Here is a 56809-nt window from a genome sequence, read left to right as displayed (position 1 = left end):
ATCCGCAGTGGCGGCGGCGTGCTTGCAGCGCCCTGCTTGAGGTGAATGGGCAGAAGATCCTGCTGGATGCGGGTCTCACCGACCTGGCCGAGCGCTTTCCGCCCGGCAGCCTGAGCCAGATCCTGCTCACCCATTATCACATGGACCATATCCTCGGCCTGTTCGATCTGCGCTGGGGGGTGAATCAGCGCATTCCGCTGGCCGGGCCGGATGATCCGGAAAAGAGCAGGGAGCTCAAGCGACACCCAGGCATTCTTGATATCAGCCACCTTGAGGCGTTCGAGGAGCTGGAGTTAGGGGCGATCCAGGTAACCTCCCTGCCCCTCAACCACTCCTGTCCGAGCTTCGGTTACTGTTTCGATGATGGGCGCAATAGCCTCGCCTATCTCACTGACACCCTGGGGCTGCCGGAGCAGACTGAGGCCTGGTTGATGCGGCAGCGCCCAAGTTTAATCGTCATCGACTGCTCTCTTCCTCCGGGCAAGCGTGGTGGCGGTATGCACAATGACCTCCAGTCTGCCTGCGATACCCTCACGCGGTTGCGCCCTGAGAGAGGTGTGTTGAGCCATCTCGGCCATGATCTGGAGAGCTGGTTGATGCAGCAGCCTCAGGTATTGCCGGCTGGTGTAGAACTGGCTCAGGATGGTCGAGTCTACACACTCTGATGGCAGCTTTGCGCGCCTTGAGAGGCCCTCATTCCGTTGCCTGCAGATGCCAGCGCTCGTCATCTAGGCCGTTCATCCGACCGCTATCACGCAGTGCCTGTAGCCACTGCTCCGGACCTGCGACATAGAGGTCGGAGCGCTGCGGTTCAACCTCCGGCGAGTTGATCAGCGACAGTAGAGCCTCTACAGGGGTATCAGGGCTGAGCGCGTGGTAGTCGAAGTTATCCAGGGAGTGAGACCAGGAACGCATCAGGTTGTCTAGTGGTGAGCCTGGCGCATTGGCCCCCAGCTGGATCAGCATCAGATGTTCGGCGTTGTCGATGGTGATCGCCTGCTCGACCAGGCTCTTAATCGGTGCCAGTCCATTGCCGGCGGCAATAAAGATGGCCGGTCGTGATGACTCCTCCTCCAGTACAAATCCACCCTCAGGGCCCTTCAGCAGGACGGTTTGTTCGGCGATGCTGCCGTTGAAAACCAGCTCGCCAAACTCTCCGCTCCCTTGCCGCGGCACCAGGAACTGTAGGTTGCGCCCATCGCAAGGGCAACTGGCAACAAACAGGGAGAGGCTGCTGCCCTCTTCGGCGCTGAGCTCGACCCGCTGGCCCGCCTTGAAGCGCAGCGATTTGGTGTGTGGCGTTTGCAAATTAAGTAAAGCAAGATCAGTGCCAGCTGACTCGATGCTGCGTACCCGGGTACGGATATTCTGCTGCGGCAATGTGACCCCCTGACCCGCCTCGCTCGCCTCCAGCACCAGGTCGGAGATGGCGGTATTGGAGCAGGCGAGGATATAACCCTCTTCACTCTCCCGCTTGCTCAGAACATAATCGTGATCACGCAGCTTGCGTACCGCTCCGGAGACCACCTTGCACTTGCAGTCGCCACAGTTGCCGCTGGAGCAGCCGTAGCCGAGATGTAGCCCCGCCTTCAGTCCAGCTTCGAGGATAGAGTCATTGCCGTCGACAAAAAACTCATGGCCGCTGGGCAGTAGACGCACGCTGGCGGTGACTATCTTGAGCAGGGCATTCTTGGCAAACACGGTGGCTCTGGCGTCCTCAGCGCGGTCGAGTCGCCCCATCGCCTTTTTGAGCTTGGTGATGCAGCGTTTTACCTCTTGCTGAAGGTCGGCGGTGGGTGCATCAATTGCTGCCTGCAGGCTCTGCTGGGTATCGCCGATCAGCATTTCCGCGCCGTTGAGCGCTGCCTTGGTCTGCACCAGGGTGTGCTGAAACTCCCGCAGACGCGACATCAGCACCTCGGGGTCAGGCAGCCAGCCGTCGCTGTATTTTGCCTTGGGGCGCGCCTCCCGCTTGATCCGCTGTACCCGTTCAAAAACCGGGGCATTATCCATGTTGATTTCGGGATAGAGGCGGATCAGATCCTCGACCTGGATCTTGCCCTCAAAGGTCTCCACTCCCTCTTGGCGAATCCGTTTTTGCAGTTCACCACGAGTGACACCGGCAAGCCGGGCTGAACGGGAAAGGTTGAGAGGTTGTGACATGAAAAGCCCCTTACTTACTATGGTTGGTAGATAACTATATTTTAGAGTGGCATGGTGGCGGCGAAATGAGCGACGCCGAGCAGTGCGGTACGTTGGTTGAGGATGATGCGGACCGGCATCGAGGCCATTAGTTCCTGCATGCGTCCTTTATCGAGAAAGGCCTCGATGAAGGCGCCTTGTCGGAGTCGGTCGATCAGCTTCGGTGCGATACCGCCTCCCAGATAGACCCCGCCGGTGGCCATGATCTTCAGCGCATGATTGCCGACCTCCCGGCCATACAGCCGCACAAACAGATCCAGTGCCTGATCGCAGATCTCATCCTGTTTTGTGAGGGCGGCATTGGAAATGGCCGCGGCACTCCCCTGCTCCCGCATCACCTGTTCCAGCCAGGCTGGCGCAGGGGCCTTCCGGTGTTGCCGCAGAAAGTCGTGAATTGTCTCCAGTCCCGGGCCGCAGACCAGCCGTTCCCAGCTGACATGGCCGTGCTGTTTTGTCAGATGTTCGAACAGTGCAAATTCCAGCGGGGTGCTGGGGCTAAAGTCGCTGTGCCCACCCTCGGTGGCAAAGGGAATGTGCTGGCGACCGTCCCAGAACAGCCCTGCCTCTCCCAGTCCGGTGCCGGCAGAGACGATGGAGCGGTTGCCCTGGGCGTCGGGATCGCCCGCTTGCAGCAGCACTATCTGCTCATCTTTGAGGCGATCTATGCCCCAGGCATTCGCCTCCAGATCGTTGAGCAGGTGGGTGGCGGCAAAACCGAAACGGGCGTTGATGGACTTGGCGGAGAGCTGCCAGCGGAATTTGGTGGTGGTGCATTGGCCATCCCGGACTGGGCCGGGTACGCCAAAGGCGGCACGCTCCACCTCAGCGCCGCTCTGCTGCAGAAATTCGGCAATGATCGCTTCAAGTCCGTCAAACTCAGCGCTGGCAAAATCCTTTTCTGTCACCAGCTCCAAGCCGGCATCGGGGCCGGTTCGGTAGATTGCCAGCCGGCTGTTGGTACCGCCAATATCCCCTGCAAGCAGCTGCATCTCTGTCCCTCTAGTGATTCCTGCGAACCATTTTAGTCAATTCCACCAGACAAGGGTTGTTGAATTCGACCCGCAGGACGACAAGCCTGATAAAATGCCGGGATGGATGTTTCACCGATTCTCGATCCTCTCAACGAAGCCCAGCGTGACGCGGTCAGCGCGTCGGTGGGCAATCTTCTGATCCTCGCCGGCGCTGGTAGCGGTAAGACTCGGGTGCTGGTGCATCGCATCGCCTGGCTGATGGCGGTGGAGGCGGCTTCGCCCTGGTCGATCCTCGCCGTCACCTTCACCAACAAGGCGGCGAAGGAGATGCGCGGGCGTATCGAGGAGCTGATGGGGCAGCCGGTGGGGGGCATGTGGGTCGGCACCTTCCACGGTCTCGCACATCGCCTGTTGCGCGCCCACTGGCAGGAGGCGGGATTGCCGCAGAGCTTTCAGATCCTCGACTCGGATGATCAGTTCCGGCTGGTTAAACGGGTGTTGAAGAGCCTCGATCTGGACGAGGCGAAGTGGCCGCCGCGCCAGGCCCAGTGGTTCATCAACGGTCGCAAGGATGAGGGGCTGCGCGCCCAGCATCTGGATGATGGCGACGACCCCTATCAGCGGCAGATGATCCGCATCTACACTGAGTATCAGGCCGCCTGCGAGCGCGGTGGGGTGGTTGATTTTGCCGAGCTGCTGCTGCGCGCCCATGAGTTGTGGCGCGATCGGCCCGACATCCTGCAGCACTATCAGCAGCGCTTTCAACATGTGTTGGTGGATGAGTTTCAGGACACTAACGCGATCCAGTATGGCTGGCTGCGGCTGCTTACCGCCGGGCGCAACAACCTGTTCGTGGTGGGCGATGACGACCAGTCGATCTACGGTTGGCGCGGTGCACGGGTGGAGAACATCCAGAGCTTCGAGCAGGACTATGCCACCAGCCAGCTGATCCGGCTGGAGCAGAACTACCGCTCGACCGGCAACATCCTTAACGCCGCCAATGCGCTGATCGCGCGCAACCCCTCGCGGCTCGGCAAGAATCTCTGGACCGAGGATGGCGAGGGGGAGCCGATCAACCTCTATGCCGCCTTCAACGAGGTCGATGAGGCGCGCTTCGTGATCGAGCGGATCCGCCAATTCACCAGCGAGGACCACGCCCGCGCCGACTGTGCCATCCTCTACCGCACCACCGCCCAGTCGCGGTTGTTCGAGGAAGCGCTGATCCAGGCCGGCACCCCCTACCGGGTCTACGGCGGGCTGCGTTTCTTCGAACGCGCCGAGATCAGGGATGCGCTGGCCTACCTACGGCTGCTCAACAATCCTCAGGATGATGCGGCTTTCGAGCGGGCGGTCAACCAGCCGCCGCGGGGCATAGGGCCGAAGACCCTGGACGGAGTGCGCGCGCATGCGCGGGACTTCGACTGCTCCCTGTGGCAGGCCAGCGTCGATCTGCTGAAGGGTGGTGCGATGCCGAAGCGGGCCAGCAATGCGCTGCAGGGCTTTCTCGATCTGATCGAGGAGCTGCAGGTGGAGAGCCGCGACATGGCCCTCTCCGACAAGGTGGCCCAAGCACTGGCGATGAGCCGTCTGCCGGAGCACTTCGAGAAGAGTCGCGACGGCAAGGGGCAGGACCGCAAGGAGAACCTGGAGGAGCTGGTCAACGCCTGCCGCCAGTTCAGCTGGGAGGCCCACGAGGACGAGGAGCTGGACGAGCTCTCCACCTTTCTCGCCCACGCTGCGCTGGAAGCGGGCGAGGCCCAGGGCGATGCCTTCGACGATTGCGTACAGTTGATGACGCTGCACTCCGCCAAGGGGCTGGAGTTCCCGCTGGTGTTCCTGGTGGGGCTGGAGGAGGGGCTGTTTCCCCACAGCATGTCGGCGGATGATCCGGCCCGTCTGGAGGAGGAGCGCCGTCTCTGCTACGTCGGCATCACCCGCGCCATGCAGAGCCTCTATCTTACCCATGCGGAGAGCCGCCGACTGCACGGCCAGGAGAACTATCCGATGCCATCGCGCTTCCTGCGGGAGTTGCCGGCAGAGTTGCTGCGTGAGGTGCGCTCTGGGCCGCAGATTACCCAGCCGCTCTACAGTCAGCCAAGTGCGGGTTTTGCCCAGGAGGCGAGCGGCTTCAATCTGGGTCAGCGGGTGGTACACCCCAAGTTTGGCGAAGGGGTGGTGCTCAACGCCGAGGGCCAGGGGCGTTCGGCGCGGGTGCAGGTCAACTTTGAGACAGAAGGGAGCAAGTGGCTGGTGGTGGCCTACGCCAATCTCTCCCCTCTGTAGCTGAAAAATTCGGAAGATCTGCCGATTAGATGCTGAGTAGTAGGCTGAAGCTTGTCTCAGATGGCAGCAATGAGTCGGGGATTGAGATGATGGAACAACCGCTGGAAAAGAGTCTGGAAGAGGCTGAAGTTGAGGTAGTGCTGAGAGGGATTCGTATCCCACCCCAGCCGCAGATCCTGGTGGATCTGCATATGCAGATGGCGATGCCCGACTTTTCTCTGGCGGATATCGCTGAGTTGATCTCACGAGATGTCGGGCTCTCCGGCCTTGTGATGAAGGCGGTTAACTCCCCAGTGTTTGGCATGTCGCGCACGGTCAGCTCGATCGATCATGCTATCGGTCTGTTGGGACTCAACAGCCTGGTCAACATTATCAATGCGGTCTCCCTGCAGCAGACTATCGCTGACCAATCGGCAAAGACCCTGAACGCATTTTGGGACAATGCCAGCGATGTGGCGGTGACGAGTGCTGCGATCTCCCGGCGCCTTGATCTGGGATCGGCCGAAGAGGCCTATACCCTAGGCCTGTTCCACAACTGTGGTATCCCGTTGCTGGCGCAGAAGCATGATGATTATCTCAATACGATTGGCCAGGCCTATCAGATGACCGATCAGCGGGTGACCGATTTTGAAAATCAGATGATAAATTCCAACCATGCGGTGGTGGGATATTACGTGGCACGCTCATGGAAGCTGCCGCTCTATCTCTGTGAGGCAATCGCCGAGCACCATAAAGCCGATCTCAGCCTGCAGAGTGATGAGATCAGCCAGGCCAACAAAAAAAACCTGCTTGCCATCCTCAAACTGGCGACCCACCTCTGTGCCACCTACCGTGTGATTGGCAGCAGCGGTGTCGATCACGAGTTTGAGAACTACGGACAGCCAGTACTGGAGTATCTGGGTATGAGCCAGATCGATCTGGCCGACCTGCGTGACGATCTGATCGACATGGGTCTGGTCACACTCTGATCCGCGCATCCTCCTTGCCAATGACTGAGGCCAATCCCTGTGCTGCGGGCAGACATCTGCTTTAGTCATGCAGTGATAAATCGAAGGCGCTAGAATGGGCACCTTGCCATCGTTGGGCATCTGACTGGAGGATAACTGATGAAGCGTCGCGAGTTTATCAAGGGGCTAGGAGCAGGTGCGCTGGTGACCGGTGGTGCACTGGGTGCTGTGTCACAGGCACAGGCCAAGTCGACTATCAAATGGAAGATGGTCACTACCTGGCCGAAGAATTTCCCCGGCCTGGGGACTGGCGCCAATCTGCTGGCCAAGCTGATCACCGAGATGAGCGGTGGGCGGTTGCGGGTCAAGGTCTACGGCGCTAAAGAGCTGGTGCCTGCCTTCGAGGTGTTCGATGCGGTCTCCCGCGGCACCGCTGAGATGGGGCACGGTGCGGCCTACTACTGGAAGGGCAAGAGCGAGGCGGCGCAGTTTTTCTCCACCGTGCCCTTCGGTATGACCGCGCAGGAGATGAACGGCTGGATGTACTACGGCGATGGCCTCAAGCTGTGGCGTGAACTCTACGATGGCTTCGGTCTGGTGCCTGCCCCCGCCGGTAACACCGGGGTGCAGATGGGCGGCTGGTTCAACAAACAGATCAACAGCGTCGATGATCTGAAGGGGCTGAAGATGCGCATCCCCGGCCTCGGCGGCGAGGTGCTGCGGCGCGCTGGCGGCACCCCGGTGAATCTGCCCGGCGGCGAGCTCTTCACCTCGCTCAAATCCGGTGCTATCGACGCCACCGAGTGGGTCAACCCCTACAACGACCTCGCCTTCGGCCTCTTCAAGGCGGCCAAATACTACTATTACCCCGGCTTCCATGAGCCCGGCACCACCCTCGAGGCGATCATCAATAAAGAAGCTCTGCAGGCGCTGCCGAAGGATCTCCAGTCGATCGTGCTGAATGCCTGCAAGGTGGTGAATCAGGAGATGCTGGCGGAATACACCGCGCGCAACCCGGCGGCGCTGCGCACGCTGGTGGAGAAGCATAAGGTCGATATTCGTAGCTATCCTGACGATGTGCTGGCGACTCTGCGCAGATACTCTGAAGAGGTGGTGACTGAGCTGGCCGCCAAGGATGCCTTCTCGAAGAAGGTTTTCGACTCTTACAGTGCCTTTCTCAAGGGCTCTCGGGAGTGGGGCGGGATCTCCAACCTGTCCTATCTGATGGCCCGCGACAAGGTTTGATAATTTTGCTTTGGCCGCCCTGGCCTGATCTGGCCGGGGCGGCTCGTTCCTATCCATCAGCATGATCGACTCACTGCCACCGCTCTCTCTTTACATCCACATCCCCTGGTGTGTTCGCAAGTGCCCCTATTGCGACTTCAACTCCCATCAGGTGAGGGAGGCGCTGGATGAGCCGCCCTATATCGATGCGCTACTGGCCGATCTGGAGCAGGATCTGAAGCAAACGGGTGGGCGGCCGCTCCATTCAATCTTCATCGGTGGTGGTACCCCCAGCCTCTTCTCACCGGGATCGATAGCTGCACTGTTGGCAGGAGTGATGGCGCGGGTTGAAACTGAGCCGGAGCTGGAGATCACCCTGGAGGCGAATCCAGGCACCCTGGAAGCGGACAACTTCAGCGGCTATCGAGATGCGGGGGTGAATCGCCTCTCGGTCGGGGTGCAGAGCTTCGATACTGCCAGACTGCAGGCGCTGGGGCGCATCCATGATCCAGATCAGGCGATGCTGGCGGTGGAGCGGGCCCGGCAAGCGGGTTTCAGCCGCATCAATCTGGATCTGATGTTCGGTCTGCCGGGGCAGACGTCGGCCTCAGCAGCAGAGGATCTGAGCATCGCGTTGCAGCTCGATCCTGGCCATATCTCCTACTATCAGCTGACCCTGGAGCCCAACACCCACTTCCATCAGTTTCCACCAGCGCTGCCTGATGATGAGCTGATCTGGGAGATCCACTCCCAGGGGCAGACTTGTCTGGCTGAGGCGGGTTATCTCCAGTATGAGATCTCGGCCTATGCGCGCCCTGGCGAGCGCTGTCGGCACAATCTCAACTACTGGTGCTTTGGTGACTATATCGGTATCGGTGCTGGTGCGCACGGCAAGCTCACGCTGGCGGACGGGAGGATTCTACGCAACTGGAAGCAGCGTCGTCCGCAGGCCTATCTTGCTGCTGCATACGGGGCTGGCGCAGTTCAGGGGGAGCGTTGGCTGGAGAGAGATGACCGGCTGCTGGAGTTCATGATGAACGCGCTGCGCCTGAATGAGGGTTTTTCACTGTCGCAATTTGAGGCGCGAAGCGGATTATCCCGACGGCAGCTGGACGAGGCGCTGGCAACTGCCCAAGCCCGGGAGTTGTTGTTGCGGTCCGGTGAACAGATTCGCCCCAGTCTCCGAGGGCATGCCTTTCTCAACGATCTGCTCGCGATATTTACTCCGCAGTAGGCTGGTTTATTTTGTAAACTACTGATATATGTCAGTGAAAAGGCCGTTCACTGGTTGTCCACTGTGATAGCACAGGCACTTTTCAGATGGACGGATGCTAGACTGTCGCCGGCTGATTATCAGGCTATAAATACCCGATAATTAAATGGTTTCTCTTCTAATTGGCAAACTAAGCGAGCAATGAACTCACAGACAAAACAACCCACACTCTTTTGTGAGATGTCCCAATGCTGGGGCGGTGATGCTGCTGTTGAGTGCAGCAGTTGCGGACTGGATCCACTCTGTGCACTGGTTGATTACGGTACAAATGACTCGGTCGCAGTTGATGAGATCCTGTTGGCGAATCGCGCAGTTGCCAAAGGGGAGACACTATTCCGGGTTGGAATGCCGTTTTTCTCCATCTTTTCTGTCAAGTCGGGCGCATTTAAAACGCTGTTGCCGTCCAGCCACTCGGCAGATCAAATTATTGGCTTTCACTTGCCGGGAGAGTTGATGGGGGTGGAAGGTATTGCCCAGGCGCGTTATCCGTTTACCGTGCGCGCTTTGGAGGTGAGTCATATCTGTGAGTTGCGCCTCGACCGGCTGAATGCACTGCTTGATGATAAGGAGCGGGTGCAGCAGGCGATTATCTCGATGCTGAGTGGAGAGGTGGCATTCCAATACTCCCTGACGGCGGAGCTGATTCGTCAGTCTGCCGAGGGGCGTGTAGCGGCCTTTCTGCTCAATCTCTCCCGGCGGCTTGTGGGGCGGGGCTTTTCCGGTTCAGAGTTCAACCTGCCAATGTCACGGGTCGATATTGGCAACTTTCTCGGCCTGGCGCCTGAAACCATTACCCGCTTTCTCAAGAGCCTGGAGCGCAAGGGGTTGATCGAGATCAGACGTAAAAGCCTGAAGATTCTTGACGAGGGAGGCGTTGCGGCGCTGGCAGAAGCTGGAGAGTGACCCGGCCGTTGCAGAGCCGTTGAGGGTGATCTCTTGCTCTGCAAGTAGGCCGGGCTGGCGCTGGGCGAGCCGGATTATAGCGCCAATGGTCGGTAGACTACTGCCTTATTCCTCCATGCGGCATTTTTCAAGGAAGTTATCCAGCCCGATCTCCTCCGCATATGCCTTGAGTACCTTGGGGCGGGGGCCTTTCTCTTTCACTACGATAATCTGATCCGGGTTGTCGGGCAGATTGCCATAACGGCCCGCAGGGATCTTGATGCTTGGTTTGGCTTTGGCGCGAACACGGCGGCGTTTCTTCACCGTTTTCTTTTTCACCGTGACGGCCTGCTTCGACTCCTCGCCTTTTTTCTGCGCCTTATCGAGGCGGGCTACTACCCTGCGTGCGACCTTGATGTTGTGAATAATAAAGTCATCCAAGCTCAGGCCGGCTTGTTGCAGAACGTCGAGAATAGACTGCTGGGTCGTTTCCAGCGCCTGTTTCTGTTGCTCCTCTTTTGCCTGCTGTGCTTTTAGTTTTTCAAGTCGCGTGGATAATGCTTCAATCTCTTTTTCTGTTTTTGTTGCCATCTGTTTGCCAACTCCAAAGTTAAATAGAAAAGTGATTCTACGACGTAATTAATAATTGGGGAAGTAAGACAATTAATTTAATAGCATATAATTGCTTAACTGAAAGGGGGCCACTGTATGAAAGCCTATAAACCTATCCCCTGTATGTTGCATGAGCAGTTCGAATTTGCCGCATTGAAAATGAGATATATAGAGTTGGTTTGGTTAGATGAAGGTGGCACTGAAAGATCGATAAAGGTGAAACCTATCGATCTATTTGCAAAGCAGGGGGCTGAGTATCTAAAGGGTAAGACGTCGGCTGGAGAAATATGTCTTCTCCGGCTTGATCAAATAAAATCACCTGTCTGGGCAGAAACCGGCGAGCCGTTACTGGGTTCCCGGGATTGAGAGGGGATGCAGCGCTTACGCTATTAATTCCCGAAGTGCGTAGTTCCTCAGAGTTATGCCCATAGGAAAATCATTCTGCGACAGCCGGCAAGATTCGATGGTAATGTGCAGAAAAGTAATCGGTTTATTCCGAATGAAGAAGACACGACTCGACAAGATGGACTTTGATGCCATGTGCTCGGCTGCCTCGGCTGACCCGGAGGGCTTCGAACAGCTGCGTCAGGAGGCTATCGAAAACCTGATCAGTCAGGCCCCGCAGGAGCGCCAGAAACAGTTGCGCAGCCTGCAGTGGCGCATCGACCAGGAGCGTCGAAATGGATCGCCGCTGAGCGCCTGTGTACGCATATCGCGTATGATGTGGGTGCGCCTGGCCGGTAGCAATGGCCTGCTGGATCGTCTCGAGCAACTACAACGGTGCTGGAATGAAGGTGAGAGCCCGGCTCCCGAGCCGAGCGCCAAGATTCTCAATTTCCCCCCATCGTTGGGTGATGGCTAACAGGGCCTTGCCAAGTCCAGCCATTTCTTTTACTATTGCGCGCCTTCTCCGCCAGACTGGCGGTAAATCATAGTTTTCTGAATGGGTCTGACATGAAAGCGGATATCCATCCTCGATACGAGGAAGTCAAGGTCGTTTGTAGTTGCGGAAGTGAATTCACCACGCATTCCACTCTGGGTAAGGAAGAGCTCCATGTGGAAGTTTGCTCCGCCTGCCATCCTTTCTTTACCGGCAAGCAGAAGATTCTCGATACCGCTGGCCGGGTAGACAAGTTTCGCAGAAAATACGGCCGTTAGATCTCAGCTGGGGCGCTCCGCGGTCGAAAAATCGCACAGGAGACTCCGGTTTTTTGATGATGGTCTGCAGAGGGCCCCTCTGGCGGGGCTTTTTCTGTGCCTGCTGTTTTTTCTCCTTCCCTCTTTTGTAGCGGCTAGCTGCCTGTCATTCAAGTTGCCCACTCCGCCGGTTAAAGTGGCGAAGGTCTTCGATGGCGATACCCTTGAGCTTAAAGATGGCCGGCGTATCCGTCTGATCGGCATCAACACACCCGAGATTGGTCACCAGGGCAGGAGCGACGAAACGGGTGCCAGAGCAGCGCGACGGCTGCTGCAAAGCTTGCTCGAGGCCTCCGCTCAGCGTATCTACCTGAGGTCAGGTGAAGAGCAGCAGGACCGTTACCATCGCCACCTGGCTCACCTCTATAATGCCGACGGCGAAAACCTTACCGAGCGCCTGCTCGCTGCCGGAGTCGGTCTGCAGATCGCCATCCCGCCAAATCTCCAAAACCTCGACTGCTATGGCCAAGCGGAGGCAGAGGCCCGGGCTATGGGCAGAGGACTCTGGAAAGGCTCAGATTTTCCCCTCGATGTCAGTCGCCTGAGGGCCCGGGAACGTGGTTTTTATCTGTTGCGAGGGCAGGTGGCGCGTGCCAAGAGGGAGCGTGACAGAATCTGGATTGATCTTCAGGGAGGGGTAGCGCTGTGGGTCCACAATGATGAGCTGCCCTATTTTGTCGATTTCAAACCGGAGTTGCTGGCAGGGCGACCGTTGGAAGTGCGCGGCTGGCTCTACCCCGGCAAGGGCGGTTTGCGCATGCGGTTACACCATCCGGCAGCGATTCGGTGGCTGGACCGGTGAGGCGCGCCTAAGGTTATTTTCGCGGTGGCAGTTTGATCTGTGTTGCGGGGGGTGAACAGCTGCCCTGTTCCGATTCGCAGGCGCCGTTACCGCAGGCGCCGCAGCCTGCCTTATAGCCCCGATAGCTGGGGTCCTGTCGCTTCAGCCAATCCTGGAATATGATCCAGCCGCCGCAGAGTGCGGCGAGGCCAAGCAGTGCTAATAGATGGGTCCACATAATGAGATCCCCTCAGGATGAGCTGAACAGACCGGCAAAGCCCATGAAGGCCATCGAAAGGATGCCGGCGATGATCAGATTAATGGCGGTGCCGCGGATCAGCACCGGCACGTCGACGATCTCTGTCTCTTCGCGCATCCCGGCCATCAGGACCATCGCCAAGGTGAAGCCGGCACCGGCACCAAGTGCAAAGGTTACCCCTTCGAGAAAACCATAGCCGCGGTTGGTGGCGAAGATCGCCAGACCGAGGATGGCGCAGTTGGTGGTGATCAGCGGCAGGAAGATACCTAGTGCCTTGAACAGGGCTGGGCTGAGCTTCTTGATCGCCATCTCGATGAACTGCACTGTGGAGGCGATTACCACGATGAAACTGATCAGTCGCAGATAGGGAGCGTAGATCAGTACATAGGTGTTAAGAAACCAAGAGCAGATGGCGGTGATCAGCAGCACGAAGGTGGTTGCGAGACCCAGCCGGAAGGAGGTCTCGAGCCTGCCGGAGACGCCTAGAAAGGGACAAAGGCCAAGGAAGTAGGCGAGCACGAAGTTGTTGACCAACATCGCGCCGATGAATATCCAGATCAGATCTTGCATCAGACGTTCCCCCGCTCAGTCGCCACCACCTGTTCCAGGAACTGCCGGCGCCGCGCGGTGACCCAGTTGAAGAAGAGCAGGATCAAGCCCAGAGTCAGGAAGCCGCCGGGCGGCAGGATCATGATCACCCAAGGATCGAAGTTGACACCGAGCAGGTCGATGCCAAACAACGAGCCGCTGCCGAGGATCTCACGGATGCTGCCCAGCACCAGCATCGCGAACAGGAAGCCACCGGCCATGCCGATCGCATCCATTACCGCAAATCGCACGCTGTGCTTGCCAGCGAACGCCTCCTGGCGACCAAGGATCATGCAGTTGGCAACGATCAGCGGGATAAAGGCCCCCAGCTCTTTGTGGATCGCCGGCACCAGCGCCAGCAGAGTGTAGTCGATCACCGTGACAAAGGTGGCGATGATGATGATATAGAGGGAGATCCGCACCTGTTTCGGGATCAGGTTGCGAAACAGCGAAACCAGTGCGCTGGAGCCGACCAGCACAAACAGTGTCGCCAGCCCCATCGTCATGGCGTTGATTGCCGAGTTGGTCACCGCCAGCATCGGGCACATTCCCAGCACCTGCACGAATACCGGGTTGTCGCGCCAGATGCCCTTGATCATCTCATCGTAGGCGGAGGCATCTTTTCCTGAAATGGCCATAACTCTTTAACCTAAAGGTAACAGCTGTAGATCCGGCTTGAGCCGGACATATCCGCCTAAAGGCAGACCTACAAACGTTTATCCCACTTGGCGTGGGCCCCGTTGATGATACGCACCACCGCCTTGGAGGAGATGGTTGCACCAGTGATTGCATCGATCTCGTAGGGCGCCGATTTGCTGCCCTTCTTCACCGCCTTGATCTGCGGGTCCACCGCCAAGCCATCGAAGTTGGCAACGAAGTCCTTGTCCTTAAAAATCTTGTCGCCCAGGCCTGGGGTCTCACGGCTATCCAGGATCTCCATGCCAACGATCTTGCGCTGCTCCGGCAGATAGCCGTAGAGTAGCTTGATGGTGTCCTGAAAGCCCGGCCCCTCGCCGGCCACCGCATAACCGACCAGATCGCCCTGCTGATTGTAGCCGCCGTAGACCGTATCCTCGTCGGCGCCCTCCTGGGTGCGTTCGCTCAGCCCGCCATCGCTGTATTGCAGCTTCTTCATGCTGGCCACGCCGGGCAGCACCTTGAACACCGCCGCCTTCAGCTCCGCCGCCTTGTTGGCGGTGATGGTCGGTAGGGTTGCCTCAAAGATGCTGATGATCACCAGCCCCGAGATCAGCCCGGCAAAGGCGACCGAAAGCGCTAGTTTCTGTGGGCTGGGTTCGGCCACCTGTGGTGTCTGCTGCTGCATACTCATGAACGTTCCACTCCCCGGCCAAAGACCCGTGGTTGAGTGTAACGGTCGATCAGCGGCGTCGCCGAGTTCATCAGCAGGATCGCGTACATCATCCCCTCCGGCATGCCGCCGAAGACCCGGATTAACACCACCAGAAAGCCGATGCCGGTACCGAAGATAAGCAAGCCTTTCGGTGACAGTGGCGAGGTCACCGGGTCGGTGGCCATGTAGATCGCCCCCAGCATCATGCCGCCGGAAAACAGCGTAAACAGCGGGCTGGGGAAGCGTGCGCTATCGACCATAAAAAGGATCAAAGAGAAGAGTCCGGCGGTGACAAAGATGCTGACCGGAATACGCCAGTCGAGATCGCGTCGCCACCAGAGCCAGAGCCCGCCGAGCATCAGCAGCAGGCCACTAGTCTCGCCCAGCGAGCCGGCGGTGTTGCCGATGAACAGTGACCAGAACTCGCTGGATTGGTGCTCAAATTTCATCATGCCGAGTGGGCTGGCGGTGGTGAGGCTGTCCCAGGTCCCCTGCATCAGCGGCGCAGCGAAGGTGCTGGAGTAGAGGTCGAAGAAGTGCTCAGGGCCCTGAGCCGGGTACCAGGTGGTCATGGCGATGGGGAAGGTGCCGAGCAGGAAGGCGCGTCCCACCAGTGCTGGATTGAACAGGTTGTTGCCCAGTCCGCCCCAGATCACCTTGCCTAGACCGATCGCCACCATCCCGCCGAGGAACGCCTGCCAGAGCGGCAGCGCTGGCGGCAGGGTCAGTCCCAGCAGCAGCCCGGTGAGCGCGGCACTGCCATCGCCCAGTGCTACCTTGCGCGATTCTGCCGGGGTGAACACCCACTCGACCATCACCGCACCGGCGATGCAGGCGAGCAGCACCAGCAAGGCGCTGAGGCCAAAGAACCAGAGCCCAGCCAGGGTGGCGGGCAGCAGCGCATACCAGACATCGCGCATCGCGCTCGGGGTGGTCATCCCCTGGGCTAGCAGCGGCGCTGGTTGCACCAGCAGTTTTGGGTCGCGTTGCTGCTTCATTCGCTATGACTCCTGCGGTGCTGGTGGCGCAGATTATCCTTGGCAGTGCGGATGTGCTGCACGATAGGGATCGATGAGGGGCAGGCAAAGGTGCAGGCGCCACACTCCACACAATCGAGCACATTGATCTCCTTCATCTCGTCGTAGAGCCGCGCCTTGGCGAGGCGGGCGAAACGCGATGGATTGAGAAAGTAGGGGCAGGCATCCAAGCAGCGGCCGCAGTGGATGCAGGGGTATTCGCGCGGGCGGCTGGTCTCTGATTCGGTGAAGGCGAGCACCCCCGAGGTACCCTTCAGTACCGGTACATCAAGGCTGGCGATCGGCGCGCCCATCATCGGCCCGCCGGAGATCACCTCACGGGTGTCGTCGCTCAGGCCGCCGCAGAACTTGAGTAGATCGCGCAGCGGTGTGCCAAGTGGCACGATCAGATTGGCCGGATAGTTGATGCCGGGGCCGGAGACGGTCACCACCCGCTCGATCAGCGGCATGCCGCTGTCGAACCAGTCTGCGATGGCGACCACCGTGCCCACGTTGTTGACCACGATGCCGCAGTCCCGCGGCAGCTGGCCAGCCGGCACCTCGATATCGTAGATCGCCTTGATCAGCATCTTCTCCGCGCCCTGCGGATACTTCATCGGCAGGCCAACAATATCGACCGGCTCGTCTCCCAGCTCCGTCTGCAGGGTCGCGATGGCATCGGGCTTATTGTCCTCCACACCGATGGTGGCGCGACGGGCGCCGAGCTTGCGGCGCACGATCTCAGCGCCGCGGATCACTGCCGCCGGGCGTTCCACCATCAGGCGGTGGTCGTTGGTCAGATAGGGTTCGCACTCGGCACCGTTGATCAAGACGTTGTCGATGCGCTGGCCCTCGGGGATCGAGAATTTAACATGGGCCGGGAAGGCCGCGCCGCCCATGCCGACAATGCCGGCGCGCTGCACCTGTTGGATAAACTCATCGATGGAGAGCGCCTCCCAGTCAACCGGTGGCTGTGGCTGAAACTGCTGGGTGGCATAAGGATCGGCCTCAATCACAATCGCCGGCTTGAAGCTGCCGTCGGTATACCGGCAGGCCTCGATCGCAGCGACCCGGCCCGTCACCGGGCTGTGTAGTGCGGTCGACATGAAGGCGCCGGGTTCGGCGATCAGCTCGCCGCGAGTGAGGCTCTGCCCCTTCTCCACCACCGGCTTGGCCGGCACCCCGATGTGTTGCCCCAGCGGCATCACATAGCGTTCGCTAAACGGCACCCGCTGGATGCGCAGATCCACCGTCTGCTGCTTGTGCGGATCTGGGTGTACGCCGTGGCGGAAGGTGCCTTTCAGATTGAATAGAGTGCCTAACAGAGACATAGCGATACTGCGGTGCAAGCCAAATGAGCGCCCTAGTTTAGCAAAATTGGTTGGCCACGACCGCCCGGCAAAGGGCGAGAAAGGGCACAAAAAAAGATAGAATCCTGATTCTAACAGAGAGGAGAAGCGCGATGAGTAATGCGGCTGAAGAGTCGGTTAAACGATTCTGTGATGGCTGCTCCTGCTCCCAGGCGGTGCTGAGCAGCTACGCCGATCGCTACGGTCTGGAGCAGACAGTGGCGATGCGTATCGCCGCTGGGTTGGGCGGCGGCCTGGGGCGCATGGGTGGCACCTGCGGTGCGCTGACCGGCGCAGCGCTGGTGTTGGGGCTGGAGAATGGTTCGCCGGATCGCATCGACAAGCTCGCCAAGAAGGCAACCTACGACGCGGTGGCTGAGCTACAACGACGTTTCAGTGAGCGCCACGGTTCGATCCTCTGCCGCGATCTGCTACAGCATGACCTGAGCATCCCGCAGCAGTATCTGGAAGCCAAGGCTCTGGACCTCTTCAAGACGGAGTGCCCTGCCTTTGTCGAGACTACGGTGGAGATCCTCGACGATCTGTTGCAGTAGGCTCGAGGCCTCCTATCACCCAGACAGAAGAAACAAAATTATGCAGCAAAAGATCCTTACTATGCTCGACCTGCAGGCGGCGATGAACGCACGGGTCAACCCGCAGTGGCGCGCCGCCAACCTGCCCTGGTACCGGGCGATCTGGACCGAGTGCGCCGAGATGCTCGACCACTACGGCTGGAAGTGGTGGAAACATCAGAAACCGGATATGGAGCAGGTCCATCTGGAGCTGGTCGATATCTGGCACTTTGCTCTGAGCGACCTGCTGATGCGTGGCGACAGTCCCGAGCAGATCGCAGCGCAGACCCAGGTTGCGCTGGCCGAGCCGACCGAGTGCGACGACTTCCGTGAGTCGATCGAGCAGATGGCGCAGCGCTCGATTGCTAGCCGCTCTGCCGATATCCGCCTGTTCGCTGCGATGATGCAGCTCGCTGAGCTCGACTTCGACAAGCTGTTCAAGACCTACGTGGGCAAGAACGTACTCAACTTCTTCCGCCAGGACCACGGCTACAAAGAGGGCAGCTATATCAAGGTCTGGCAGGGCCGTGAGGACAATGAGCATCTGGCGGAGTTGCTCGCCACGATTGATGCCGAGAGCCCTAGTTTCTCTAAGGATCTCTATCAGCGGTTGGCTGATGTCTACCCTGGCTAGACTGCTATAGTCACCAGATAGATCACAACCAAGAAATTTCACTAAATGACCGAGAGTTCCGGGGATGATGTTGCGACTCCTGAGGAAAGGGATGAACTGATCTTTGCGCAGGATGAGGTGCAGCAGGAGCTGGTGGAGAGCGGCCAGCACAATCCACCCTGGAAGGTGTTGATCGTCGACGATGAGCGCGGAGTGCACGATGTCACCCTGCTGGCGCTGCGCGATTTCCGCTTCCATCAACGCCGCCTCGAATTTCTGCACGCCTACTCTGCTGCCGATGCCCGCGCACTGCTGGATGAACACTCCGACACGGCGGTGATCCTGCTCGATGTGGTGATGGAGGCAGATGACGCTGGGCTGGCCCTGGTTAGCCACATCCGCGAGCAGCTGGGCAACCGTTTTGTGCGCATCATCCTACGCACCGGCCAGCCGGGCCAGGCCCCCGAGGCGCGGGTGGTCGAGCAGTATGACATCAACGACTACAAGGAGAAGACCGAACTCACCGCACAGAAGCTGACCACCAGTCTCTATGCGGCGCTGCGTTCCTACCACGATATCATCAGCCTGGAGCAGAACCGGCGTGGCTTGGCGCGGGTGGTGGCCTCCACCGCCTCAATCATCCAGATTCGCGACCTGGACCACTTCCTCAGCGGTCTGCTGATGCAGGTAGTATCGGTGTTGGGACTCGATCAGGATGCCTTCATCGGTGTGGTCTCCGGCTTTATTGCCGGCCCCCCCTGTGCAGCGGATGAGAGCCTGCTGCGGATCTTGGTCGGGGTGGGGAGTTTCGAGGCCAAGCAGGGCCAGTGTGTCGACCAGGTGCTGGAGCCGGAGGATCTCACACTGTTGCGGCGCAGCCTGCAATCAGACCATCCGCTGCATCAGGATGGCAGCTACGTGTTCCGTTTCGATGGCTGCAAGCAGGGCAACGGGGTGGTCTTTGTGACCGGATGTGATGGGATCGGCAGCAGCGCCCTGAATCTGGTGAAGCTATTCTGCTCCAGCGCCTCAGTGGCCTATGAGAACGTCAACCTCTACCACGAGATCGAGGACACCCAGCGGGAGATCGTCTTCATGCTCGGTACGGTGGCCGAGTTTCGCTCCCGCGAGACCGGTAACCATGTGCGCCGGGTGGCTGAGTATGTCGGCCTGCTGGCGCACCATTGGGGGCTCGAACCGACAGAGGTCGAGCAAGTGAAGCTGGCAGCGCCACTGCACGACATCGGCAAGATCGCGATCCCCGATCAGATCCTCAACAAACCCGGCCGCCTGACACCTGAAGAGTTCGAGATCATGAAGAGCCACGCCCGCATCGGTTATGAGATGCTGAAAGGCTCTTCACGGCCGATCCTCAAGTCGGCCGCGATTATCGCCCGTGACCACCAGGAGAAGTGGGACGGTAGCGGCTATCCGGCTGGCGCCAGCGGCGAAACGATCCACCTCTATGGTCGCCTCACCGCAGTGGCCGATGTGTTTGATGCTCTCGGCAGTGATCGTTGCTACAAGCAGGCGTGGCCGCTAGAGCAGATCATTGACTATTTCAGCGAGCAGCGCAGTCGGCACTTCGATCCGCGGATCACTGATATCCTGCTACAGAATCTCGACGAGTTTCTCGTGATTCGCGAACGCTACCGGGATGATGTAAACCCGGCCTATACCCCGTTCAGCCATACGGAGTAGGTCACCCTAATGCGACGACTCGGCCTGCTGCTTTTCATGGTGCCCTGGCTGTTGTTGCCGGCCCGGGCCGCCGATCGGTCAGTACGACTGGTGGATGATGAGTGGCTGAGCGGTCGATCGGGGCAGGCTGAGCTGCTGATTCTGGATGTGCGAGAGCCCCAGGCCTACCAGCAGGGACATCTCCCGGGGGCGGTCAACCTGCCCGTCAACTCGATCTTCGGCCTTGATCCTCGTTCCGACCTGATGGCGCCCACTAGCACCATCCAGCGCGTCTTCAGCACTGCCGGCATTGATGTCAGTCAGCAGCTGGTGGTCTACGATAGCGGCACCTTCATCGATGCTGCTCGCCTGATCTGGATTCTGGAGGTGCATGGACATGCTCGGGTGGCCCTGAAGAATGGAGGCTATGAGTCCTGGCTTGCGAACGGGAAGGCGATCAGCTTCGAGGCAAGTCAGCCGCAGGCGCGTCGTTTCATCCCTACCGCCGATCCACAACGGATTGCCAGTAAACTCTCGACCCGGCTGGCGATCGACAACCCAGAGGTCGTGCTGATCGATGCGCGCACGCCGGAAGAGTTCGCCGGCGAGGTGAGTGGGGCAAAGCGCTTTGGCCACATTCCCACAGCGATCAACATCCCCTGGGATGCCAACTATGAGCGGGTGGATGGTCAGCCGAAACTCAAACCTCTCAGCGAGCTGCGGGCGCTCTACGCCGGCATTGGCCAGAACAAGCGGATCATCACCTACTGCAACAGGGGCAAACAGTCGGCGCTGACCTATTTTGTGCTGCGCCAGCTGGGTTATGCGGCCGCCGCCTATGGTGGTTCCTGGTTCGAATGGAGTAATGACCCGGCCCTGCCGATCGAACGGGATGGGGATGGCGCGCACTAGCCAGTCGCTACCTGCCGGGAGGGGGCGACATCGGTTGTCACGCCTACCGATCCGTCAGAAGCTGACCCTGGTAATTCTACTGGCGGTGCTTCTCACGCTGCATATTGGTGGCCTGTTTGTCATCTACTGGGATATCGCCGCACTGCGTCGTGCCGCCCAGGAGAGTGCTCTGGTACTGGCCCAGTCGATGAGCCAGAGCTTCGCCAAGATCCTGATGCTCGACTCCACCGATGCGGCGGTGGATACAGTCACCGCACTGCAGGCCTTCACCGAGGTGCGTCAGGCGGTGCTGTTTGACCGGCAGGGTAAGGCGGTATTCCAGTATCAACGCCCCGACAGTCTGGAGCTGGCGCCGCCCGCCTCGCCACAGGGGGAGCAGATTGCCTTTGAGCAGGGTGATATCCGGCTCTTCACCCGAGTGCAATTTCAGGGACTGGCGCTGGGTACGCTCTACCTCTGCCTCTCTACCGAATCGCTGGATCAGTGGGTGGAACGCCAGCTGCAGGGGTTTGCCATGCTGACCCCGGTGCTGCTGTTGATTGCGGCGGGGTTGGCGTTTCTGATGCAGGGCATCTTCTCCCGGCCATTGCTGCATCTGGCCGCGTTGATGGACGAGATGAGCCAGGTGGGCAATCTCGATCTGCGCGCCAGCACCGACGAGCGGAATGAGTTTGGCCAACTCTACGCGGGTTTCAACCGGTTGCTCGATGAGATCCAGGCCTCGCAGAGGGCGTTGCAGGAGCAGAAGTTTGCGCTCGACCAGTCGGCGATCGTTTCCGCCACTGATGTCACCGGCCGGATCATCTATGTGAATCAGCGTTTCTGCGACGTCTCTCACTACTCCTCCGATGAGCTGATCGGCGCCAAGCACAATATCGTCAAGTCGGATGAACATCCTCCGGAGCTGTTCCGTGAGATGTGGCGCACCATCGCCGCCGGTCGGGTCTGGCACGGGGTGCTAAAGAACCGCAACAAACTGGGTGGCTACTACTGGGTTGACACCACCATCGTCCCTTTCCTGAATGACAGGGGAAAACCCTATCAATATCTCTCGGTGCATTTCGATATGAGCGCCGAGAAAGAGGCGGAGCAGGCTCTGCTGCAGGCGCGGGAGAACCTGGAGGCGCGGGTCAGCGAGCGCACCCGTGAGTTGGAGACGTCCCGCGACCAGCTGATTCACGCTGAGAAGATGGCCGCGCTGGGTAGCCTGGTGGCAGGGGTGGCCCATGAGATCAACACCCCGGTGGGGATCGGCGTGACCGCCGCCAGCCATCTGCAGGAGGCGCTCCGCGGGCTGCAGCAACGCTACGCCGAGCAACAGATGACGCGCCGTGAGTTGGAGTCGTTTCTTGAGATGACCGAGGAGAGCTGCCGTATCCTGGTGAGCAATCTGCAGCGAGCGGCCCAGCAGGTGCGTAGTTTTCGTCAGGTGGCGAGTGATCAGAGCCAAGAGGCGCGCCGTGAATTCGAACTCTGCAGCTATCTGCAGGAGGTGCTGTTGAGCCTGCGGCCGCGGCTGAAAAAGAGCGGCCACGCTGCCACGCTCGACTGTGCCGCGGAGATCACCCTCGACAGCTATCCCGGCGCTCTCTCCCAGGTGATCACCAATCTGATTACCAACTCACTTGAACACGCTTTCACTGAGGGTGAACATGGGCATCTGCAGATCAGCGCCGAGCAATCTGGGGAGCGGCTGCTGATCGACTACCGCGATGATGGGCGGGGCATCAGCGAGGCCGATTTGACTCGGCTCTACGAGCCCTTCTTCACCACCGCCCGCGGCCGAGGCAACACCGGCCTGGGGATGCACATTGTCCACAATCTGGTGATCGGCCCGCTGGGGGGGAGCATCGAGTGCCAGAGCAGTCTGGGCAAGGGGGTACGCTTCCACCTGGAGATTCCGCTCGAGGCCCCGGCCGCCTGAAACGGATCATGCAAGCCCTCAGCACTCATCCTCACGTCGTGCAGTGACTGCTATCCCCTCCCCCATCAGTGTGATTTCCAGCGTGATCGGCCGGCAGCAAACGGAGCAGTCTTCGACATAATTTTGCTGAAGGATGCTGGGGTCGATCAGGATGGTGATGAATTCCCCGCAATAGGGGCAGAAGATGGTCTGAGCGTCGAGTAGGGAGATGGTGAATGCCTCGGGTGATCAGTCGTTGGCCTGCTTGCCGGCATCGAAGGCGGCACGCAGCGCTGCATGGATATTCGGGTGCTGTGCCAGATCATCGATCGCCAGATGCTCCTTGGCGATCTTGTGCAGTTCATCCAACTCTGGTTGTTGCTGCCAGAGTTGGATGAACTTTTGCAGATCAAAGTGGCCATCGCTCAGGCATTCGATGGCCAGTCCACGTGGTGTGCTGAACTCGATTGGAGTTGCCTCCATCACCTCATAGAGGTAGGAGTAGGTATCGATCTGGTTGAGCCTGGCGAGTAGCCGATGCAGATCAGGTGATTCATCGCCGGACTCCATCAGCTGATCGAGATCGATGGTGGCGGTCGGAGAGTGGGTCTCTCCCCGAAAACCGAAGACAATGCGGGCGTCGATGGTGTTGTGCACGGCTGGGCCTCAAAGTGGAATCTAAATCTAGGAGAGGAACTATAAAAAGTTGCTGGTGGGGAGTACAGCAGAGATCAGTCTTCTATTTTGAAATTGGCCTGGGCGAAGCGCAGCAGAAATGGCGACAGATAGGCACTGCTGGCTGCTGAGTAGTCGCGCTCGGCACGATAGATGGTCAGCAGACGGGCCACATAGGGGTTTGCTGTGTGGCTGAACAGGAGTGCCGAGACCTTGGCCTGCTTGTATGCATGGCCGCGTAGATCGGTGCGGCCGACCAGATAGAGCTGGTGGCAGGCTGCCTGTTTGATGATCGCGGCAACCGCATGGCTTGGCAGTAGCAGGTAGAGACGCCCTTGCGCGTCGATCAACTCTGCGGCAATCGCGAGCAGTTGTTGATAGGGAAGCTGGTCAGTATGACGAGCCGTAGCGCGGAGTGGATCAGCGGTGCGGGTGTGATCGGTAAAAAATGGCGGGTTGCTGATGATCAGGTCGTAACGCGTCGGATTGCCTGCGGCAAACTCTCGGATATCCTGATGCACTGCCTGCAGCCGTCCGGCCCAAGGGCTGTTGCGGAAGTTATCTCGGCATTCGTCGAATGCCTCCTTCGTCAGCTCAACCCCGGTTACCGATCCAGCACCCAGCTGCGCCAGCATCAGTGACAAAAGCCCGGTGCCGGCGCCGATGTCGAGCACCCGGTCATCTTTTTGGACCGGCGCCATCGCGCCAAACAGGGTGGCATCGGTGCAGACCTTCATGGCGGAGTGCGCCTGAGCGACAGAAAACTGCTGGAATTGGAAGGTCGACATGATGGGTAACCGGACGACCGCAGCGGGTCGTCCGGGGGGGAGGGGCTGGTTAGCCGAGCAGCTCTGCCATGCGTTTGCCCATCTCCGCTGGTGAGCGCACCACATGGGCGCCGGCGGCCTCTAGAGCCTCGAATTTGGCGTTTGCGGTGCCCTTGCCGCCGGAGATGATCGCCCCGGCATGGCCCATGCGTTTGCCAGGCGGTGCGGTGACGCCGGCGATATAGGCCACCACCGGCTTGGAGACGTGCGCCTTGATGTACTCCGCGGCCTCCTCCTCGGCGGAGCCGCCGATCTCACCGACCATGATGATGCCCTCGGTCTGCTCGTCTTTTTCGAACAGTTCCAGACAGTCGATGAAGCTGGTGCCATTGATCGGATCGCCGCCCAGGCCGACACAGGTGCTCTGCCCCAGGCCCGCCTTCGTAGTCTGCCCCACTGCCTCATAGGTCAGGGTGCCGGAGCGCGACATCACGCCGACCTTGCCGGGCTTGTGGATCACCCCGGGCATGATCCCGATCTTGCACTCACCGGGAGTGATGATGCCGGGGCAGTTGGGGCCGATTAGGCGCGCGCCGGTGGACTTCAGCGCCTCTTTGACCCGCAGCATATCGAGCACCGGGATGCCCTCGGTGATGCAGGCGATTACCTTGATGCCGGCGTCCGCCGCTTCGAGAATTGCATCGGCGGCAAACGGTGGTGGCACATAGATCATGGTGGCATCGGCGCCGGTCTCGTTCACCGCATCATGCACGGTGTTGAAGACCGGCAGCTCCAGGTGGCTCTGGCCGCCCTTGCCGGGAGTCACACCGCCCACCAGGTTGGTGCCGTAGGCGATCGCCTGATCGGAGTGGAAGGTGCCCTGCTTGCCGGTAAAACCCTGGCAAATGACCTTGGTGTCTTTGTTGACGAGTATGCTCATTTTTTTGTCCTATTCTCCGTAGGAGCGCCGCTCGCGATGCGAATATCCGGACCGGTGCGCGTCACAAGCAGCGCTCCTACGAATATCAAATCATGCAGCTGCAGCGACAGCCTTCTTGGCGGCTTCGGTGAAGTCGGCGGCGGTGATGAAGTCGAGTCCGCTCTCCTCCAGCATCTTCAACCCCTGTTCGGCGTTGGTACCCTCCAAGCGGACCACCACCGGCACCGCAATACCAACATTCTTGGCTGCGGTGATCACCCCTTCGGCGATCAGGTCACAGCGCACGATGCCGCCGAAGATGTTGACCAGCACGGTCTTCACCTTGGCGTCGGAGAGGATCAGCTTGAACGCCTCGGTGACCCGCTCAGCGGTGGCGCCACCGCCCACGTCGAGGAAGTTGGCCGGGTCGCCGCCGTGCAGCTTGACCATGTCCATGGTCGCCATCGCCAGGCCGGCGCCGTTGACCATGCAGCCGATGCTGCCGTCGAGGGTGATGTAGTTGAGGTCATGCTGGGCGGCGGCGGCCTCTTTCTCATCCTCCTGGCTCGGGTCGCGCAGCGCGACGAGATCCTGGTGGCGGTAGAGCGCGTTGCTGTCGATGTTGATCTTGGCGTCGAGGGCCATCAGCTGGCCGTCGCCGGTGACGATCAGTGGGTTGATCTCGATCAGGCTTACGTCCTTCGCCATATAGAGTCGGTAGAGCCCCATCATGATGCGGCCGAACTGCTTGATCTGATCACCCTCCAGCCCCAGACCGAAGGCGAGCTTGCGGCACTGGTAGGGTTGCAGGCCGGCGGCCGGATCGACCACTGTGGTGAGGATTTTCTCCGGGGTCTCGGCGGCCACCTCCTCGATGTTCATGCCACCGGCAGCCGAGGCCATGAAGGTGACGCGGGAGCAGGCACGATCCAGCAGTGCCCCCAGGTAGAGCTCGCGGGCGATGTCGCTGCCCTGCTCCACCAGCACCAGGTTGACCGGCAGCCCTTCAGGACCGGTCTGCTTGGTCACCAGAGTCATGCCAAGGATCGCCTCAGCCGCCGCCTCGACCTCATCGAGACTCTTTGCCAGCGTCACCCCGCCGGCCTTGCCGCGACCGCCGGTGTGGGCCTGGGCTTTGACCACCCAGATCTCACCACCTAGCTCCTGGGCCGCCGCACGGGCATCGCTCGGGCTGGAGACCGTCTTACCCTCCGGGACCGGGATGCCGTAGTCGGCAAACAGCTTTTTTGCTTGGTATTCGTGTAGATTCATCTGCTTTCCTTTCTCGTAAAGGTCAGTGGCGCGGACAAGCCGCTCGTCCGCACCTCGCTATCTATAGCCGGCCAGGTGCATCAGGCGATCCTGCAACTGTTGCGCGATCTGCGTCTGTGCGCTGTCGCGGGTGGCGTTGAGCTGTTGTTCATAGTCCGCCTTCAGGGCAGCGAGCTCGGCCTGATGTTGTGTTGCGACCCGCTCTTCGGCCTCTGCCTCGACCCGCGCGGTGAACGGGGTGACGATGCCAGCTAACTCCTGTAGGGTGCGCCAGATATGCAGCCGGTCAGCGGCCATCTGCGCCAGTTCAGGATCGACCCGCAACACCATAGCATCCCCTTTGCCCTGAGTGACCGAGAGGATCGGTGTCTTCTTCTGTCGCGCCGCTGGCTCGAGTTCGAGCCAGTCGAGCAACGTGGTGGGGGCAGGATCGTTATCCGCCAGCGCTCGGAAGCGGCTGGCAAAGCGTTGCTCGGTGAGAGCCCAGTGGGCCGGGGTGAGCGGCTGGCCATCATCGCTGTTGTGTAGCAGCGCACTGCGGGCCGGATTGCCCTGCAGATCGAGGCGGCTGCCGAATACGCCTTCGCCACGAGGATCGTAGCTGAACAAGGGGAAACTGCGGCTGCGCACCGCCAGTCGCGCCTGCTCCAGGGTGCGATCGCTGGCAAAGCCGTGGCGCAGCGGGCTTGGAGCGTGCAGACGCATCAGTGCCGGGCCGCTGAAGTCGAGCGCGCTGCGCAGACTGCGATGCAGATGCGAGGGATCGGCGATGCTGCACTGGGCGACGAAGGCGCTGCGCTGGGCGAGTGCCATCAGGCCGAGATTGGTGCGGGCGTCGTGACTGGCCGCAAGTGGCTTGCCCTGCTGCTCGATCTGATCGAGCCCGCCGTCGAGCTCCGCCAGCAGGATCACCTTGATCGGCAGGCCGGAGTTGAGCTGGCTGGCGATCTGCGAGAACTCCTCGCCGCCAAGCGCCTCCTCGCTGCCGATCAAAAGCAGCGGCGGACAGAGCGCGCGCTCCTCCGCGCTCAGGTTGTCCCATGTGAGCTGCTGTGGCGCGATTGGGTTGCGTCCCGCCTCGCCCAGCTCCTGTTTGGCCTGATGCACTAGGCGCAGGGTCTGCAGGGCCGTCGCCAGCTGCCCCTGCAGCAGCCCCATGGCGAGTTCGCTGGTGGCGCCCGGCAGGCCGAGGCTGACCGGCACCTGGAACGGGTTGAGCGGAAAAGTAGCCGCCCATTCGCTGATGCTGCCGGGGGCAAGGGCGATGCCGTAACGGGCGCGGCCCAGCCCCTGTGGGCCCTGCACCAGCTGCCAGTGGTGTTGGCTGAGTTTTTGCGCCAGCCGGGTCAGCCGGGCCAGGCGCACTGCATCCACGCCGCTGCTCTCGAGCTGGTCGTTGGTGTGGTCGATCAGCTCTGAGATCTCGACACTGCGGCTCTGCAGCTGCTCGAGTCGCTTGGAGAGGGCGTCGAGATCCGCGCTAGGTAGCGCATCTACCAGGGTCTCGCGGATCAGTCCGCTGATCCGGCTCTGCAGCTGTTCCAGTTCACCGGCAAAGCGATGCAGCAGCGGCTGCATACGAAACTCGGTGGTACCGAGGATCTGCCGCAGCGCGATCTTCTCTCCCGAGCCCGCCTCGGCGGTATCGCCGCTGGCCAGCGCCAACAGTGCATAGCGGGAGAGTTGCTGCGCGCCCATCGGGCCGGGTTCGGCCTCACCGGCAACACGCTCGATGGTTTCAGAGGGGGTGTCGGGGAGCTGCTCCCAGGCCTGCCACTGCTGTTGTGCGCTGGCGAGCCGTTGCTGGTCCTGGGGCTGCGGGGTGAGCGCCTGGGGCTCGCACACTGCGATGCAGAGGCCGCAGGCCTTGCAGGCCTCGGGATTGATAGTAAGGGTGAGCAGCTCGCCGCCATCCTTTTTCAGCTTTTCGCCCTGGTGAAACAGCGTCTCGGTGATTGCCAGGGGCAGGCAGCCGAGAGCCGCTTCGACTCGTGCAAGGGCGCTTTCTGCCGCCTCGCGGCGCTCCTCCGCCAGCGGCGCCTTCTGCTGTAGCCAGTCGAAGGCCTCGTGGATCAGCTGCTGCGCACTATCGCCGCTGAACTCGCCCTTGCGGCCGCGGGCACTGATGCGGGCGCCGAGTTTGGAGGCCATCGGCCGCAGCGCATCTGCGCCGCTGATGCCAATGCCGGCGTTGATCAGCGCGGTGGGGCTGATGGCGGTGCTGCCGATGGCGCTGTCTGGGCAGTTGCTCCAGCAGTCGCCACAGGCGGTGCAGGCGGCTGGGTCAAATACCGGCAGCAGGGTGCGGCTGCCGCTATGGTCGTTAAAGGTGGCGGAGAGCGGCGGGATCACACCGCTGGCGAGATAGGGGTCGGGGGTCAGCTGCGCCTGCTCGCCCTGCCGGTAGAGGATGCCGGCCTGGTCCCAGAAACGTGGCAGACTGTCGTAGCGGTCACCGCTGGCCTGCAGGTGACGCACCGCTGCCGGCAGATGGGACGGCTCAGCCGGCGGCTGCTGGCCGGTAGGTGCGGGCAGTGCTGTGTGTCTCACCGACTCCAGTCCGGCGTTGAAGGCCCGCAGCAGTGAGTCGGCACGCTCGGCAGTCTCGGTTTTGAGCTGCTGTTCATGACTGCTGAGGAATTTACGGGTCGAAATTGCGCTCAGCAGTCCCTCTGCCAGGGTGGCGTAGAGGGCACCGAGGGCCAACTCGCCGCGCTGTTCGGGCTTGAGCCATTTGGGGGCCGGGTAGAGAAACAGTTGCGGGTCGCGGCTGCGGATCTGCCGCTGCAGCCTTGCCGGCAGTCGCGTCAGGGTGTTGCTCTCATCATCGCCGGCCTGTAGCAGCAGTATGCCGCCCTTGCGCAGGCGCTGCAGCGCCGGGATCTGCTCGGTGGCGCCATGCAGCTCCACCAGCAGCAGGTCGAGCGGGGCCTCGTCGCCGGGATCAGTGGGGCTGCTTTGACTGAAGCAGAAGCTGTCCTGAGCCCGCTCACCCCAGCGTGGGGTGTGCTCGCCAAGACGGCTGCGGATATAGCCACCGGCGATGCTGTGGATCAGCGTAGCAGCCTCTGCCAGTAGGCTGGCACTGCTGTCGGCGGGGCGGTCGACAGCTAGGGTCAGCAGGGCCGGGTCGCTGCTGGCCGGTTCCTTCTGCCTGGCGCGCAGACCGAGGGATTCGATCTCCGGGTAGTCGCGGCGCAGACTGTCGAGCAGTACCTGGCGCTTCGGCTGGTGGGCGTTGCTCTGGGTAAAGTCGATGCCAAGGTAGCGCTTGCTGCTGCTCTCACGATGCGCGATCTGCAGCAGCTCGGTCAGGTCAGCGCTACGCAGCGGAAAGCCGCCACAACCGTAGATTACCGACTCAAGACGTGGTGCAGCGCCACTGAACTCGCCGCGCTCCTGGCCTCTGCCAAGAATCTGCCGCAGCTCCCGCAACAGCGGCGGATCGCCTGCCAGCGGGGTCTCGGCCCGCTCCATCACGATCAGGCGCTTTTTCCCTTGCAGCAGCTTGAGCAGGTGCGTCTCCGGCAGCGGGCGCAGACTTTTTAGCGCCAGCAGGCCAGTGGCCTTGCGCTCGCGTTTGTTGAGCTGACGGTGTGCCTGTAGCGCCGGCTCGAGGGTGCTGCCGAGCAGGATGATTAGCTGGTCGGCTTGTTCGGCCTGCTGGCTGAACAGGGCGCTATAGTTACGACCGGTCTCGGCGTTAAAGGCATTGAAGGCCTGTTCGAGGCTATCTGACAGTTCGCCCTGCAGAAAGGTGGCGTTGGCGGCACGGCTCAATCCCTGGGCGCGTCCATCTCTGTGCGCTGACTGCAGGCTCGGTCGGTCGAGGTTGTGCCAGCTTGGTACGGGCGGGCGTTGTTCTCCGAACAGTAGCCGCTCGGCGGCGCTCTGGCTCTGCAGGTCCTTTTCGGTCTCGCCGATGTAGCGCTGGATCAGCGCCGGCGAGAGCAGCTGCACATCCTGCAGCGCATTGGCGGTCTCGCCGCTGTCGATGGCGATGATGGCGGGGGTCAGGCTGGCCTCTGCGACTCGGCGGGCGATCAGGGCAAAGTCCACCGCCTCCTGCACATTGCCGGCGACCAGCAGTAGGCAGCCGCTGTCGGCGAGCTGCTGCAGCGCCTGGTGGCTGCTGCCGGATTTGTCGATGTCGCGGTTGCGCGCGTGGATCACCAGTGGCAGACGTTGTTCGACGGCGCGCTGCAGCAGGTCGAGGGCGCCGCTAAGCTCGCCGCTGTCGAGAAACAGGGTGGCGCGGCGTCCTGCGCTGGCGAGCCCGATGGCGCTGGCCAGCGCGCCGCGGGCGCTGGAGGCGCTGTGGCTGCTGAGATGTTCGCCAAATACGTTATGCAGCTGACGGCTCTCTTCAGAGAGCCAGGCGAGATTGGCGTGATCGGTACCGTGGCGGTTACTGATCGCAGCGTTTTCGGCGATACAGGCCTCGGTGATGGCGATGGCGCTGGCGCCATCCAGCAGGGTATGGATGCCGCTGTCCTGCGGCATCAGCCCGGCGGGGGTGCCAAACAGCTTGCGGTAGAGTTTGATGGCGGTGTTAGTGAAGGCGGGCATATCGTTTTTCACTTTCGGCTTGGGCGCTCTGCTGTTCGATGAACTGGCCATCCTCCAGCCATTGGATGGCGGCGGTGGGGCAGCGGCGGGTGGCGAGGTCGGTCATCGGCGCGCCCGATTTCAGGTCGATCAGCGGCAGATTGTCGCTCATGGTGATGAGGCCGGGGGCGGCGTCTGCGGCACATTTGCCGCAGGCGTCGCAGCCCACTGAGCAGAGCACGGTGACCGCCTCGCCTTCGAGGGGGTTGTTGCACTGCACGTAGAGTTTCTGCGTTAGCGGCAGCAGTTCAAACAGGTCTTTGGGGCAGGCCTCGACGCAGTCGCCGCAGGCGGTGCACTTCTCGACGTCTACCTGGGGCAGGCCGTTGGCGTTCATATGGATCGCGTCGAAGTCGCAGGCGACCTTGCAGTCAGCCAGTCCGAGGCAGCCCCAAGAACAGCCTTTGCCACCGCCGGAGACGGTGGCGGCGGCGCGGCAGCCCTCGAAGCCGGCATATTCGGCGATCTGGAAGGCCTGAGCCTTGCCGCCGGCGCAGCGTAGCCGGGCGACTTGCTTGTCGGCTTGGCCGGCGTCGACGTCGAGAAAATCGGCAATCGCGTCGATGGTGGCTTCGTCGGCGACGGTGCAGCCGCTGGGTTGGGCCTTGCCGGCCACCAGGGCCTCGGCAAACGGCAGACAGCCGGGTTCGCCACAGGCGCCGCAGTTGGTGCCGGGCAACAGCTCATCGGTGGTGGCGATACGCGGATCCTCCTCCACCTTGAGGAATCTATAGGCGACCGCGAGGATGATGCCGAAGAATAGCCCGATGCCGGTCATGATGCCGGCAGAGGAGACGAAACTGCTGAGCAGCTCAGACATACCGGACCTCTGCTTCTACCTGGAGCTGGTGGCTCATGCTGGCTGCAATGCGTTGTTCCTTGCCGTCAGCAGTGCTGTCACCAGCGCCGTCAACATAGCCGTGATTTGTCGTGTCTCGGAGATCCATTGATCACCTATCGATGGTTCGATGTGCTCGATCTTTTGGCCAGTCTCGATCTGCCGGAGCAGCTCTCTGCAGGCCTTGCGGGCCGAAACCAGATGGTCGGCGCAGTCGTTGAAGGCAGTGCGCGCACGTCCCTCAGCGATGCTGGAGGCGATAGCATGACCGATCTGGGTTATCTGGTCCCAGAAGTCGAAGTCCTGGCAGTCGATCAGCTCTAGGTAGATGTCAGTACTGAGTTGCGTGGCGCGGATCCAGACCTCTGCACACTCGAACTCGACTGCCACCTGCTTATGCATCTTCTCTGCCTCGATTCCCTGTTGCTCTCTCAACAAGAGCCATACAATCTCGCGCTATCTCTGACTTGATACCTGTTTCAGCCTGCCGCTCAGTTGTACGCTGCCGCCCGTTCGATCAGCTCATCTAGCCCGGGCTCAGCGTCGTTGAGTGGTTTGCCCGGGTGGATGCAGTCGGAGGGGCAGATCTCTGCCGCTTCCACCATCTGGGCGAAGGTGCCGGCGCTGGCGTCAGCAATGTAGGCCTGGTTGCTATCGTTGTAGACGAACACCAGTGGGTTGATCGCCAGGCAGTCGTTACAGCTGGTGCAGAGTGGGCTGTCGATCCAGGGGTCTTCGTAACCGCCGATCTCCTCCTCTGTCTCCGCCTCGTCTGGCGCCTCCGCCTCAGCCGTCGGCTCGCTGACATCCGCTGCAGCCGGGCTGGGTTGTACCGGGGTAGTGGCTGCAATGCGCGGTGTGGCGCCCGTGAGATCCATGCCCATCAGTACCTCGGTGAGGCGCCCCATCACCTCGCTGGCGGCCTCGGCACGTACGCTGTTGATCTCAGCTTCGTGGGCGGCCAGCAATTCGGCGCGCTCGGCATCGGCGGCGGCCTGGATCTCGGCGCGTGCCTTGGCGATGCCGCTCTCGATATATTTGCTACCGATGCCGGCCATCTCCTGCAGGCTGTGCCAGTAGTTGAGGCGGTCGCGGCAGGCGTGGACCAGGGTCAGGCTGACCGCCAGCTGACGCAATTCGCCGTTGGCGTTGATCGCCCAGACATAAGGGATGTAGGCATCGGTCTGCTGCTGTGGCAGCGCGAGGTAGTCGGCAATCGGCAGTAGATTGTCCGACTCGCAGACCAATGGCACCGGCGTGAAGTGGCGATGCAGGCGCGGGATTAGCAGTGCATAGTCGGCAAAGGTGAAGGCGCTCTGTGTCTTGATGACCTCGCCGTCGTTGTCGATGTAATTGAACTCGTGCAGCGGCCAGTCGCGATCGGGTTGGGGGTTGCCGCTGAAATCGACCCGCTCGGCGAAGCTGTCACCTTGCGCCGGGTTGAGCTGGAAGAAGGGGTGGACCCGGCCCTCCAGGGCGGCGCCGGCTACCAGCCAGGCGTTCAGCCCGACCCCCTGCCCCAGCGGACGCATGCCGATGTTGATCAGATGCAGGCTGGTGCGAGTCGCATTGAAAGCGGTGGTGAACTGTTGCAGGAGGTGTTCATGGCGCGCTGCAGAAGTCTGCCCGACCACCGCCTGGCGGTGGGCGATGCCCAGATAGCCGAGTTCGGTACGGAAGTGGGCGAAGGGGTCTTCTTCGGTGTCGCGGCCGGGATTGGCGTGGGCCAGCACCCGTACCATGATCTGCACCGGCCGGCCGGAGTTGAGCAGCCGTGAGAACTGTGGCATCGCTTGGTTGGCGACGCGCAAAGCGGTCTCCAGGGCGATCACCGCCGGCACCAGTAGCAGCTCGTGCTGGGAGAAGGCCTCCCAGTTGAAACTGGCGAACCAGGGATCGTGGATCGAGGCGTCGTAGAGATCGTCGATCTCGAGCTGGGCGATCCGCGCGGCGGCAAATACTTTGGCGAGGCGTGCTGCCTCTTGGTCGAATAGATCTTGGGCGGTGGTGCATGGGTCGTCGGAGACCACCGACTCGAAACCTTCGATGTCACTGAAGATGGTGCTATCCAGGTCTTTCAGGTGGACAAAACGCACCAGGGTGGGTTCCTGGCGGTACTCCTTGAGGATCTCGAGGGCGGTCTGCACGCGCTCTCGGCGCTCTGCGGACATGCCGACCGAACCCTGCGAGTGGTCCATTACCTGGGAGAGTGCGTTGACATCGAAGAGCTCAGCACTGCCGCCAACACTCTCTTTCAGGTGCTCCGGTTTACGCCCTGAATCGGATTTCTCCTTCTCGATATTGAGCAGCCGGCCGAGTCCGAGGATCTGTTCCTGAAGCTGTTCCTGAAACTGCGCCTGACGTGGGATCACCTGATGGCGGATCACATGGATCAGCAGGTGGATGGCCGGGTGGCGACCATAGGCGAGCAGTTGTCCCCCATCCGGGATCGCCTCCAGCAGCTTTTCCAGGTCGTCACTGAGGCGGGCGCTGCTGTCGCTGTCGAGACCGAGTTGCTGCACCATCTGTTCGCCGAGCTGTTGTAACAGCGGGCGGGCAGGCACTGGGGCTTCATCGTCCTTGGTGGCCTGGCGCAGCGCCTGCTCAATGCGCGGCAGGTTGTCTTTAAGGATGCGGGCATTGTCTGCGCCGGGAGCAACTGATTCGAGCGTTTCGCTGAGAAATTGGCTAAGGGGCTTAGCCAGCTCGGCAGCCTCAGCTGCCTGCCCGTCTTCAGCTACAGGGTAGAGAAACAGGGGGTAGTCGTAGCGCAGACGGGAGGCATCCCGGTAGGGGGCCAGCAGCGCGGGGAGATAATCGTCGCCAAAGGGCTCCAGCTGCTCTTGCACTCCCGGGTTGCCGAGATGAAAGTGGCGCAGAGTGTAGAGGATATCCTTGCTCGCCTCGGCATCTTTGATGGCGGGCGGTTGTGCCGGCAGGGCAGAGCCTGCGCTGCCGGCGGTGGGTGCATTGGGTTCTGCGTTCATAGCGCGCTGCCTTGCCCTGGAACGGTTTTGTTATTAGATGGAGAAGGCGTCGATAGCCTTGTCAATGGCCGCCAGCTTCTCTTCGTTGGTCTTCTCCAGGCCCTGGGCCGAGAGATCTTCGTAGACCACCGCGTCTGGATTGCGGTAGAGCAGGCCGAGCGGGATGCGCGTGGTGTCGTGGGCCAGCGCCATGGCGCCGAGCCAGTCGGCCGGGTCGTGCTCCTGTGTCTCTTTGAAGACGCGCAACACCGAATCGTCCATCGGGATGCCGTTCTCGTGGGTCAGCACCAGCATCTGCTCCGGGTTCTCCTGCATCGGTTTGCAGAACTCATCGGAGAAGACCGGGCAGCGCTGCAAGATGCGCACGAAGCTGGTGCCGCGATGCTGGTGGGCCGCCTTGATCGTCTCGTAGAGCATCGGCGGGTTCCAGTCGGGTACCTGGGCAACAAAGGAGACGTTGCTGATGCTCAGGGTGGTGGTCAACGGATTCAGCGGCGGCAGCAGTGCGCCTCTGGGGTGGGTGTTGGTCTTCATCCCAGTGGGAGTGGTGGGAGAGGTCTGCTTCTTGGTCAGACCGTAGATGCCGTTATCGAAGATCAGCACTACCATGTCCATGTTGAGACGCATGGCGTGGATCCAGGGGCCGGCGCCGATGGAGAAGCAGTCGCCGTCGCCGGTGGCGACCCAGACGTCGAGGTCGGGGCGGCGTGACTTGACGCCATTGGCTATCGGCAGGGCACGGCCGTGCAGGCCGTGGAAGCCGTAGGTGCCGACATAGTGGGGCATGCGGCTGGAGCAGCCGATGCCGGAGACGAAGACGCTCTTCTCCGGCGGCATCTGCGCATCGCGCAGCACCCGGTGGGTGGCGTTGAGTACTGCAAAGTCGCCACAACCGGGGCACCAGCGGGCCTCACCGCCGGCGTAGTCGCCGAGGGTGAAGTAGCGTTCAAAGACTTCGAGAGACCAGTCTGCTTTCAATCCAAACATGCTGACTCCTCCTTAGTTGTTCAGGTCAGCGAGCTTGCCGCTGATCACGTTGTAGAGCATGCCGGGCTGCAGCGGGTGACCATACACCACCGACCAGCAGTCGATGTCGACCAGGGTCTGGGCGCGCAGGATGATGGCAAGCTGGGCCAGCCGGCGATTCTCTTCGGTGATGAGCGGGTGGCTGAGATCGTCGCTGTAGTTGATCTCGATGGTCATCACCTTCTTGTAGTTGCTGAAGATCTCCTTCAGATGCGGCTCCATCGGCGAGAGGAAGCGCAGGTGCAGCTGGGAGACGCTCTTGCCCTCGGCGCGATGCAGGTCGACCGCTTCCTGCACGGCGCCCATGGTGGAGCCCCAGGAGACGATCAGCAGGTCGCCTTGCTCGTCGCCGTGCACCTCGGGCTTCTTCAGGGTCTTCTGCAGCGCGGCCAGTTTGCGGCTGCGCATGTGCATGCTGGTCTGGTGGGTATCAGAGTCGTAGGCCACCTTGGAGCGGCTGGTATGTGACAGGCCGGTCAGGACGTACATGCCGTTGCGCTGGCCTGGGATTGGGCGCTGCGACAGGCCAGTCTCCTCATCCCAGTCGTAGGCGGGCACGTTGGGGTCCCAAGGCGACTGGTCGATCGGCGCTGCCAGCCACTCCTCCTGCAGTTCGGGGCGGTTCCAGGGCTGCACGCCGGTGGCCAGGTTGGCGTCGGTGAGCATGATCACCGGGCCGCGAAAGGTCTCCGCCAGTTTGCGCGCCATGATCACGAAGTGGAAACACTCCTCGATGGTGGCGGGGGCGATGATGATCTTCGGTGCGTCGCCGGGCATGCCGTAGAGGGAGGAGAGCAGATCCGCCTGCTCCACCTTGGTCGGCAGACCGGTGGAGGGACCGCCGCGCTGCACGTTGATGATCACCAGCGGGATCTCCGACATTACCGCCAGGCCAATCATCTCGGTCTTCAGCGCCATGCCGGGGCCGGAGGTGATGGTGCAGGCGGTCTTACCAGCGTAGGAGGCGCCGATAGCGAAACCGATGGCGGCGATCTCATCCTCTGCCTGGTGCACGAAACCGCCGACTTGGTCGTAGATGGCGGCGATATAGTGAGAGGCGGAGGTGGCTGGGGTGATCGGATACATGGATACCATGTCCATGCCAGAGGCCATCACGCCGAGACCGATCGCCTGGTTGCCGTTGCAGACCAGCACCTTCTCTTCGCCGGTGAGCGCCTTGGGCTCAATCTCCCAACTGTAGGGGATATTGTTGCGGGCATATTCATAACCGGAGTTGAACAGGTCGATGTTTGGCTTGATCACCTTCTCGCCTTTATGGGCGAAGGTGGCGGCTATCTCGCTGCGGGCCAGGTCGGCATCCCGGCTGTAGATCTCACAGATCATGCCGAGCACGAACATATTCTTGCCCTTGCGCGCATTGGCGACGATCTTCAGGCACTCCTCCTCCATCGGTATCTCATGGACGATGAAGCCGTGTTCGGAGAGCTCCTTGATCGCGGTGTTGTACTGCTCCTGGATCTTCTCTTGCGGGTCGCTCTTCCACTTGTTCTCCAGCAACACGATGGAGCCCCTCTTGTAGGCGCCATTGGCGATACGCGAGTAGAGCACCTGCTCGTTGAAGGCGACCACGAGATCGGCCTCGTTACCCATATTGGTGACGCGCTCGGAGCCGATCCGAACGCGAATACCGGAGGCGCCGGCTGGTGAGCGGGCCGGGGGCTGGATCTCGGCGGGGATGATCTCTACGGTCCAGACCCCATTGCCCATCTTGCCGCTAACAGAACCGAGGGTCTGCCCGCATTTCTGGGCGCCCTCGCCGGAGTCTGAGACGATCTCAACGATATGTTCGTCGATCTTTGTGGCGGTTTTATTGCCTTCGAATTCGTCCATTTGGACGACGCTCTGGCCGCCATCAGCATGCTGAGTCATAAGCCACCCTGAATTTTCGGTTTTGGCTGGGAGTGAGGCCTGGCCCCGATCCCGCCGCATAAGCGCTTAACTGTTTCTGTCCAGCGGGCCAGTCCGGCCTCTCAGCCTTAGGATCTGGCATGGTCCACGGGGATGGTAAACAAATGCGCCACATCGGCGGGTGTGGACAGCCGTCCGGCTCGGGGCGGTTGCCAGGAGCACGGCCTTCTGGAGCTGGATTGTATAAATTTTGAGCCGGGAAATATGGCAAACAATCACCCGCCCGGTCAAATATTTTTTTATTGCCTAATGATTGTTTTATGCATGTTTGTGTATTTTGCTGGCATAAGCCCACAAATTGCGTGGATGTTCGACGAATATAATGAAGTGGTAAAATTTCTGGGCAAGACGCATGGAATCTATGTTAGCGGGGCTCGATCGCCTGCATATACTCATCCCGAAAGTGGTAGAGGGAGCTTTCGAGTACCTTGACTGCGCCATCAAGCAGGTGGCAGCGCCCGGCTCCCGGCAATACCTTGCAGAGGTCGTAGAGGGACTCCAGGTCGGCCTGGCTGCCCTGCCCGGTGTCGATCTTGCTCAGCAGCAGTGAGATGTAGTAGGTACCGGTCTTACAGGGCGGGCACTGGCCGCAGGAAGAGTCGGCAAAAAAGTTGACGTACTCGGTGACCCGCTTGACGATGCCGGTGCCCTCGGAGACCACGATCATCGCGCCGGTGCCGAGCGCCGAGCGGCGCGCCGTCACCGATTCGAAGTCGAGCGGTACGTCGAGGTCCTTGGGTGTGAGGATGGTGTTGGAAGGGCCGCCGGTGAAGACTGCCTTCAGTTCCTTGCCCACCAGCATGCCGCCGCCATGCTCGAAGATTAGCTGCTCTAGCGGTGTGCCCATGGGCAATTCGTAGGCGCCGGGTCTGAGTACGTCACCGCTGAGGCAGTAGATTTTGGTCCCGGTGGCCGCGCCGATCCCCAGTGCCTGAAACCAGTCGGCGCCGTGGCGCATGATGTGAGGCACATTGGCCAGGGTCTCGGTGTTGTTGACCAGGGTCGGGTAGCCATGCACCCCGGACTCGGCGGGAAACGGCGGTTTGCCGCGCGGAAACGGGAAGTTGCCCTCCACCGATTCGATCGCTGCGGTCTCCTCGCCGCCAATGTAGTGGCCGGAGCTCTCCATTACGCTCAGCTCGATCGGCTTGCCCATCTGTTTCGCCAGCGAGAAGTAGAGCTCGGAGTCTTCCCACTGGGCCACTGCCTTGCGCATCTGTTCGAGGGAGTCGTGCTGCTCCGGGTTGATGTAGAAGATGATGCGGTTGATGCCGCAGGCGAGCGCACAGATGCAGGCCCCTTCGATTACCTGATGCGGGGTCTCGCTGAGCAGGATACGGTCCTTGAAGGTGCCGGGTTCGTCTTCGTTGCCGTTGACGATCAGGTATTTGTCGGTGGCATCCTGCTGGGCGGCGAGAAAGCGCCACTTCTTGTGGGTCGGGTAGCCGCTGCCGCCGAGGCCGCGCAGGCCAGCCTGTTCGATCTGCGCAATCAGCTTGTCCGGTGTCTCCAGCAGTGCTATCTGCAGCCCTTCACCACCACCAGCGGTGTGCCAGGCGTCAAAGTCGGCGCCAACCCGGATCGATTCGTGCAGCAGCACTTGATTGGATCGAGCCATGATCTACCTCTGTTTGTGGCGCCGCAGGCCGTCGTAGTCAGCGTCGGCGTCGAATTTGGCGTACTCGGGGAACAGCAGTGGCCCCTTATGATCCATCGGCATGGCTGCGGTCATCAGCTCGCGGCGCAGGCTGCTGAGGTGCTCGATGGAGATCTTGGTGTGGGGCCTACCGTGGCTCTGTTCGGCGGCATGCTGGCCGGCGCGCCGACCGAAGCTGATGATGTCGAGCAGTGAGTTGCCCATCAGCCGGTTTTTGCCGTGGATGCCGCCGCAGACCTCGCCGATGCAGTAGAGCCCGGAGGTGCTGGAGGCGCCGTTTTTGTCGATTACCACGCCGCCGTTTTGGTAGTGCAGGGTGGGGTAGATCAGCAGCGGGGTGTGGGTCGGGTCAACTCCGCTCTTCTGTCCCAGCTGCAGTAGTTTGGGGAAACGCTGCTGCAGGATGCCGGGCTTGCGCAGCTCCAGTCCCGGGGTGTCGAGCCAGATGCCGACGGTCTTTTCGTCGACCTGGATGCCGCGGCCCTCCCGGCACTCGCGGATGATCGCGGCGGCGACATGATCGCGGGGCGCCAGCTCTTCAACAAAACGTTCGCCGGCGGCGTTGAGCAGGTAGGCCTCGGAGGAGCGCACGCCTTCGGTGATCAGGGTGCCGGCGAGGTGCTGTGGAAAGGCGAGCCCTGACGGGTGGTACTGGAACGAGTCGAGGTCACGCAGCTTCGCGCCGAGGCGGTAGGCGAGCACCAGGCCGTCGCCGGTGGCGCCGAAGTGGTTGGAGGTGGGAAAGCCGTTAAGGTGCATACGGCCGATACCGCCGCTGGCGAGGATCACCGCCTTTGCTTTCACCAGGGTGTAGCGGCAGTTCTTCAGGGAGGAGAGCACCGCGCCAGCACACTCGCCATGTTCGTTGGAGAGCAGCTCCACCGCCGGGTTGTAGTCTCTTACCTCGACTGGGCTGTTGCTGACCGCCTCGCGTAGTACCCGCATCATCTCCAGGCCGGTGTAGTCGCGATAGTAGACCACCCGTGGCGCCGAGGTGCCGCCGGCGCGGCGGGTCAGCAGCTCGCCGTACTTGTCCAGGTCGAACTGCATGCCCTGTTGGATCAGCCAGCGGATCACTTCCGGGCCGTCCAGCACCATCTGCGCCGCCAGCTCGCGGTCGACATAGTGGTGGCCACCCTTGAGGGTGTCATCGAAGTGCATTTGCGGGGTATCGCCCTTCTCCACCGAGGCCTGGATGCCGCCTTCCGCCATCACCGTGTTGCTGTCGCCGAGGCGCAGCTTGGTCGCCAGTGTCACTTTGGCACCGCTGCGTGAGGCCTCAAGTGCAGCGGCACAGCCAGCGCCGCCACCGCCGATCACCAGTACATCGGTCTCGCAGATGTTGGCACCGGCCAGATCGGCCTCGTCGATACGCGCATCCGACTGCAGCATCTGGGCCAGCTGATGGTGGCATGTGTTGCCCTTGTTGGGGCCGACCTGCAGTTTGACCATCGAGCCTTCGGTGTGGTCTGGGTGGAACTCACGCAGCAGATCCTGGGTTGGGGTCTTGTCTGTCGACGGGTCGCGGAATTTGAGTGGTGTGTAGCGCTTGAGCGCTTCGCTGTAGGGGATGCCGTTGGCCATGTTGTTTCCGGAGCTGGGGCTCAGTAGGTAACCTGCAGGTCGCCCTTGCGCAGTTTTTCCAGTCGGTTGATCAGGTTCGAGGGGCGGATGTGGAAGTAGGCGGTGACGCGGCGCGAGAATAGCCCGACATGGTTGGGGGAGATGTGTTCTGGGCAGGCGGTCAGGCAGAGGTTACACATCACGCACTCGACGAACAGCTCACCGGCCTCGCGGAAGCGCCCCTTGGAGGCCAGTTCGACGCCCCGTTCCACCTCGATGCCCTTGGGGCAGGACTGGTTGCAGCCACTGCAGTGACGACAGGCTTCGGCCTCAGGGAAGATCTGGTGGAACCTGGCCTGCACCTCCCAGGAGTTCTTGATGTCGTCGAGTTGGTAGGCGTGGTGGGTCGGGGTCGGGAAGACCAGGAAGTTGACCTGCATGCCCTCCTCCACCAACAGCTGGCAGCCTAGCTCCATCTTCACCTCGGGGCTGTCGGCGCGGCGCACCATCACCCGGCAGGAGCCGCACACCCCCTCCAGGCAGCCAACGCTTTTGACGCGTGGGTAGCCGGCATACCAGAGGGCCTGGATCACCGAGTGGTCCTCTGGAGCGGAGATCTCCTTGCCATTGATGCTGAGGCTGACCAGCTTGTCGCTCGATTGGTTCATAGTGGCTTCTTTACAGTCCGGTGCGCTCGACGCTCGCCTTGACCGCCTCCAGGGTGGTCTCGAACATCTGCTGCTCCTCGGCGGTGAGCTTGAACTCCACCACCTTTTCGACGCCGCCGCTGCCGATCACGCAGGGCACGCCCATGAAGTAACCGTCGACGCCATATTCGCCGCGACATAGCACGGCGGAGGCGATCACTCGCTTTTTATCCTTCAGGTAGGACTCGGCCATCTCGATGGCGGCGGCGGCGGAGCTGTAGAAGGCGCTGCCGTTGCCAAGTAGGCCGACGATCTCGGTGCCGGCGTTGCGGGTGCGCTCGACGATGCGCTGGATCGTCTCCTGATCCAGCAATTCGGTGAGCGGGATGCCACCGACGCTGGCGGTGCGGGTGACCGGGATCATGGTGGGGCCATGGCCCCCCATCACTAGGCAGGAGACATCCTTCACCGAGAGGCCGGTCTCCATCGCGATGTAGGTGCGGAAGCGGGCGGTGTCGAGTGCACCGGCCATGCCGATGATGCGCTCCGCGGGCAGACCGGAGAGCTTGTGGAAGGCGTAGACGATGGAGTCGAGCGGGTTGGTGGTGAGGATCACGAAGGCGTCCGGGGCATGCTGCTTGACTGCCGTGGCGACCTTTTTGGTGACGCTCAGGTTGATATCAAGCAGGTCGTCGCGCGACATGCCCGGTTTACGTGGCACGCCGGCGGTGACGATGATCACGTCGGCACCGGCGATCGCTGCCATTTCGCCGCTGCCGCTCAGTTCAACATCGACGCCGTCCACCGGGCGCATGCCCATCAGATCGAGAGCCTTGCCTTTCATCGGATTTTGCAGGTGCGGTAGGTCGATAATCACGACATCACCCAGCTCCTTCTGGGTCGCTATCATCGCGAGTGTGCCACCGATCTGGCCGCCGCCGATCAGCGCAATCTTCTTTCTCGACATTAAAAACTTCCTCAGGATTCTTCTACTTGTGTCCGCATCTGTCGGGCATCTTTGGCCGAAAAGTGCCGAAATCATAGGGAAGTCGGTGTTTTTCGGCAGAGGGGGCGTATCGTTCAACGTTGCCCCAAGACGCGCGAACCACCAATCATAACCCAACCGGGTTGGGGGGTAAAAAATGCTGCCTGCTGCTATGACCGTCTGCCGTGCTGATCGTGGCTATTATTGGAGAGCGGGTTTGTGAAGCAAGGAATAACAATGAACAAAATTACTATTGTGGGTGCGGGCCGAGTCGGTGAGACCACCGCGCAGATGTTGGCCGAGGCCGAGTTGTGCCGGGAAGTGATGCTGGTGGATATCCGCGAGGATGCGCCCCAAGGGGTGGCGCTGGATGTGTTGCAGACCTCGAGTTTCTTCCGTTTCGATACCCGGGTCTCCGGCTCCAACGACCCGGCGGCGATGGCTGGTTCGGATCTGATCGTGGTAACTGCCGGGGTGCCGCGTAAGCCAGGCATGTCGCGTTCCGATGTATTGGAGGTGAATCTGGGTGTGATCGACGGCATTGTCGACAATGCTCTGCAGTATGCGCCGCAGGCGATGATGCTGGTGGTGAGCAACCCGGTGGATGTGCTGACCTTCCGCGCCTGGCAGCGCAGTGGTTGGGCGCGCGGGCGGGTGTTCGGTCAGGCCGGGGTGCTGGATGCCTCGCGTATGGCCAGTTTCATCGAGATGGAGACCGGCTTTTCCTCCCGCGACGTGACCACCATTGTGCTAGGTGGCCATGGTGATTCGATGGTGCCCCTGCCCCGTTTCTGCACCATCAACGGTATTCCCATCGAGCACTTCATCAGTCGCGAGAAGATCGATGCGATCATCAAACGGACCCGTAACGGCGGGGCGGAGATCCTCTCGCTGCGCAAGAACAGCAGTGCCTACGATGCCCCTGCCGCAGCCATCACCTCGATGATTGATGCGATCGCCAACAATCGCCGGCGCATCATGCCGACGGTGGCGATTCTGCAGGGGGAATATGGCGCTGAAAAAATCGCGATGGGGGTGCCCTGTGTGCTCTCCGAGGTGGGGGTCGAGTTGGTGGTCGATCTGGGCCTGACTGCGGAAGAGATGGCGCTGTTCGAGGCCTCGGCGGCGGCGGTGCGGGCGGATATCGCCAGGTTGTAGTGGCTTGGCAAGGAAACTATTTCCTGGGAGATGAATGATGACAGAGAAATATTTTTTACTGCAGGATGAAGCGGCAGGGGAATCGATCAGGTTGTCGGTGAGGGAGTCGGTGCAGGGGCCGCCGGCAATCGATGTTTCCAGGCTCTATCGGGATAGCGGGATCTTTACCTACGATCCGGGCTTTATGTCCACAGCCAGCTGTGAGAGCCGCATCACCTATATAAATGGTGAGGCAGGGGTGTTGGAGTATCGCGGTTATCCGATTGAGCAACTGGCGGCTCAGGCTGACTTCATCGAGGTGGCCTATCTCCTGCTCTACGGCGAGTTGCCAAATGCAGAGCAGCTGCAGCGTTTTGATCACCTGATCACCTACCACACGATGCTCAACGAGACACTGAAAAACTTCTTCAGCGGCTTCCACTACGATGCTCATCCGATGGCGATCATGGTGGGTGTGGTGGGTTCCCTCTCTGCCTTCTATCACGACTCCCTCGATATTGATAATCCTCGCCATCGGGAGATTTCAGCGCATCGCTTGATCGCCAAGATGCCGACGATTGCGGCGGCCAGCTACAAGCACAACATCGGTGAGCCGATCGTCTATCCCCGCAATGACCTTTCTTACTGCGGCAACCTGCTGCGCATGATGTATGCCACCCCTTGTGAAGAGTATCAGCCCGACCCGGTGGCCGAACGGGCGCTCAACCTGTTGTTCATCCTGCATGCGGACCATGAGCAGAACGCCAGCACCTCCACGGTGCGGCTGGCCGGCAGCTCTCAGGCCAACCCCTTCGCCTGTATCGCGGCTGGTATCGCCTCGCTCTGGGGGCCGGCCCATGGTGGCGCCAATGAGGCGGTGCTGAACATGCTGACGGAGATTGGTGATGTCGCCAATATCGATAAATATATCGCCAAGGCGAAGGACAAGAATGATACGTTTCGGCTAATGGGCTTTGGCCACCGGGTCTACAAAAACTATGATCCACGTGCCGGCATCCTGCGGGAAATGTGCCTGGAGGTGTTGGAGAAACTCGCCGACAGCAACAATCCGATGTTTGAGCTGGCGCTGAAGCTGGAGGAGATCGCTCTCAGTGATGAGTACTTCGTGGAGCGCAAGCTCTATCCCAATGTCGACTTCTACTCGGGCATTATCTACCGGGCGCTGGGGATCCCAAACAACATGTTCACGGTGATGTTTGCCATCGGTCGTACGGTGGGTTGGGTGGCCCACTGGATGGAGATGATGAGCGATCCGCTGCAGAATATCGGTCGCCCGCGGCAGATCTATAAAGGTGCGCCGCGGCGTGACTATGTGCCACTCGACAAGCGCTGAGTGGAGCGGTCAGGTCGGCGTCTGACTGAGCAGTGCGCTGAGCTGATCACGGTTGATGCCTCTGATCGGCTGGTCGCCGCCGGGTTCGAGTGGTCGGCTGTAGCGTCCTTTCGGGGGCAGCACGATCAGTTCAAAGGCGCTCTCACCGGCGCGAAAGCGGAAGCTGGGCATGGGTTTGGGATGGCCGTTGCCAAACCGCAGCAGGTGTTCGCTATCACGCCAGGGGATGTTCAAGTCGGAGAGGGCGAAGATCACCTCTTCCGGAGTGTCGGCGAATAGCAGCAGCTGGATCGCTGAGTTGCGGTCTGCGGTGCCGGCCTGCACCGCGCCGACCAGCAGCGGCAGAAAGCGGCTGAGAGCGTGCATCGCTTCGAGGGCATCGCGTTGAAGCTGCTGCAACGCGCTGGTCTGTTGCTCACCCAGAAACAGCCGCTGCTGCTCGCGCAACGCCTCTTCGATCTCCTCCCTTCGCGGCATCTGTCGTAGGTCGTTGAGGCCGAGACGGTTTGCCGCCTTGCGGCTGGCGTAGGCGTAATCCCCAGAGCGCTGTTCAGTCAGGATGCGCGCAGCTTCGTAGGCGATGCGGCGCTGAAGTTCACGTTTGTCGGCCTTCATCTGTTGTTTTAGAAAGGATCGACCTCGGATGTTGATGTGTCGCCGCCGTTGGGGTTGGAGGTGGTGCTTGGAGTTGTTTCGCTGCTGGGTGGTGTTGGCGCGTATTGCTCGCGAAAGGTCTCGAAGATTGCGTTCTTCTGGCTCGCGCTCACCGCCTCACCGGTCTCCGGATCGATACGCACGGTGACCATGCCGGGAGGCATCTCCAGAGACGATTCCGGTTTTCCTTCCAGGGCGACCCGCATGAAGTCGATCCAGGCCGGGAGCGCCGCTCTGCCCCCCACTTCACCCCGGCCGAGGGGCTGGACGTCATCGAAACCGACCCAGACGATGGCAACCAGGTCGCGGTGGAATCCGTTGAACCAAGCATCGCGTTGGTCGTTGGTGGTGCCGGTCTTGCCAGCCAGATCGCTGCGGCCGAGCTGCTTAGCGCGGGTTGCGGTGCCCGACTGGATTACATCGCGCATCATGGAGTTCATCAGGTAGTAGTTTTGCGCGGAGATGACCCGTTGAGCGCAGCGTTGCGGGGGGGGCTCGGTGGCGTAGAGAGGAGCGGCTTTGTCCGCGGCGGTTGGGCTGGATGTCTGCTCGGGTGGCTCACAGACGATCTCGGGTTCGGCTTTGAAAAGGGTTTCGCTCCGGTCGTTTTCAATGCGTTTTATCAGGTATGGCGTGATGCGATAACCGCCATTGGCCAGCACGGCATAGCCCTGAGCCATCTGCAACGGGCTGATGGCGCCGCTGCCGAGGGCGAGGGAGAGGTCGTGTGGTAGTTCGCTTTTACTGAAGCCGAAACGGCTGATGTAGTCGAGGGTGGTTTCGATGTTCATCGACCGCAGCAGCCGTATCGAGACGAGATTGCGGGATTTTTTCAGCGCATAGCGCAGCCGGGTCGGGCCAAAAAATCGACCGCTGTAGTTCTCCGGTCGCCAGGCTGCCTCCAGTGCCGGGTCTTCAAATACCACCGGGGCGTCGTTGATCAGGCTGGCGGGAGTGTAGCCTGCTTCCAGTGCGGCGGAGTAGATGAATGCCTTGAAGCCAGAACCGGGCTGGCGTTTGGCCTGGGTGGCCCGGTTGAACTTGCTCCAGTAGAAGTCGTAGCCGCCGGTGAGGGTCTGGATCGCGCCGTCGTTGGGGTTGAGGGAGATGAAGGCCCCGGCAACTTGGGGGATTTGCGCCAGACGCCAAATGGGTTCGCCCTCTGGCTGCGGTTCACGCGTAACGCGGATCAGGTCGCCGGGTTTGAGGATCTCAGCGGCGTTTTTTGGTGCGTTTCCGACCCTTTCCTGGTCGATGAACGGAGCGGCCCAAGCGAGACCTAGCCATTCAAGCGTGATGCTGTCGCCGTTACCGATGTAGACCGTGGCGGATTTTTCCTGCACTTCGGTGACTATGCCGCTGGTGAGTTGAGCGATCGGCTTGAGCTCTGCGAGCAGTGGATCGAGGGTTTCCGGGGTGGAGGGCTGTGGCAGTGTCCGATTGCCCTCCGCGCCGCGGTAGCCGTGGCGCTTATCGTAGGCAAGTAGGCTGTTGCGCAGGGCCGTGTTGGTGGTCTGCTGGAGGCGGCTGTCGATGGTGGTGAAGATGCGGTAGCCGCCAGTATAGGCCTGGTTGCCAAAACGGGCGACCGCCTCGGCACGGGCCATTTCGGCTACGTAGGGTGCGTCTACCTCGCTGAGCGCCTGGTGCAGGGAGGCGCTCAGCGGGGCGATGCGGGCCGCCTCATACTCTTCAGCAGAGATGAAGTCCAGGCTGCGCATCCTGCCGAGCACATAGTTGCGGCGCTGCTTTGAGCGCGTGGGGTTGCTGATGGGGTTGTTTTTTGAGGGTGCCTTTGGCAGACCTGCAACCATGGCGATCTCCGCCAGTGTGAGTTCGCTGACCGGTCGTCCATAGTAGACCAGCGCGGCAGCGCCAACGCCGTAGGAACGATGCCCCAGATAGATTTTATTGAGGTAGAGTGCCAGGATCTCCTCTTTGCTGAGTTCGTTTTCGATCTTGAGGGAGAGGAAGATCTCATTGAGTTTACGGGTGAAGGTCTTCTTTCGACTTAGGAAGAAGTTTCGCGCCACCTGCATGGTGATAGTGCTGCCGCCCTGACGGCGCTCTCCGGTCAGCAACAGCTGGAATGCGGCCCGTAGTAGGCCGTGATAGTCAACACCCGGATGTTCGAAGAAGCGGTCATCTTCGGCGGCCAGGATCGCCTGGATCAGGCGCTTTGGTACCTCGTCATATTGTAGTGGCTGGCGACGCTTCTCGCCGAATTCGGCAATCAGTTTGTTGTCGTTGCTGTAGATTCGAAGCGGGACCTGAAAATGGATGTCTTTAAGAACATCGATGGATGGCAGGTCAGGCTTTAGATAAAGGTAGGTGCCGTAGATACCGGACAGGCCCAGCAAAAACATGACGAGAGCCGGGAGAAGGATGAATTTTACGATTTTATGCAGTGGCTTCATGCGCTACATCACAGAAAAAAGGGGTCCTGGGAGACCAGAATGGAGTGCTCGTAGATCGAGCCATTGGGCTCTTGGTCGATCAGGGGGATGACTGAGGACAAAGATCTCTCCGTTAGTCGCGTGCTGCGCGGAAAAGTTGCGTGTTCCAATAAATGCTGTTGGTTATTTTGCCGCGGCGCAGGTCACTGTTTCTCGCTCAGATTATCCCAGTGTTTGTGAGAAGCGATATACTAACAGAACTTGGCAGAGGGTTTGTGGTTGCTGGCAAAAAACGGCTTCACAAAAAAATCATTTGCTGCTATATAGTTAACTACTCTAGTTAAAGAGATTCCTCGGTTTTGGGGCTTGGGGAAGGCTTTTCAGGAAACCCGCATGTTCTTCGGTAGAAAAAAACCACCTCTGGTTGGGATTGATATCAGCTCTACGACAGTAAAATTGTTGGAGCTTTCCTCGAATGCCGGCCGTGGTGGCGCCATGTACCGGGTGGAGGCCTATGGTGTAGAGCCTTTGCCGCCAAATGCAGTTGTTGAAAAAAACATCGCCGATGTTGACGCTGTGGGAGAGGCGATCAAGGCTGTGCTGCGGCGTTCTGCTTCCAAGGCAAAGCAGGCGGCGGTGGCCGTCTCGGGGTCGGCGGTTATCACCAAGGTGATCTCTATGCCGGCCGCCCTGTCAGACCAGGAATTGGAGAGCCAGATCCAGCTGGAAGCTGATCAGTACATCCCTTACCCCTTGGAGGAGGTCAATATCGACTTTGAGGTGCTGGGAACATCGGAAAAAAATCCGGAGTTGATGGATGTGCTACTGGCGGCGTCGCGCAGTGAGAATGTAGACGATCGGGTTGCTGTCTTGGAGTTGGCCGGGCTGACGGCGGCAATCGTCGATGTTGAAGCCTATGCGATGGAGAATGCATGTTCTCAACTCGTTGACCAGTTGCCTGAGCATGGGGTTGACCAGACTATTGCCGTGGCCGATATTGGCGCTACCACCACTACCCTCAACGTTCTGCACAACAACAAGATCATCTACACACGTGAGCAGAATTTTGGGGGGCGGCAGCTTACCGAAGAGATTCAACGGCGGTATGGGCTTTCATTGGAAGAGGCAGGAATGGCAAAGCGCCAGGGTGGTTTGCCGGACAATTATGTGCCCGAAGTGCTGGAGCCATTTAAAGAGGCGATGGCGCAGCAGGTGAGTCGTTCGCTCCAGTTCTTCTTTTCATCCAGTGCCTACAGCAGTGTTGAACACATTGTGTTGGCAGGTGGCAGTTCATCGATTCCCGGTGTCGATGAGTTGATCGAGGAGAAGTTGAGCACGCCTGCCTCGGTGGCAAATCCATTTGCCAATATGTCAGTGTCGTCCAAAGTGAAGCCACAGGCGCTTAGCGCAGATGCTCCAGCCTTGATGATAGCTTGTGGGCTAGCCCTGAGGAGTTTCGATTAATGGCGCGTATCAATCTACTTCCGTGGCGTGAAGCGGAGCGCAAAAAACGGCAGCGGGAGTTTGGTTTCATGCTGATGGCGGCTGTTGTGGTGACGGTCATCGCCATCATCTCATTGCATATGCATATTCAGAGCTTGATTGCTGCTCAGGATAGCCGCAACGCTTTCCTTGGGAGGGAGATTGCTGTTGTTGAGCAGCAGATCAAGGAGATCAGCGACCTTGGCAGAACAAAGGCGGGGTTGTTGGCACGAATGAATATTATCCAAGAGTTGCAAAGTAGCCGGCCTCAGATAGTCCATCTGTTTGATGAGTTGGTTGCGACTCTGCCGGAAGGGGTCTATCTGACCAAAGTCAGTCAGTCGGGAACACGGGTGAAGATTACAGGGCGGGCGCAATCTAATGCCAGGGTCTCTGCATTTATGCGCAAAATCGAGGCATCCCAATGGCTAGGCAAACCCAACCTTAACTTGATCGAAAATAAAGAAGAGACTGGTACTGGTCTTAGTCATTTTGTGCTGGTTGCGCAGCAGATCTCCCAAAATAGGGAGGAAGACAAGTGAACCTACAGGAGCTCAATGAACTCGATTTTAACAACATTGGCCAATGGCCGATGGTGGTCAAGCTTATCCTGGTATTGATCGTGTGCGTGCTGGTTGGGGCCGTCGGATATTATGTGGATACTGAAAAGCAGCTCAAAAAGCTGAAACAGGTTGAACAGAAAGAGTTGAAGTTGCGTGATGAATTCGTCGAGAAGCAATCGAAGGCGGCGAATCTTGATGCCTATAAAAAGCAGCTTGAAGAGATGAAGCAATCGTTCGGTGCCATGTTGCGCCAGTTGCCGAATAAAACCGAGGTTGCTGATCTGTTGGTCGATGTTTCGCAGACTGGGCTGGCAGCAGGTCTGGAATTCGAACTGTTTAAGCCTCAAGGAGAGGTGCCACGAGAATTCTATGCAGAGTTACCAATCAAGATCAAGGTGAATGGTTATTATCATGAGTTTGGTGATTTTATAAGTGGTTTGGCTGCCCTGCCACGAATTGTCACCATACATAATGTAAATATCTCGCACCGGAAAAAGAGAACAGCGGGGGCAGATGATGGCCGCCTGATATTGGAGGCAACAGCTAAGACCTACCGCTATATGAACGAGGAGGAGGAACAATGATGCTCTCCTCTCCTACTATGCGCTCAAAGTGGTGGTTTGTTCTGGTGCCGCTTTTTATGATGGCAGGGTGTACTGAGTCCCGTGTTGATGACCTGGAACGCTTCGTTGCTGATACCAAGTCAGCGACACCGCCCCGTATAGATCCTCTGCCAGAAGTGCAACAGATTGATACCTTCTTGTATGAGAGTGGGGGGCGACGTGATCCCTTTTCATCGGAGGTCCAACAGACAGAGATTGACCGGGTTACCGTGGATGATGGTGTTTCGCCTAACTTCAATCGACGTAAGGAGGAGTTGGAACACTTCCCGCTCGACTCGATTCGAATGGTTGGTACTCTGGAGCAGGATGGAACCACTTGGGGTTTGGTGCAGACGCCTGAAGGCACGATTCACAGGGTGCGGGCTGGGAATTACATGGGGCGGAATCATGGGCGGGTGACTGTGATTTCGGAAGAGAAGATAGACCTGACGGAAATTGTTCAGGATGGTTTAGGCGGATATCGTGAGCGCTTGGCCTCCCTTGCGTTGACGGAATAATCCAGAGGATTTATGAAATGAATGGTTTGCCAGCGGCAATCAGGAGCGGACTGGAAGAAGGCGTCAACACGCCGTCACGAGGGATAAAGCCCAAGTGGTTCCTGTACCTATTGCTTACCCTGTGGATTCTTCCGGTAACTGCGTTTGCAGATAATCAGCTGAAATCTATCGATTTCTCCGCACTCCCCGGCGATCAGCTTCAGCTCAGGTTGTCACTTTCCGAAAAGATTGTGTTGCCAGCCAGCTTTACGACCGAATCGCCGGCGCGAATCGCCTTGGACTTTGCAGAAGTAAGTAGCGCGCTCGACTATAAAACATTGCCGATTGGTGTTGGAGCCGTACAAAGTGTCACAGCCCTTGAGGCTGGAAACAGAACGCGGGTGGTGATCAACCTGATCAGCACAGTAGCATTTACTCTCAAGGTAGATGGCTTGGATGTGGTGTTGACCTTGGATGCGGGCAACCGGGGATTGGTTGAGTCACCGGAGAAAGGCACAGAAGAACCTCAAGTCGCGACTGCAGTAGCTGCTAAAGCAGCTGGACAGGCCGATAGCATTGAGGAGATCGATTTTAGGCGCGGAACAGATGGAGAGGGCCGCGTTTTGGTGACGTTTTCAGATCCTACTATCGCAGTTGATGTGCGGGAAGAGGGTGGTCAGGTATTGATGGAGTTTTTTGGTGTGACTGTGCCGTCATCCTTGGTGCAAACCCTGGATGTGGTTGATTTCGCGACGCCAGTGACAAAGATTGAAACAAGGCCGCGAGGGGAAAATGTTATTGTTTCGATCTCCACAACAGGCGAATACGAATACATGGCGTATCAAGCAAATGATGTATTTGCTGTGGAATTGCGACCTTTGAGTAAAGCTGAAAAGGAAGCTTTGCAGAAAGAGCGGTTAGTCTATTCGGGAGATCGGCTATCGCTCAATTTTCAGGATATTGAAGTGCGATCGGTGTTGCAGTTATTGGCCGACTTTACCGGCCTCAATCTAGTGACTAGCGATACTGTTGGTGGACGGATCACTCTTCGCCTGAAAAATGTACCTTGGGATCAGGCGTTGGATATCATTCTCAAATCCAAGGGCCTCTCAATGCGGCGCAATGATAATGTCATCATGGTCGCGCCAACTGAGGAGATTGCGGCGCGTGAGCAGTTGGAGCTGGAGTCGCAGCAAAAGATAGAAGAGCTTGCCCCGCTGAGATCGGAATTTATCCAGGTTAACTATGCAAAGGCCGCTGATCTGGCTTCATTATTGAAATCCTCCGAGAATCGTCTGCTGTCTGAGCGCGGTAACGTTACAGTAGATGTGCGGACCAATACCCTACTGGTGCAGGATACTGCTTCAAAGCTTGAAGATATTCGCCGACTGCTGCAAAGGCTTGACATTCCAGTGCGTCAGGTTCTGATTGAGTCCAGGATCGTGATTGCCAACAATGACTTTACCAAAGCGTTGGGTGTGCGATTTGGTGCAACTACCAGTGCCAGTGCGGGTAGTAATGAAGCCTTGATTGCTGGTGGAATGCCTGGCCATATCTCCTCATTCGGTATTGATAAGGGCACTTTTATGACAACGACTACCGGCCAGCCGATTGCCGCCGGTATTGAAATCCCCGCCGGCTCTGGAAATGAGGCGCTGATGGTAAACCTGCCGGCTACAGCGCCCTCTGGTGCCATCAACTTCCTGGTTGGTAAAGTGGGTTCTTATTTATTGCAGTTGGAGCTTTCTGCGATGCAGTCGGAGGGCAAAGGTGAGGTAATCTCAAGCCCGCGTGTTATCACTTCGGATCAGAATAAGGCAACTATCAAACAGGGCGTAGAGATTCCTTATCAGGAAGCCACATCAAGTGGTGCGACCTCTGTGAGTTTTAAAGAGGCAGTATTGAAGCTAGACGTCACGCCTCATATAACCCCCGACGATAGAATTCGTATGGATCTTGAGATAAACAAGGACAGTCCGGACTTCTCCCGTTCTGTATTGGGTGTGCCGCCACTCGATACTCGTAAGATCGAGACGACTGTGCTGGTCGATAATGGAGAAACGATTGTTCTTGGTGGCGTATTTGAGCGAACCAAGACCCAGAACCGGGAGCAGGTTCCGCTTTTCGGTGATCTGCCTTATGTTGGAGTTCTGTTCCGAAAAACAGAAAATACGGATGAAAACCGAGAGCTTCTGATCTTTGTGACGCCAAAGATTCTTAAGGAATCCCTTCGAATTCGCTAGGCACATCGATCGTTAAATATACAGGCGCGCCTTTTGGCGCGCCTTTTCTGTTTTAGAGTACCTTTTGCAGGCGCATCGTCAAATGGATATATCTGAGTTCAATGGCTAGGCGACAAAGTCTTTTTTTGATTGGCCCGATGGGGGCTGGCAAAAGCACAGTTGGCAGGCAGTTAGCTGAAGTGCTTGGTATGGATTTTCTGGATTCGGATCTCGAGATCCAGAAGCGCACCGGCGTTGATATCCCCACTATTTTCGAATTCGAAGGTGAGGAAGGATTTCGCAAACGTGAGGCCGTGGTTATTGATGAACTGACCGGTAAGGATTCGATTGTCCTGGCGACAGGTGGAGGTGCTGTATTGCGTGATGAGAACCGGCGCAATCTTTCATCGCGGGGTCTCGTAGTTTACCTCTACTGCTCGCCAGAACAGCAGTTTGAGAGGACATGCAGAGACAAAAGTCGTCCTCTGCTGCAGACAGAAAACCCCCTTGCCAAGTTGCAGGAGTTGATGGCGATACGGGACCCGCTCTATAGACAGACCGCGGACATAGTGATTGCAACTGAGCAGCGGAATGCCCAGGCTGTTGCGAGAGAGATCAGTAAACGCCTGGAGTTGATTGACTGATGAGTATCATTTAGGTGGTTGGTGAGAGTTGCATATGTCTACAAATACATTGACTGTTGAGCTTGGCGAACGAAGTTACCCGATCTATATCGGAGAAGCGATCCACCACCAGGCAGAGTTCTATCGTCGCCATATTACAGGTAGGCAAGTGATGGTGGTGACGAATGAGACCATTGCTCCGCTCTATCTTGATGAGACCCTGTCTGCATTGTCTGGGTATGATGTGGCCACGATCATCCTGCCTGATGGGGAGCAGTATAAGACTCTGGAGACACTGAACAAGGTCTTTACCGGCCTGCTTGAACATCGCTTTACCCGTAAGGCGACGCTGGTGGCACTTGGGGGTGGCGTGATCGGTGATATAATGGGGTTTGCGGCGGCATCGTACCAGCGGGGGATTCCGTTTATCCAGGTTCCGACAACACTGCTTTCCCAAGTCGATTCATCTGTTGGTGGTAAGACCGGTGTGAATCACGCGCTCGGGAAAAACATGATCGGTGCCTTCTATCAGCCGCTTGCGGTGTTGGCGGATACTGCGACACTCAACACACTGGATGAACGCCAATTGGCGGCGGGCATCGCCGAGGTGATCAAATATGGCCTGATTGTCGATTCAGCCTTCTTTAGTTGGCTTGAGCAGAATATGGATCGACTCCTGAGCCGGGAGCCAGCCGCCCTCGCCCATGCTATCGAGGTCTCCTGCCGTTGCAAGGCAGACGTTGTGGCGGCGGATGAGCGGGAATCTAGTCAGCGCGCCCTGCTCAATTTTGGCCATACATTTGGTCATGCGATTGAGACTGGGATGGGCTACGGAGCCTGGCTGCATGGTGAGGCAGTGGCCGCGGGCATGAGCATGGCAGCCAATCTTTCACACAGGATGGGCTGGATAACAGAAGATGACCTGCAGCGTTGTTGCAGTCTAATTGAGCGGGCTGGGCTGCCGATCCAGCCTCCCGCTGAGATCAGCCCGGATCGGTTTCTGCAGCTGATGGCGGTCGACAAGAAGGTACTGGATGGGCGACTCCGTCTCGTATTGCTGAAGGGAATTGGGCAATCAGTTGTTACGGATGATTTTGACCATCAGTCTTTGCTGGAAACGTTGGAGTCGTATCAGTAATAATCCGCCTCTCCTGAAAGGTGTGCAGTGGTGATCAGTAGTGATTTTTTCTCAACTCCAGAGCTGGCGCAGCGCCTCGATCTGCTTCGACACCTGATTGAAAACAGCGAGTTGCTGCCTGTCGTGCGGGGTGCAGCCGGTGTTGGTAAAAGCGCCATCGTTGCCCAGCTGCGTAAGCAAGCTCCGGAGTCCTGGCAGGTTTGCCTCGTCGATGCGACGCCCCTGACTCAGCCTGATGTGGTGATCTCGACGATCTGCCGTTGCTTCGGCATTGCGCAGGAGGAGCAGTGGTCAAAGGCGCTGAGCAAGCACTTTCAGATGCTACGCGCTCAGGGCGTGACGCCAGTGATCCTTGTTGACGATGCTCACGAGCTTCCCCACTCTGCGATCATCACCTTGATGCGAATCTTTGAGAAGCAGATTGACGGCCGCCCTCAGGCCAGTCTCGTCCTGTTTGGTAATCCACAGGTCGATACGATACTGACAGCCGCGCCAATTCGGGCAATGGCGACCGACAAACTTCATGTAATTGATCTGCCGGTGATTTCTCTGGAGCATGTCCGCGCCTTCATGGAGTTTATTATCCGTGCCGAGGAGTTGCCGGCACGGCTAGGGTTGAATAACGCACTGCTTGAGCGAATCCACCGGGAGACGGGGGGCAGGCCCGGCGCTCTTGCTTCCTCGATTCTGGATGCGCTCGGGGAGGCAGAAGAGGGCGCGGCTTCGTCTAAGGCTAGCAATATGGCGGTGATCAAGCGCACCGGGATTGCGGTCGTGGTCTTATTGTTAGGTGGCGTCCTGCTGTTTCAAGAGCAGATCAATCGTCTTATCGACCCCGGTGTAATTAAGCGTGGTGCAGATCGGCAAACGTTGCCGGTGGAGTCAGAGATGCTGATGCTGGGTGAACTGGACCAGCTTGTCCCGGCGCCGAAACAGACCCCGGCTGAAGTGCTGCGCCAGGAGCCTGCTTTGGTGCTGGCGAACCAGTCTGACGTAGAGGCCGGGCAAGCTCCGGCGTCTCCACCAGTGCAAATCGACTCTGCGCCAGCCACACCAGCAGAGTCTGTGCAAATACCCGAAGCGAAGGCGCCAGCCGATGCGGAATCACCGGAACCGGAGTCAATGCCCGTTGAGGTGGTTGAGGTGCCATCAGAGCAGCAGCCAGTGTCGACTGACGATGAAGTGGCTGTAGTCGATGAGTCTGTGATGGTAGATGAGGTGACGGCATCTGAGCCGGAGGAAAATCCCGAGCTGCTCCAGCAGGCGGTTGATGCCGCGCCTGAGGTGGGCGGTGAAGATGAAGCCCGAACTGCTGCTGAGTTTGAGTCTGAGCAGAGTAGTGATGCGACTGCTGTCACCGAGACTGAGGAGGTCGAAACCGCCGGTGAATCGCCGACTGTTGTCGCGGAGGTGAAGCAAGAGCTGGAGCTGCTGCCTGCGGCTGGCTTGTTGGAGGCAGCCAGTGTAAAAGACAAAAAAGGGGACTCGCCAGCGCAGACTTCTGAGCCGTTTCGACGCGATGCGTGGCTCAAGAGCCAGAAGCCGGATGCCTACGCGATCCAGATGCTGGGTGTCGGTCGGCTTGAGTCATTACTGGAGTTTGTGCGGCGTCATGGGCTGGAGGAGCGGGCGATCTATTTTGAGTCGCGTCGT

At 59.6% G+C, this 56809-nt stretch carries 50 protein-coding genes (2 of these 50 running past the window's edge); 25 read left to right on the top strand and 25 right to left on the bottom strand.

Annotation, left to right across the window (positions count from 1 at the left end; genetic code table 11):
• Window positions 1–665 carry the 3' portion of a phosphonate metabolism protein PhnP gene (phnP, locus tag L0Y14_RS16225; RefSeq protein ID WP_039959540.1) on the top strand. 88 nt of this gene lie to the left of the window's left edge, so the window shows 665 of its 753 coding nt (coding positions 89–753); its start codon lies off the left edge, out of view; its stop codon occupies window positions 663–665.
• A 28-nt stretch (window positions 666–693) separates the two neighbouring features.
• Here phnP and L0Y14_RS16220 read toward each other — a convergent pair whose 3' ends face one another.
• A complete protein-coding gene (locus L0Y14_RS16220) occupies window positions 694–2163 on the bottom strand; it encodes a 2Fe-2S iron-sulfur cluster-binding protein (RefSeq protein WP_006475001.1) in 1470 nt (489 codons plus the stop codon).
• Window positions 2164–2204: 41 nt separating this feature from the next.
• Window positions 2205–3191 carry a glucokinase gene (glk, locus tag L0Y14_RS16215; RefSeq protein ID WP_005958869.1) on the bottom strand — a complete coding sequence of 329 codons (987 nt, stop codon included), beginning with the start codon at window positions 3189–3191 and terminating at the stop codon, window positions 2205–2207.
• Window positions 3192–3293: 102 nt separating this feature from the next.
• Between glk and uvrD the strand changes: the two genes are divergently transcribed.
• From uvrD to L0Y14_RS16190, 5 genes are all read left to right on the top strand, one after another.
• The gene (gene uvrD, locus L0Y14_RS16210) at window positions 3294–5456 is read left to right on the top strand and encodes a DNA helicase II (protein WP_006475002.1); all 2163 of its coding nucleotides are present in this window, start codon (window positions 3294–3296) and stop codon (window positions 5454–5456) included.
• Between the two features lie 29 nt (window positions 5457–5485).
• Window positions 5486–6424, top strand: coding sequence for an HDOD domain-containing protein (locus L0Y14_RS16205; protein ID WP_251859232.1), 939 nt, complete (start codon window positions 5486–5488; stop codon window positions 6422–6424).
• A gap of 138 nt (window positions 6425–6562) precedes the next feature.
• Window positions 6563–7648, top strand: a complete 1086-nt coding sequence (locus L0Y14_RS16200) for a TRAP transporter substrate-binding protein (protein WP_006475005.1) — start codon at window positions 6563–6565, stop codon at window positions 7646–7648.
• A 61-nt stretch (window positions 7649–7709) separates the two neighbouring features.
• Complete coding sequence (gene hemW / locus L0Y14_RS16195; RefSeq protein ID WP_005958534.1) at window positions 7710–8861, top strand: radical SAM family heme chaperone HemW; 1152 nt, start codon at window positions 7710–7712, stop codon at window positions 8859–8861.
• A gap of 180 nt (window positions 8862–9041) precedes the next feature.
• On the top strand, window positions 9042–9803 hold the full coding sequence (locus L0Y14_RS16190) for a helix-turn-helix domain-containing protein (RefSeq protein ID WP_057955747.1): 762 nt from the start codon (window positions 9042–9044) through the stop codon (window positions 9801–9803).
• A gap of 105 nt (window positions 9804–9908) precedes the next feature.
• Here the strand turns inward: L0Y14_RS16190 and L0Y14_RS16185 are convergent, their stop codons facing one another.
• Window positions 9909–10373 carry a hypothetical protein gene (locus L0Y14_RS16185; protein ID WP_005958532.1) on the bottom strand — a complete coding sequence of 155 codons (465 nt, stop codon included), beginning with the start codon at window positions 10371–10373 and terminating at the stop codon, window positions 9909–9911.
• A gap of 117 nt (window positions 10374–10490) precedes the next feature.
• Here L0Y14_RS16185 and L0Y14_RS16180 point away from each other — a divergent pair, with 117 nt between their 5' ends.
• The 4 genes from L0Y14_RS16180 (at window position 10491) to L0Y14_RS16165 (ending at window position 12393) form a co-directional block, all read left to right on the top strand.
• Complete coding sequence (locus L0Y14_RS16180; RefSeq protein WP_039959400.1) at window positions 10491–10760, top strand: WYL domain-containing protein; 270 nt, start codon at window positions 10491–10493, stop codon at window positions 10758–10760.
• 133 nt (window positions 10761–10893) lie between these two features.
• Window positions 10894–11256: a DUF3135 domain-containing protein gene (locus L0Y14_RS16175; RefSeq protein WP_006475007.1), complete on the top strand. Its 363-nt coding sequence runs from the start codon at window positions 10894–10896 to the stop codon at window positions 11254–11256.
• Between the two features lie 92 nt (window positions 11257–11348).
• Window positions 11349–11552, top strand: coding sequence for a 50S ribosomal protein L31 (gene rpmE, locus L0Y14_RS16170; RefSeq protein ID WP_006475008.1), 204 nt, complete (start codon window positions 11349–11351; stop codon window positions 11550–11552).
• Window positions 11553–11727: 175 nt separating this feature from the next.
• Entirely contained in the window at window positions 11728–12393 is a 666-nt protein-coding gene (locus tag L0Y14_RS16165) for a thermonuclease family protein (RefSeq protein WP_006475009.1), read from the top strand.
• Window positions 12394–12622: 229 nt separating this feature from the next.
• Here L0Y14_RS16165 and L0Y14_RS16160 read toward each other — a convergent pair whose 3' ends face one another.
• The 5 genes from L0Y14_RS16160 to rsxC form a co-directional block, all read right to left on the bottom strand.
• Window positions 12623–13201, bottom strand: coding sequence for an electron transport complex protein RnfA (locus L0Y14_RS16160; protein ID WP_005958528.1), 579 nt, complete (start codon window positions 13199–13201; stop codon window positions 12623–12625).
• Window positions 13201–13857, bottom strand: coding sequence for an electron transport complex subunit RsxE (rsxE, locus tag L0Y14_RS16155; protein WP_005958527.1), 657 nt, complete (start codon window positions 13855–13857; stop codon window positions 13201–13203). The genes L0Y14_RS16160 and rsxE overlap by 1 nt, the downstream gene beginning before the upstream one ends.
• A gap of 68 nt (window positions 13858–13925) precedes the next feature.
• On the bottom strand, window positions 13926–14549 hold the full coding sequence (locus tag L0Y14_RS16150; RefSeq protein ID WP_006475011.1) for an RnfABCDGE type electron transport complex subunit G: 624 nt from the start codon (window positions 14547–14549) through the stop codon (window positions 13926–13928).
• Complete coding sequence (locus L0Y14_RS16145; protein ID WP_005958524.1) at window positions 14546–15568, bottom strand: RnfABCDGE type electron transport complex subunit D; 1023 nt, start codon at window positions 15566–15568, stop codon at window positions 14546–14548. Before L0Y14_RS16145 ends, L0Y14_RS16150 begins: the two co-directional genes overlap by 4 nt.
• Window positions 15565–16917: an electron transport complex subunit RsxC gene (rsxC, locus tag L0Y14_RS16140; protein WP_006475012.1), complete on the bottom strand. Its 1353-nt coding sequence runs from the start codon at window positions 16915–16917 to the stop codon at window positions 15565–15567. The genes L0Y14_RS16145 and rsxC overlap by 4 nt, the downstream gene beginning before the upstream one ends.
• A 131-nt stretch (window positions 16918–17048) precedes the next feature.
• Here rsxC and L0Y14_RS16135 point away from each other — a divergent pair, with 131 nt between their 5' ends.
• Genes L0Y14_RS16135 through L0Y14_RS16115 form a run of 5 tightly spaced genes read left to right on the top strand, consistent with a single transcriptional unit; the run spans window position 17049 to window position 22636 of the window.
• The gene (locus L0Y14_RS16135) at window positions 17049–17489 is read left to right on the top strand and encodes a C-GCAxxG-C-C family protein (RefSeq protein ID WP_006475013.1); all 441 of its coding nucleotides are present in this window, start codon (window positions 17049–17051) and stop codon (window positions 17487–17489) included.
• A 40-nt stretch (window positions 17490–17529) separates the two neighbouring features.
• A complete protein-coding gene (locus L0Y14_RS16130; RefSeq protein ID WP_006475014.1) occupies window positions 17530–18141 on the top strand; it encodes a dUTP diphosphatase in 612 nt (203 codons plus the stop codon).
• Between the two features lie 45 nt (window positions 18142–18186).
• On the top strand, window positions 18187–19821 hold the full coding sequence (locus tag L0Y14_RS16125; RefSeq protein WP_005958520.1) for an HD domain-containing phosphohydrolase: 1635 nt from the start codon (window positions 18187–18189) through the stop codon (window positions 19819–19821).
• 9 nt (window positions 19822–19830) lie between these two features.
• Complete coding sequence (locus L0Y14_RS16120; RefSeq protein ID WP_005958519.1) at window positions 19831–20712, top strand: sulfurtransferase; 882 nt, start codon at window positions 19831–19833, stop codon at window positions 20710–20712.
• On the top strand, window positions 20699–22636 hold the full coding sequence (locus L0Y14_RS16115) for a sensor histidine kinase (protein ID WP_240991666.1): 1938 nt from the start codon (window positions 20699–20701) through the stop codon (window positions 22634–22636). Before L0Y14_RS16120 ends, L0Y14_RS16115 begins: the two co-directional genes overlap by 14 nt.
• 18 nt (window positions 22637–22654) lie before the next feature.
• On the opposite strand, the gene L0Y14_RS16110 is transcribed toward L0Y14_RS16115, so the two are convergent.
• From L0Y14_RS16110 to mdh (L0Y14_RS16040), 15 genes are all read right to left on the bottom strand, one after another.
• Window positions 22655–22822: a CPXCG motif-containing cysteine-rich protein gene (locus L0Y14_RS16110; RefSeq protein ID WP_305790656.1), complete on the bottom strand. Its 168-nt coding sequence runs from the start codon at window positions 22820–22822 to the stop codon at window positions 22655–22657.
• A gap of 42 nt (window positions 22823–22864) precedes the next feature.
• Complete coding sequence (locus L0Y14_RS16105; RefSeq protein WP_005958517.1) at window positions 22865–23272, bottom strand: hypothetical protein; 408 nt, start codon at window positions 23270–23272, stop codon at window positions 22865–22867.
• A gap of 74 nt (window positions 23273–23346) precedes the next feature.
• Complete coding sequence (locus L0Y14_RS16100) at window positions 23347–24078, bottom strand: tRNA1(Val) (adenine(37)-N6)-methyltransferase (RefSeq protein ID WP_040819674.1); 732 nt, start codon at window positions 24076–24078, stop codon at window positions 23347–23349.
• Window positions 24079–24127: 49 nt separating this feature from the next.
• Window positions 24128–24997 (bottom strand): succinate--CoA ligase subunit alpha, encoded by an 870-nt coding sequence (gene sucD, locus L0Y14_RS16095; RefSeq protein ID WP_005958515.1) that lies wholly within the window; start codon window positions 24995–24997, stop codon window positions 24128–24130.
• Between the two features lie 90 nt (window positions 24998–25087).
• Entirely contained in the window at window positions 25088–26248 is a 1161-nt protein-coding gene (gene sucC, locus L0Y14_RS16090; RefSeq protein ID WP_005958514.1) for an ADP-forming succinate--CoA ligase subunit beta, read from the bottom strand.
• 57 nt (window positions 26249–26305) lie between these two features.
• A complete protein-coding gene (locus L0Y14_RS16085; protein WP_251859231.1) occupies window positions 26306–30817 on the bottom strand; it encodes a pyruvate ferredoxin oxidoreductase in 4512 nt (1503 codons plus the stop codon).
• A complete protein-coding gene (locus L0Y14_RS16080) occupies window positions 30801–31676 on the bottom strand; it encodes an RnfABCDGE type electron transport complex subunit B (RefSeq protein WP_006475424.1) in 876 nt (291 codons plus the stop codon). The genes L0Y14_RS16085 and L0Y14_RS16080 overlap by 17 nt, the downstream gene beginning before the upstream one ends.
• Window positions 31677–31709: 33 nt before the next feature.
• Entirely contained in the window at window positions 31710–32096 is a 387-nt protein-coding gene (locus L0Y14_RS16075) for a four helix bundle protein (RefSeq protein WP_101841466.1), read from the bottom strand.
• A gap of 89 nt (window positions 32097–32185) precedes the next feature.
• Window positions 32186–34681, bottom strand: a complete 2496-nt coding sequence (locus L0Y14_RS16070; protein WP_006475426.1) for a ferredoxin — start codon at window positions 34679–34681, stop codon at window positions 32186–32188.
• A gap of 33 nt (window positions 34682–34714) precedes the next feature.
• On the bottom strand, window positions 34715–35668 hold the full coding sequence (locus L0Y14_RS16065) for a thiamine pyrophosphate-dependent enzyme (protein WP_005958509.1): 954 nt from the start codon (window positions 35666–35668) through the stop codon (window positions 34715–34717).
• A 12-nt stretch (window positions 35669–35680) separates the two neighbouring features.
• A complete protein-coding gene (locus tag L0Y14_RS16060; RefSeq protein WP_240991706.1) occupies window positions 35681–37597 on the bottom strand; it encodes a 2-oxoacid:acceptor oxidoreductase subunit alpha in 1917 nt (638 codons plus the stop codon).
• A 403-nt stretch (window positions 37598–38000) separates the two neighbouring features.
• Window positions 38001–39254 (bottom strand): complex I 51 kDa subunit family protein, encoded by a 1254-nt coding sequence (locus L0Y14_RS16055; RefSeq protein ID WP_005958507.1) that lies wholly within the window; start codon window positions 39252–39254, stop codon window positions 38001–38003.
• A gap of 3 nt (window positions 39255–39257) precedes the next feature.
• Complete coding sequence (locus tag L0Y14_RS16050) at window positions 39258–40877, bottom strand: FAD-dependent oxidoreductase (protein ID WP_005958506.1); 1620 nt, start codon at window positions 40875–40877, stop codon at window positions 39258–39260.
• A gap of 20 nt (window positions 40878–40897) precedes the next feature.
• Window positions 40898–41524, bottom strand: a complete 627-nt coding sequence (locus L0Y14_RS16045) for a 2Fe-2S iron-sulfur cluster-binding protein (protein ID WP_005958505.1) — start codon at window positions 41522–41524, stop codon at window positions 40898–40900.
• Between the two features lie 10 nt (window positions 41525–41534).
• Complete coding sequence (gene mdh / locus L0Y14_RS16040; RefSeq protein ID WP_006475429.1) at window positions 41535–42470, bottom strand: malate dehydrogenase; 936 nt, start codon at window positions 42468–42470, stop codon at window positions 41535–41537.
• Between the two features lie 255 nt (window positions 42471–42725).
• Here mdh (L0Y14_RS16040) and mdh (L0Y14_RS16035) point away from each other — a divergent pair, with 255 nt between their 5' ends.
• Together mdh (L0Y14_RS16035) and L0Y14_RS16030 are read left to right on the top strand one after the other, a co-directional pair.
• Window positions 42726–43646, top strand: a complete 921-nt coding sequence (mdh, locus tag L0Y14_RS16035) for a malate dehydrogenase (protein WP_006475430.1) — start codon at window positions 42726–42728, stop codon at window positions 43644–43646.
• Window positions 43647–43683: 37 nt separating this feature from the next.
• Window positions 43684–44979: a citrate synthase gene (locus L0Y14_RS16030; protein ID WP_006475431.1), complete on the top strand. Its 1296-nt coding sequence runs from the start codon at window positions 43684–43686 to the stop codon at window positions 44977–44979.
• A gap of 9 nt (window positions 44980–44988) precedes the next feature.
• On the opposite strand, the gene L0Y14_RS16025 is transcribed toward L0Y14_RS16030, so the two are convergent.
• Window positions 44989–45594, bottom strand: a complete 606-nt coding sequence (locus L0Y14_RS16025; protein WP_006475432.1) for a hypothetical protein — start codon at window positions 45592–45594, stop codon at window positions 44989–44991.
• Window positions 45595–45602: 8 nt separating this feature from the next.
• A complete protein-coding gene (locus L0Y14_RS16020) occupies window positions 45603–47999 on the bottom strand; it encodes a penicillin-binding protein 1A (RefSeq protein ID WP_006475433.1) in 2397 nt (798 codons plus the stop codon).
• A gap of 423 nt (window positions 48000–48422) precedes the next feature.
• Here L0Y14_RS16020 and L0Y14_RS16015 point away from each other — a divergent pair, with 423 nt between their 5' ends.
• The 8 genes from L0Y14_RS16015 to L0Y14_RS15980 form a co-directional block, all read left to right on the top strand.
• Window positions 48423–49493, top strand: coding sequence for a pilus assembly protein PilM (locus L0Y14_RS16015; RefSeq protein WP_039959384.1), 1071 nt, complete (start codon window positions 48423–48425; stop codon window positions 49491–49493).
• The gene (locus L0Y14_RS16010; RefSeq protein ID WP_006475435.1) at window positions 49493–50053 is read left to right on the top strand and encodes a PilN domain-containing protein; all 561 of its coding nucleotides are present in this window, start codon (window positions 49493–49495) and stop codon (window positions 50051–50053) included. Before L0Y14_RS16015 ends, L0Y14_RS16010 begins: the two co-directional genes overlap by 1 nt.
• On the top strand, window positions 50050–50658 hold the full coding sequence (locus L0Y14_RS16005; protein WP_005958497.1) for a type IV pilus inner membrane component PilO: 609 nt from the start codon (window positions 50050–50052) through the stop codon (window positions 50656–50658). Before L0Y14_RS16010 ends, L0Y14_RS16005 begins: the two co-directional genes overlap by 4 nt.
• Window positions 50655–51194, top strand: a complete 540-nt coding sequence (locus L0Y14_RS16000; RefSeq protein ID WP_005958496.1) for a pilus assembly protein PilP — start codon at window positions 50655–50657, stop codon at window positions 51192–51194. Before L0Y14_RS16005 ends, L0Y14_RS16000 begins: the two co-directional genes overlap by 4 nt.
• Window positions 51195–51211: 17 nt before the next feature.
• Window positions 51212–53416, top strand: coding sequence for a type IV pilus secretin PilQ (locus L0Y14_RS15995; protein ID WP_005958495.1), 2205 nt, complete (start codon window positions 51212–51214; stop codon window positions 53414–53416).
• Between the two features lie 101 nt (window positions 53417–53517).
• Window positions 53518–54039, top strand: coding sequence for a shikimate kinase AroK (aroK, locus tag L0Y14_RS15990; protein WP_005958494.1), 522 nt, complete (start codon window positions 53518–53520; stop codon window positions 54037–54039).
• A 34-nt stretch (window positions 54040–54073) separates the two neighbouring features.
• The gene (aroB, locus tag L0Y14_RS15985) at window positions 54074–55156 is read left to right on the top strand and encodes a 3-dehydroquinate synthase (protein ID WP_006475436.1); all 1083 of its coding nucleotides are present in this window, start codon (window positions 54074–54076) and stop codon (window positions 55154–55156) included.
• Between the two features lie 30 nt (window positions 55157–55186).
• Window positions 55187–56809: the 5' portion of an AAA family ATPase gene (locus tag L0Y14_RS15980; protein ID WP_240991707.1), read on the top strand. Its footprint extends 159 nt past the window's final position; the window shows 1623 of its 1782 coding nt (coding positions 1–1623); it begins with the start codon at window positions 55187–55189; its stop codon lies off the right edge, out of view.

The organism is Candidatus Endoriftia persephonae (assembly GCF_023733635.1).
Taxonomy (GTDB): Bacteria; Pseudomonadota; Gammaproteobacteria; order Chromatiales; family Chromatiaceae; genus Endoriftia; species Endoriftia persephonae.
The sequence above is the reverse complement of the archived record's forward strand: the minus strand, read 5'-3'. Positions and strand labels throughout refer to the sequence as shown.

Excerpts from the sequence above, each read along its gene's own strand:
- L0Y14_RS16220 (WP_006475001.1), bottom strand. The coding sequence starts at position 2,163 with ATGTCACAACCTCTCAACCTTTCCCGTTCAGCCCGGCTTGCCGGTGTC.
- glk (WP_005958869.1), bottom strand. The coding sequence starts at position 3,191 with ATGCAGCTGCTTGCAGGGGATATTGGCGGTACCAACAGCCGGCTGGCA.
- uvrD (WP_006475002.1), top strand. The coding sequence starts at position 3,294 with ATGGATGTTTCACCGATTCTCGATCCTCTCAACGAAGCCCAGCGTGAC.
- L0Y14_RS16205 (WP_251859232.1), top strand. The coding sequence starts at position 5,486 with ATGCTGAGTAGTAGGCTGAAGCTTGTCTCAGATGGCAGCAATGAGTCG.
- L0Y14_RS16200 (WP_006475005.1), top strand. The coding sequence starts at position 6,563 with ATGAAGCGTCGCGAGTTTATCAAGGGGCTAGGAGCAGGTGCGCTGGTG.
- hemW (WP_005958534.1), top strand. The coding sequence starts at position 7,710 with ATGATCGACTCACTGCCACCGCTCTCTCTTTACATCCACATCCCCTGG.
- L0Y14_RS16190 (WP_057955747.1), top strand. The coding sequence starts at position 9,042 with ATGAACTCACAGACAAAACAACCCACACTCTTTTGTGAGATGTCCCAA.
- L0Y14_RS16185 (WP_005958532.1), bottom strand. The coding sequence starts at position 10,373 with ATGGCAACAAAAACAGAAAAAGAGATTGAAGCATTATCCACGCGACTT.
- L0Y14_RS16180 (WP_039959400.1), top strand. The coding sequence starts at position 10,491 with ATGAAAGCCTATAAACCTATCCCCTGTATGTTGCATGAGCAGTTCGAA.
- L0Y14_RS16175 (WP_006475007.1), top strand. The coding sequence starts at position 10,894 with ATGAAGAAGACACGACTCGACAAGATGGACTTTGATGCCATGTGCTCG.
- rpmE (WP_006475008.1), top strand. The coding sequence starts at position 11,349 with ATGAAAGCGGATATCCATCCTCGATACGAGGAAGTCAAGGTCGTTTGT.
- L0Y14_RS16160 (WP_005958528.1), bottom strand. The coding sequence starts at position 13,201 with ATGCAAGATCTGATCTGGATATTCATCGGCGCGATGTTGGTCAACAAC.
- rsxE (WP_005958527.1), bottom strand. The coding sequence starts at position 13,857 with ATGGCCATTTCAGGAAAAGATGCCTCCGCCTACGATGAGATGATCAAG.
- L0Y14_RS16150 (WP_006475011.1), bottom strand. The coding sequence starts at position 14,549 with ATGAGTATGCAGCAGCAGACACCACAGGTGGCCGAACCCAGCCCACAG.
- L0Y14_RS16145 (WP_005958524.1), bottom strand. The coding sequence starts at position 15,568 with ATGAAGCAGCAACGCGACCCAAAACTGCTGGTGCAACCAGCGCCGCTG.
- rsxC (WP_006475012.1), bottom strand. The coding sequence starts at position 16,917 with ATGTCTCTGTTAGGCACTCTATTCAATCTGAAAGGCACCTTCCGCCAC.
- L0Y14_RS16135 (WP_006475013.1), top strand. The coding sequence starts at position 17,049 with ATGAGTAATGCGGCTGAAGAGTCGGTTAAACGATTCTGTGATGGCTGC.
- L0Y14_RS16130 (WP_006475014.1), top strand. The coding sequence starts at position 17,530 with ATGCAGCAAAAGATCCTTACTATGCTCGACCTGCAGGCGGCGATGAAC.
- L0Y14_RS16125 (WP_005958520.1), top strand. The coding sequence starts at position 18,187 with ATGACCGAGAGTTCCGGGGATGATGTTGCGACTCCTGAGGAAAGGGAT.
- L0Y14_RS16120 (WP_005958519.1), top strand. The coding sequence starts at position 19,831 with ATGCGACGACTCGGCCTGCTGCTTTTCATGGTGCCCTGGCTGTTGTTG.
- L0Y14_RS16115 (WP_240991666.1), top strand. The coding sequence starts at position 20,699 with ATGGCGCGCACTAGCCAGTCGCTACCTGCCGGGAGGGGGCGACATCGG.
- L0Y14_RS16100 (WP_040819674.1), bottom strand. The coding sequence starts at position 24,078 with ATGTCGACCTTCCAATTCCAGCAGTTTTCTGTCGCTCAGGCGCACTCC.
- sucD (WP_005958515.1), bottom strand. The coding sequence starts at position 24,997 with ATGAGCATACTCGTCAACAAAGACACCAAGGTCATTTGCCAGGGTTTT.
- sucC (WP_005958514.1), bottom strand. The coding sequence starts at position 26,248 with ATGAATCTACACGAATACCAAGCAAAAAAGCTGTTTGCCGACTACGGC.
- L0Y14_RS16085 (WP_251859231.1), bottom strand. The coding sequence starts at position 30,817 with ATGCCCGCCTTCACTAACACCGCCATCAAACTCTACCGCAAGCTGTTT.
- L0Y14_RS16080 (WP_006475424.1), bottom strand. The coding sequence starts at position 31,676 with ATGTCTGAGCTGCTCAGCAGTTTCGTCTCCTCTGCCGGCATCATGACC.
- L0Y14_RS16075 (WP_101841466.1), bottom strand. The coding sequence starts at position 32,096 with ATGCATAAGCAGGTGGCAGTCGAGTTCGAGTGTGCAGAGGTCTGGATC.
- L0Y14_RS16070 (WP_006475426.1), bottom strand. The coding sequence starts at position 34,681 with ATGAACGCAGAACCCAATGCACCCACCGCCGGCAGCGCAGGCTCTGCC.
- L0Y14_RS16065 (WP_005958509.1), bottom strand. The coding sequence starts at position 35,668 with ATGTTTGGATTGAAAGCAGACTGGTCTCTCGAAGTCTTTGAACGCTAC.
- L0Y14_RS16060 (WP_240991706.1), bottom strand. The coding sequence starts at position 37,597 with ATGACTCAGCATGCTGATGGCGGCCAGAGCGTCGTCCAAATGGACGAA.
- L0Y14_RS16055 (WP_005958507.1), bottom strand. The coding sequence starts at position 39,254 with ATGGCTCGATCCAATCAAGTGCTGCTGCACGAATCGATCCGGGTTGGC.
- L0Y14_RS16050 (WP_005958506.1), bottom strand. The coding sequence starts at position 40,877 with ATGGCCAACGGCATCCCCTACAGCGAAGCGCTCAAGCGCTACACACCA.
- L0Y14_RS16045 (WP_005958505.1), bottom strand. The coding sequence starts at position 41,524 with ATGAACCAATCGAGCGACAAGCTGGTCAGCCTCAGCATCAATGGCAAG.
- mdh (WP_006475429.1), bottom strand. The coding sequence starts at position 42,470 with ATGTCGAGAAAGAAGATTGCGCTGATCGGCGGCGGCCAGATCGGTGGC.
- mdh (WP_006475430.1), top strand. The coding sequence starts at position 42,726 with ATGAACAAAATTACTATTGTGGGTGCGGGCCGAGTCGGTGAGACCACC.
- L0Y14_RS16030 (WP_006475431.1), top strand. The coding sequence starts at position 43,684 with ATGACAGAGAAATATTTTTTACTGCAGGATGAAGCGGCAGGGGAATCG.
- L0Y14_RS16025 (WP_006475432.1), bottom strand. The coding sequence starts at position 45,594 with ATGAAGGCCGACAAACGTGAACTTCAGCGCCGCATCGCCTACGAAGCT.
- L0Y14_RS16020 (WP_006475433.1), bottom strand. The coding sequence starts at position 47,999 with ATGTTTTTGCTGGGCCTGTCCGGTATCTACGGCACCTACCTTTATCTA.
- L0Y14_RS16015 (WP_039959384.1), top strand. The coding sequence starts at position 48,423 with ATGTTCTTCGGTAGAAAAAAACCACCTCTGGTTGGGATTGATATCAGC.
- L0Y14_RS16010 (WP_006475435.1), top strand. The coding sequence starts at position 49,493 with ATGGCGCGTATCAATCTACTTCCGTGGCGTGAAGCGGAGCGCAAAAAA.
- L0Y14_RS16000 (WP_005958496.1), top strand. The coding sequence starts at position 50,655 with ATGATGCTCTCCTCTCCTACTATGCGCTCAAAGTGGTGGTTTGTTCTG.
- L0Y14_RS15995 (WP_005958495.1), top strand. The coding sequence starts at position 51,212 with ATGAATGGTTTGCCAGCGGCAATCAGGAGCGGACTGGAAGAAGGCGTC.
- aroK (WP_005958494.1), top strand. The coding sequence starts at position 53,518 with ATGGCTAGGCGACAAAGTCTTTTTTTGATTGGCCCGATGGGGGCTGGC.
- aroB (WP_006475436.1), top strand. The coding sequence starts at position 54,074 with ATGTCTACAAATACATTGACTGTTGAGCTTGGCGAACGAAGTTACCCG.